This window comes from Hallella multisaccharivorax DSM 17128, assembly GCF_000218235.1.
GTDB classification, from domain to species: domain Bacteria; phylum Bacteroidota; class Bacteroidia; order Bacteroidales; family Bacteroidaceae; genus Prevotella; species Prevotella multisaccharivorax.
In genome coordinates this window covers 3,212,449-3,270,119 of the sequence record NZ_GL945017.1, presented here as the reverse complement: position 1 = coordinate 3,270,119, position 57,671 = coordinate 3,212,449, and the positions used below count along the sequence as shown (strand labels likewise).

Genomic DNA, 57,671 nt, shown 5'->3' with positions numbered 1-57,671 from the left:
TCGATTTTTTTGATTCTTAGAGACTTTTCCATTGTTCTTGATGTTATTTAGTGCCCTACTTTATCGAAGTACTTAATGACAGGCTTCATGAACCGTGAGAGCTTCTGTCTGCCAAGATTGGCTGTGGAAGGAGCCTGTTGGCTGTAATACACAAAGATGCGGCGGCGGGCTCTGGATAGAGCCACGTAAAGTTTACGGGCATCCTCGTCCATGAGTTTTGGATCGTTCTGGTTGTGAAAGTTAGGCAGGCGTCCATCGACAGCATCGAAGATGATGACATTGTTGAATTCTAAACCTTTGGCTTTGTGTATGGTGGATACAAACACTTTTTCCTGCATGATTGTCGAGCCACAGAGATCGGCTTCTTTGAAGGTATTGATCTCCATGATGTGGTTGTCCAACTGCTCTTTGAGCGATGGCTCCTCCTCTTGGTGAATGATATCTGTTGCGAGGAAGCGGAAGACGTATTCGATTTTATCTACAGGCCTGATCCACTGCTCCTCTTCCAAGGCATGATAGAAACGCCGCAACTCCTCAACCAAGGCGGGAACACCCTGCCGGTCGGCTGGTTTAAGATAGCATTTGCTGACGGCGGCCTGATATTGCTTGCCGTAATTACGTCGTAACCGTTCCGCGATTTTCTTTGTTGTTGGCATTTTGAGGAAAGCCTCCTGCGCTACCATGCTTTCCTTTCCTTTGGTGTAGCAATAGCCGGCCAGTGACACGGTAGCGTTGACATCGTCATCAGCCAAGTGAGAGTTTTCACCCTCCAGTCCGAGTTCAGCGAGCAGCAACTTGAGTTTGAATGCCTTGAGATCGGGTCGTAACAAGCGGATAAGTTTCAGCGAGTCGAAGCAAACGGGCCATCGCTGTGCCCAGTCGATGTCAGGAAAATAACGGTTGAGGCAGGTCTGCATGATGTGGCAGTCGAACGACGCGTTATGCGCAAGCAGCGGGGCACCTTGGGAAAATTGCAGAAAAGCCTGCAGACCCTCGGCAGGAGAGAGGAGCTGATGGTGCTTCCGCTCTTCGATGATGGGGTTCACAATGTCGCCCAGCATGGCGGGAATAGGTCGCTTGGTCTCTAAATATACAGAAAACTTAGCAACAGACTTGCCGTTTCTGATGCGTTCAGCGGCAATCTGGATGATATCGTCCTCAAAAATATTGAGCCCTGTCGTCTCAGTGTCGAAGACGATGAGGTCGTTCTCGTCCCATGCTTTGAGGAACTGTTGCAGATAGGTATCGCCCTCATGGAGCAGATCGGTGGGTGTGATAGCGTTCACCTTCAGTTTATGAATCCACTGTCGTGCCGACGCTGCCGTGGCGCAGATCTTCAAGCCTTGCAGTATCTGTGCCCAAGCCAGAAAGTTGTGTTCATTGTTGACGACGCTCAGATGAGCCATCATGAGTTTCACTTCAGGGGTAGAGAAGAGGTCGGTACCGGAGATTTTGAAGTGCGAGATGCCTGCCACGGTGAGGCGGTTGCTGATTTCGTCGGCATCGCGGTTGGCGTTGACAATGATGGCTGTCGTCTCATTCTCATTGGTCTTCAACAGGCCCTTTACCCGCTTGGCGACAGCTTTATATTCCGCCCAAATGTTTTCTGCGGGGCAGACACGCAGTTCAGTATTGTCGGCTATCGGTTCATCACTGGGCGTTGGCAGCAGGGCGGGAGCGGAGTGGAGGTTGGCAATGGCATAGTCGTTGAGCATCTGCACGATGCGTTGCGGTTGCCGGTGATTGATACTCAGGTGATGGATTTTGTCTTTACATTGCTCTTTGAGGATATTGAGAGTGGCGAGCTTGGCACCCATGAACGAGAAAATGGCCTGTTGCTCATCGCCGAGATAGAGGAAACAGCCGCTTTCGGCGCGTAGTTGACTGATGATGGCGAGCTGAAGCAGGTTGAGGTCTTGCACCTCGTCGACCTGAATCCATGGGTATCGCCTGCTATCGGGTTGGGTGGTGAGTGTATGATAGGTGAGTTGGAGTAGGTCTTCGAAGTCAAGAAGGTTGTTCTGGGTTTTGTAGGCAACGTAGGCGTGTGCATAGCGCATCTTCATGAGGCTCTGCTCAGCTTCATGGCGCAGGAAGGAAGGGAAGACCGGCTGATGGATCAGGTCCAGGTAGAAGTCGGCATGATTATAGATGTCGATCATGAGCTTGGCATCGAACGGTTTGTCTGTCGCCTTGGCAATAGCTTTCATGGTGGCGATATCTTCCCGTGTGACACATTCCGGATGGATGCGCAACTCGCGTGGTACGGCATGGATGATGTCGTACATAAGGTGGGAGAAGAACATTATCTGAGCATACATGTGCCTTCTGCGAAAATCTCGCTTCACTATTTCCTCGTCCTCATTGAGGTAGCGCGCGAGGATGCTGTCGATGGTGTCGTCGTCGATGATGGTACTCTCGGCCGGCACAATATTGTTGGTGAAAAGAAATCGTGAGCAGAACCGGTGGACATTACCTACAAAGACCTCACTCGCTTGTTCCTTTCCCACGCGGCTCTCAATACGTTCGCGCATGCCGCGGGCGGCACGGTTGGTGAATGTCAAGCAGAGCATGTCCTCGGCCTTCACACCTTCTTCCAATGCGAGATGAATGCGCTCGGCGAGAATTTGTGTCTTGCCGCAGCCCGGAGGAGCAAGGACGAGGTGCTTACCCTCACTGATTTCGATGACCCTTTTCTGTGAAGAGTCCGGAATAAAGACAGGAATAGATTCTAAGTTCAAGATTGAGAGAATTAGAGACAACACATAAACACTCAAGAATTAAAAAAAGAGAGGGATGAGAAACGAAAAACAAATGCTCAAGAATTAGAGAATTAGAAAACATCTAATGTGGAGAAATTCTCAAATTCTCTAATTCTTGAGCTACAGGTATCTTGTTAGCAAGAGCACTTCCAAGGCTTCAGCTCCTTGAAGAAGTCGTGGCCCTTGTCGTCGACGAGAATAAAGGCGGGGAAGTTCTCTACTGTAATCTTCCAGATAGCCTCCATGCCCAGCTCTGGATATTCCACGCATTCGATGCTCTTGATGCTGTCATGGCTGAGGATAGCTGCCACACCGCCAATGGTGCCGAGATAGAATCCGCCGTGCTTCTGACAGGCGACGGTCACTGCGTCTGTACGGTTACCCTTGCCGATCATGATCATGCTGCCACCATGGCTTTGGAACTCATCCACATAGGGATCCATGCGATTGGAGGTTGTTGGACCCATGGAGCCGCAAGGATAGCCTTTCGGAGTCTTGGCCGGTCCGGCATAGAGCACGGGATGGTTCTTGAAGTATTCGGGAAGGTCCTCACCCTTGTCGAGACGTGCCTTCAGTTTGGCATGAGCGATATCGCGTGCCACAATGATGGTACCATTGAGGATGACGCGTGTGGAAACGGGATACTTCGTGAGGATGGAACGAGCCTTATCGATGCCCTCATCAAGGTTGATAACCACACCGCCGCTTTCGCCCGGCCTCTGCAGTTCTGAAGGAATGAGATTAGCTGGATTGGTATCCATCTTCTCCAGCCAGATGCCATCTCGGTTGATCTTCGCCTTGATATTGCGGTCAGCTGAGCAGCTCACGCCCATGCCAATAGGACAACTGGCACCGTGGCGGGGCAGACGGATGACACGTATGTCATGAGCCAGATACTTACCACCAAACTGTGCGCCGAGGCCGATCTTGTGTGCCTCTTTCAAGAGTTTCGCCTCCAAGTCAAGGTCACGGAAAGCGCGTCCCGTCTCGTCGCCACTGGTGGGCAGACTGTCATAGTACTTGATACTACCGAGCTTCACGGTGAGCAAGTTCTTCTCTGCCGACGTACCGCCGATGACAAAGCAGATATGGTAAGGTGGGCAAGCAGCGGTACCGAGACTCTTCATCTTCTCCACAAGGAAAGGCAGCAGTGTGCTTTCATTCTGGATGGTGGCTTTGGTCATGGGATAGAAATACGTCTTGTTGGCCGAACCGCCGCCTTTTGCAACCATTACGAAACGGTATTCTTCGCCCTCGGTGGCTTCAATGTCAATTTGTGCGGGGAGGTTACACTTAGTGTTCACCTCATCGTACATGTTCAGTGGCGCATTCTGCGAGTAGCGCAGGTTGTCTTGAGTAAAGGTGTTGTAAACGCCTTTTGACAGTGCTTCCTCTTCATCGAAATCGGTCCAAACACGCTGTCCCTTCTCTCCGTGGATAATGGCCGTTCCTGTATCTTGGCAGAAAGGCAGTACGCCTTTGACAGCGGTCTCGGCGTTGCGCAGCAGCGTCAGAGCCACATATTTGTCGTTGTCGGAAGCCTCTGGGTCACTGAGAATGGCAGCTACCTGTTCGTTATGCTTACGGCGCAGGCAGAACTCTACATCGTGGAAAGCCTCCTGGGCTAACAAGGTGAGTGCTTCGGGAGTGACTTTTAAAATCTCCTTACCTTCGAAGTTGGCGGTGCTAACGCCCTCTTTCGTCAGCAGACGATACTCAGTATCATCTTTACCCAACTGAAACATTGGGGCATACTTGAAATCAACTGGTTTTGTCATAATAAAATGTTTTTGTATTTTAGTATCCAAAAATTTGTTTGGTAGTCAGTTTCCTTACTGGCCCTATCTTCCCTAAGGCCTTCATGTCGAGGTCTTTCTCATTTCCGAGGATGAGGTATCTGTATGGTTTGTGAGAGATATTCTCGCGTGCGAAGTTCTCAAGATCTTTCATTGTGAGCTTGGGTAGCGTCTCATATACTTTCTGCAGAATGTCGTAGTTCAGCCCTATTCTCTTAGCATAGATCCACCTCCAAAGCACGTCTTGATAAGAGTAACGGGCAGTGGCGAGGCTTTTCATGAGTGACTGCTTGGCGAGTTGCAAGCCAGCCTCACGGGTTGGCATGTCGTTGAGGAGCTTGTTGAACTCGTTGATACAGTCCATCATCTTGTCATTTTGGGTGATGATGTACGTACTGAAATTCTCGCTGTCAGCGTAGGGATGAGCCATCGATGCGCTGTAGCGTGCACCGGCAGAGTAGGCCAGGCCACGGGCTTCACGCAGTTCCTGGAAGACGATGGCATTCATTCCGCCTCCGAAATACTCGTTGAAAAGCTCTTCAAGAGCTTCCTTCTCCGGAGTCCATTTCGTGCCGTCGTTGTGATACATCGTCATGTAGATATTCTTCGCATCGTACGGTGCGATCCACACTTCTGTCTTGTTGACAGGCTGGTGGAGGTAAAATTTGGTGACGGGTGGCTTAGCGTAAGTCCTTGGCGTAGTGTGTACTGTACTTATGATTCCGTCCACAGACTTCATGTCTGAAGGACCGAAATACAGCACGGTAGCCTTATAATTGTTCAGCTGTTTCAGCTTGTTGAGCAGCGCCTGTGGGTCAGCATTGCGTAGCTGTTGCTCTGAGAGGATATTGAGTTGAGCATTATAGGGACCGAACTCTCCAAGCTTGCAGAGGGCCGAATAGTTGGCACGCTGGTTGCCCTTGCTGTCTGCACGCGACTTGAGAACGAGGCCCACATATTTGTGATAGCTCTCTTTGTCGGCTCTTGCACCTTGAATAAAACTCTCAAGAAGCTTTACAGCTTGTGGCATATTGCTGTTTAGACCACTGAGACTGATGTCTATAGCATTGTCGGAAACACTGACAGAATAGTTGCAGGCAAGCTTGTAGAACAATTGGTTGATTCTTTCATTGGACAGCTTGTCGGTACCAACATAATTGAGATAGTCCGCAGCGACAGCGTAGTGATTATCGCTTTCATCACCGAATGGATAATGATAGGTAAGCGAGAACAAGTTGTCATTAGTGTTCTTTCTATAGAGATAGTCGAGGCCTCTGCGCGTATGAGTCGCTGTGAGGTCACGCTTGAAATCGACAAACTTGGGCTGGATGGGTTCAGGCTTAGTGTTGACAATTTCCTTAAGGAAAGCGCTTTGCTTGTCATTGTTAGTGGGGATGGGCGTGATTTGCGGCTTCTCAATTTTGTGGATAGTGGTATCGTTGCCCTGGGTCTTAAACACAGTGACGTAGCCATCGGTAAAGAAACGGTTGGCAAAAGCGACGATTTGCTGCTTTGTCATCTTTGAGATTCTGTCCAAAGAATGTACGTCGTCCTCCCATTTCACGTCGTTGATGAAAGACTGAACAAACTGGTTGGCACGCGAACTGTTTTTTCTAAGTGACTGGTAATAGTCAAGTTTCATGTTGTTCACCACCGAGGGCAACAGGTCGTCAGAGAACTGTCCTTTCTTCAGCTTGTCTATTTCGCTCATCATTAGCGATCTTACTTCTCGATTGTCTTGTCCCTCTTTAGGCATGCCTTGCAGAATAAAGGAGCCGTAATCGTGGTTGGGCATCATGCCTGCCTGTGCACTCATTACCTTCATGGGAGTGTTGAGGTCAAGGTCGAACAGTCCTGCTTTACCATTGGACAGCATGTTGGCGATGACGTTGAGGGTGTCGGTTTGCGCGGATGCAGCAGCATTTGTACGCCAACCCACCATCACGTTGGGAGCTTCCAGACCTGTGACCATAGTGTCGACGGGCGCGACAAGCGGCTTTAATGGTGCGTACTGCGGGTAAGAAAGGTTGTCATTTCGTTTCCAGTCACCGAAATATTTGTCGATAATAGCAATGGTTTTGTCGGGGTCAAAGTCACCGGCAAGGCAAATCGCTATGTTGTTGGGAACGTAATAACGATGGAAATAGTTCTTGATATTGGTAATGGAGGGATTCTTTAGATGCTCCTGTGTGCCGATCGTTGTCTGTGTACCATAAGGATGATGAGGAAAGAGTTTCTTGCTCAATGCTACCCATTGCTTCTCTTCATCGTTTGCCAAACCGATATTGTACTCCTCGTATACGGCTTCCAACTCGGTATGGAATCCGCGGATGACCATGTTCTTGAACCTGTCGGCTTGAATCCTTGTCCATGTGTCAATCTCGTTTGCAGGAATGTTCTCCACGTAGCAGGTAACGTCCTCTGAGGTATAGGCATTACTTCCTTCAGAGCCAATGGCCGCCATCATCTTGTCGTACTCGTTGGGGATGTTGTAGCGTGCGGCAATTTGCGAGATAGAGTCGATCTCGTGGTATGCCTTTTTCCTGAGTTCAGGATTGATGATGTGACGATAGCGCTCAAAGCGGTTTTCGATGGAGTCGAGCAACGGCGCCTCAGTGGCGACATTGCTGGAACCGAAATGCGTAGTACCCTTGAACATGAGGTGTTCCAGGTAGTGCGCCAGTCCCGTTGTCTCGGGAGGATCGTTGCGTGAGCCTGTTTTCACAGCAATGTAGGTCTGCAATCGTGGGGTGGCATGGTTCACGCTCATGTACACTTTCAGGCCGTTGTCGAGCGTGTAGATGCGGGTGTGCATGGGATCGCCCGGCACCGATGAGTAGTGATAGCTCTTCTCTGCTTGCAGCCCTAAAGCGAAGAAGGCTGCGAATAGGAGAAGGAGGGTTCTCAAATGTCTCATATATATTTATATAATAATGATGATCTGTTATTGTCTGTGCGTTAGTTTTCGAAGTCAATTTCATGGTCGAGCTGTGAGATGAAATTGTCGAGCACCTCGGGTTCCACGTCTCCCATGCGGTATTCCTTTTCTGCATCCTTGCGGATTTCGGCAATCCAGGTGCGCCGTGCGGTAATATAATCTTGCCGGATGTTCTCCACGTGTTCTGCGTTAAGGGTCTGTAGGTGGTAGTAGTCAAGCATGAGCTGGTAGGTCCACGTCCATTGATACTGCCGGTAGTGGTCGTTGATGTCACGGAAAGCGCTCACCACTCCGTCGATGGTATCAATAGCTCCGTTTTTTATTTCACGTACAATGCGTTCTTCCTCGCTTGCGGGAAGCAACAGTCCGGAAAGGTCATTCCAGTCGCCCAAGCCCGTTTCGGTGTCGGGTGGAGTCAATTCAGGGTCACGCTTCATGACGCGCTTGAGCACCGCTCCCATGTAGATGCGCAGTGCGATGTCGTAGTATTTGATGCCCTTGCGCAGTGAGGAGGCATTGATGACATATTCGTGGAAGTTGTATGTACTCACGTCTGTTCCGGAGGCAGCCTGCAGGTTTTCAAGGATCTTCTTGCCCTTGATGATCTCCCCGACAGAGAACGGTGAGAGCCAGTCGAAGTTGACAATGCTTTTCTGTGCATTCTTGGGTCTGACATCGCGCTTCGGCCACTTGCGGATGTCACGGTAAAGTCCCACGGTAGTAATGTTGCGTCCGGGTGAGAGATACATCGTGTCGCCGTAGGCGATGAGGTAGGAGAAGGGCAGGTTTCGTGTGTCGGGATGGTGCATGAGCTTGCCAAAGCAGACGCTGAACGTGCCTATTGTGGCGGGCATGAGCAGGTAGGCGCCACTCGCTGTCTTCGTGCCGCGTTCCAGTACACCCCAGTGAATGGGCCCCATCTTGTAAGCGTGGTTAGAGAAATTGGTCGCAGAGCCGGCATTGTAGAAGCTGAACTGTGAGCCGATGAGCAGTGAGCTCTTGTGGTGGCTGGCGGTAAAGGGACCGCAGAAAGCCGCGCAGGCCTCACCGTTGCTCATAAAACAGTTGGCGAAGAAGACGCTCTGCGACGCCGTGAAGCCGTTGCTGATCTTGCAAGCCTCTCCCACGAAGCAGTCCTGCATCTTTACAGAGTTGATGAGACTGGAGCCATGATTGATGATGGAGTTCTCGCAGATCACGCCTGTGCCTATATAGACTGTGGCCTGTGGTGAAGAAAGGATAGTGACATCACTCAGCCTTGCGGCCCCACTCACCTCGCATTCGTCTCCGATGAGTGTATTGGTGATCTCTTTGGTGTTGACGATTTTCACGCCGTTGCCGATGGTACCTCGGTCGGGTACAGTGGCTTTGATGTCTTCACTGATGAGCCTTTTCAGGGCCGCGCGGAAGTCCTTATCGTGGCTGTATTTCACCATCAGGGCCGCAATCTGACTGTTAAGGCCTTCAAAGAGGATGGCATTACCGTCGCCCACCTCGTTGAGGACAGAAATGAGATTGCCCTGACCGTAGGTGGCTCCTTCCGTTGTCTCCATGGTAGAGATGTTGGACAGGTAACAGTCGTCACCAATAGTGTAGTTGTTGATGTAGTTGCAGATATTCTCAATGAGGCAGTTGTCACCCACGCTCACGTTGCGCAGGGTGGCGTTGTTGATGCCTGAGTGTTTGAGAAAGCCTGCCGACACTTCAATGTTTTTGTCAAAACCACCGATAGTCACCTCGCCGTAGAGCATGACACGATGCATATACTTAGGTGCGAAGTCGTCGCTGACGCTGATGTTGCTCCAGTCTTCAGCCCAACATCCATTATCGTCGAGGATATTAATTTCTTCCTCGGTTAAAGCCCTGTATGCCATAGTTCTGTATTGTTAATCGTCCTCTTCGGGATAGAGAAAATCGTTGTAGGGATATTTCTGTACGTGCAACTCGCGCACTTTGCGGTAGAGCACGTCGCGCAGCTCGTCGATGTTTTCTTTCCTACGCGCCGAGATGAAGATACAGTCATCGCCTAAACGGGCCATCCATGTTTGCCGCAACTCGTCAAGGGTGATATTCTCTCGTGTAGCCGGAGTGAGGTCCTCGGGATCTTTCTCCGTCCAATGATAGTTGTCAATCTTGTTAAAAATCAGGATCGTCGGCTTATCGGAACATCCCAGATCTTTTAGTGTATTGTTTACCACTTGTATTTGTTCTTCAAAGTCTGGATGTGAAATATCGACGACATGCAACAGCAAGTCGGCCTCGCGTACCTCGTCAAGGGTCGACTTGAAGGATTCAACGAGGTCGGTCGGCAGTTTGCGAATGAATCCCACAGTGTCGGCAAGGAGAAACGGCAGGTTTCTAATGACGACTTTGCGCACGGTGGTATCGAGTGTGGCAAAAAGCTTGTTCTCAGCAAATACCTCGCTCTTGGCCAGCAGATTCATCAAGGTCGACTTTCCCACATTGGTGTAGCCAACGAGGGCCGCGCGTATGAGGCGTCCGCGATTCTTGCGCTGTGTGCTCTTCTGCTTGTCAATCTCTGTTAGCCGTTGTTTGAGCAGTGACATGCGGTTAAGGATGATGCGTCGATCCATCTCGAGCTGTGTCTCACCTGGGCCGCGCAGTCCCACAGAGCCTTTGCCGCCTCCGGAGCCTGATCCGCCACCTTGTCGCTCCAAGTGTGTCCACATACGTTGCAGGCGGGGAAGCATATAACGGTATTGTGCCAGTTCCACCTGCGTCTTGGCATTGGCGGTCTGAGCGCGCATGGCAAAGATGTCGAGGATGAGAGATGTGCGGTCAAGGATCTTCACGTGCAGCTCATTCTCGATGTTGCGCAACTGTTTGGCCGACAGTTCATCATCAAAAATCACCATGCCGATCTCGCGTTCGTTGTCTTCCTCATCTTTAATATATTGATGGATTTCTTCAAGTTTACCCTTGCCTACATAGGAGGTCTGGCTGGGACCGCCCGTCCTTTGCGTGAACCGCTTCACAGTGACAGCACCCGCAGTATCGGCGAGAAATTCCAGCTCGTCAAGATATTCCTTGGTCTTTGCCTCGTCTTGTTGAGGTGTGATGAGGCCCACGAGAATGGCAGTTTCGGCCTTGTTGGCCTCGGCCTCGGAGTATTCAAATTCCTTCATTCAATAGATAATGTTTATTTTAATTGCAAACTTACATAAAATCTATGGATTTTACACCAGTTTGATGAAAAAAGTTGAGGCCGCACCGCAACTTTCCGCTGAATGGCGGTGACAAGTCTCATGTTTCCATGTCTTTATAGAGGTATTTAAACCCCATCAATGTTAATTGACGGGCTTGATGTCTCAACGCATGAATAGAATTTCAGTGATGGAGAACGTATGCAGCTTCAATGTGCACTACAATGATAATATCTTTATGTGCGTCGGTAAAGAAAATGGAAAGAGGATCCGGTTTAAGTCCTGAATTCCAACAGGTCATGACAGTGGTGGGGCAGGACACCTACCTGACAGTTAGAAAGTTCACAAGGAAGAATAGCACGTAGTACTATGTTTCCAAGGTTAGTTAAGTCTTGGAAAATCATTGCCATGGTCAGACCGGTCCCAATCTTACCGATGTGAGCACAAATGAGCGTTGCTTCTCTTGCTTTTTTGAGGAAAGATGCTTAAAAAGATAGAAAGTAACGACAAAACTTGTCATTTCTTTTGCCGTTTACCGTGAAATGGCTTACCTTTGCAAGGGTATAATTCAGAAAGATGAATAAGAAACTGTCTTCGGTAACCGCTTTTCTTGCCAACTACAAGTATCTCATCACGATTGTGCTGGGAGTGCTTTTCGTTGGGTTTATCGATGAGGACAGCTTCTTGCAGCGCATGAAATACGACATTCAGATCAGTGGCCTGAAGGATGAAATCAGGAAATATGATGCGCTCAACGACTCTGCCAACCTGGAGCTTAAAAGGCTTCAGCGCAACCCTCGCTATATTGAGAAGATTGCCAGAGAGCACTATTTTATGAAGGCTGATGATGAGGACATCTTCGTGTTCAGCACTGACAAGATTGATGACCAGTTGAATGCGAAGATGTCAGAGTGATAATTCCGTATAAACTAAGGAGAAAAGAGAAGCATCGAAAGAAACGCATAAAATGAAACAACTCAACAAATTTCAAAGTATTATATTCCTTTTAGGTGGGGTCTTGATGGTCATTGGCGTTGCTTGCTGCGTGTTGGCTCTGGTTCCCACCGTTATGTGTTGGGTCTACCTTGTAGGTGCCGTATTGTTCGCCACCATGCAAGTCTCGCAGATTTATGAGGGCAAAGACCTCACTGTCAAACGGCTTAAAAGGCTGCAGAATCTCAGCGATCTTCTCTTTCTCGTAGCAGGCGTTTTGCTTGCCGATACGGCTTTCGCCAATGCGGGTCACAGTTTTTTTAGTCCGATGTTCAGCAATCGGGAAGCTTATATCACCTATTTATATAATAAGTGGGTTATCCTGTTGCTGGTGGCTGCCCTGTTGGAAGTCTACACCGCCCACCGCATAGACCATGAGCTATCCCAAAAAAATATAAAAGATTAGCTGCTTATTTTAAATAGCATAAAAATAATTTATATACTCAATAAGAGATCGTATCTTTGCTACAAGAAGCAAAAACATCTATGAATAAAGTCTTATACACCATATTCAGTGTGTTGGCATTTACGTCATGTGCCAATAGTTTCCATATCACGGGCACAACGAGCGTCAGCATGCTTGACGGACAGAAACTATATTTGAAAGTGTTGAAAGACACGACATTAAGGAGTTTGGATTCCTGCGATGTCGTCCATGGACAGTTTCAGTTTGGCGGTACTACTGACTCCGTCCGTGTGGCAAATATTATCCTTGATGACGGCAATAGTCTCCCCGTAGTGCTGGAAGATGGTGACATACAGGTGAAAATAGACAATTCGCAGGAGTCTGTCACAGGCACACCGCTTAATGACAAGCTCACTAAGTTCCGTCAACAGTTCACTCGGCTGATGAATGAGAGTAGCGATCTTGTCCATCAGCATGATCAGGCTATCATGAATGGCCGCAACATGGACGCCGTCAACGCCCGTCTTGCCGCCAAGGACGCCGACATCAACCGGCGCATGGACAAGCTGGTGACGACGTTTGTGACTGACAATATGGACAATGTCCTCGGGCCTTACATTTTCATCACCGTCTGTATGAACCGTTACAACGTCCCGATGCTGGATGCCTGGGTGGAGGATATCATGAGCAAAGCCACCACAAAGTTCAAGAACAATCCGCAGGTCAAGGAGTATTACGAGGCCGCGCAGGAGAATCAAAACATTATGAATGGCACGACGACACCTGCCCCGCAGACACAGCAGGACCCTGCCACGCCACCGCAGGACGGGCAGACTCCCAATGAAATGGCACAATAATATGATATGAGGACAATCATCGAGCATGGTGTCATTGTCAATGAGGGTAAGTCCTTTTTAGGCTCAATCATTCTTGACAACGACCGTATTGAGAGCGTGATTGCCGGTGACAGCTCACCCCGTGGCTCCTACGACTATCACGTAGACGCCACGGGGTGCGTCGTTATGCCCGGCGTTATCGACGAGCATGTGCACTTCCGTGAGCCAGGACTCACACGGAAAGCCGACATTGAGAGCGAGTCGAGAGCGGCAGCATGGGGCGGTGTTACTACGTTTTTCGACATGCCTAACACCAAGCCAGCCACTACCTCGCCACAGCAATGGGAGGCGAAGATGGCTTTGGGCGCAGAGAAAAGCCACGTTAATTATGCTTTTTTTTATGGTGCGACAAACGACAATGCGCCGACCTTCCGTTCTCTCGACGCTTCGCGGCTGCCGGGAATCAAGCTTTTCATGGGTGCCTCCACGGGCAACATGCTGGTGGATCGTGCCGAAGCGCTCAACCAAATCTATGGCGAGTGCGCGCACCTGGGAGTGCCGCTTATGACCCATTGTGAGGACACCGGCATCATTAACCGCAATATGGAGCGGGCAAAAGCGGCTTATGGCGACGACCCTGACATCAGTCTGCACCCCTCTATCCGTTCGGAAGAGGCTTGTCTGGCCAGCTCCTCGCTGGCGGTAAAGCTTGCTGAGGCCCATGGCACGCGCTTGCATATCGCCCATATTTCCACGGCGAGGGAGCTCGCCCTGCTGCCACAGGGCGGGTCAACTTTCTGCACAGGCGACCTGCCACGTATTACCGGCGAGGCCGTTTTGGCTCATTTGCTCTTCACTAACAATGATTACGCCACTCGCCGCGCCCTTATCAAGTGTAATCCGGCGGTGAAATCGGCAATGGATCGCAAGGCCCTGCGCTTGGCATTGGCCGGCGGACGCATTACCTGTATCGGTACTGACCACGCTCCTCATCAGCTGGCTGACAAACAGGGTGGGTGCGCACGTGCTGCCTCGGGCATGCCGATGGTGCAGTTTTCCCTCGTGTCGATGCTGCGGTTGGTTGACGAAGGCGTGCTGACCTTGGAGCAATTGGTCTGGCTTATGTGTCACAATCCGGCGCGTCTCTTCTCGGTGAGCCGGCGCGGCTTTGTGCGTCCAGGCTTCAAGGCCGACCTCACGATCGTCCGCAGGGGTACGCCATGGACACTCACGGAGAGTCTGATCCAGAGCAAATGCCACTGGAGTCCGCTCACGGGTGGACAGTTCCGATGGCGTGTGGAGCGTACTATCTGCAATGGACATACGGTGTTCAGCGAGGGGAAAATGGATGAGTCATACCGCGGCGAGGCTGTCAGATTTGAACGTTAAAATATGATAATTACATACGACATCGATGATATTCGCTCATACATCAACTGGATTTATTTCGACTATGCATGGAGCATGAACGGCAAGCCTGGCGAGGAGCGCGAACGGCTGCATGCCGATGCCGATGCCATGCTTGACAGTTGGCAGGGACGTTACCACACCCGTGCCGTCTTCGAGTTGTTGGAAGCCAACAGCGACGGTGACGACATCATGGCGGGTGGAATACGTTTGCCAATGCTTCGCCAGCAGAGACCTGCTGCGCCGGGACAGCCTAATCTGTCTCTCGCTGACTTTCTTCGCCCCGCTTCGCAAGGCATAGCCGACCATTTGGGCGTTTTTGCCGCAACCGTTGATTATGACTTGACGTGCGGCTACGATCATGACGTCTATGGCAAGATGCTCTCGCAGGTGCTTGCCGACCGTCTTGCTGAGGGTACTGCAGAGCTTGTCCATCTGGAGGTGCGCCGCCGTTATTGGGGCTATGCGCCCGATGAAGACCTTCCCGTAAAGGATATTCTGGCTGGACATTACCGAGGCATTCGCCCCGCCGTGGGGTATCCCTCGATGCCCGACACCAGCATGAACTTCCTCCTGGCCCGTCTTGTCGACATGAAAGCCATTGGCGTCCGGCTCACTGAAAGCGGTATGATGCGGCCCCATGCCTCTGTCTCCGGGCTGATGTTCGCTCATCCGCAGGCACGCTATTTTGAGTTGGGGAAGATTGGTGACGACCAACTGCGTGACTATGCGCGCCGCCGTGGCCTGCCCGTAGAGATGATGCGCAAATATCTGCAGACGGCACTCCTGCATCGATAACAGCCTTTCAGAAATCTCAAGTAAGCCTATGGTACGACGAATTGAAGGTCTTTTGCTGGTGCTGATTCTGGTGCCTGACATCTATATCTGGCTTCATTATTATCGCACACGTTATCTCCACAACCGCATGGTGCGCTGGTTGTGGTGGCTGCCGTGTGTAGTCATGGTGGTCTATACCTTGTCACTCGGTACCATCCGCGACTTTGCTCCGGCCAATTTGACATGGATCAACACGTATCTGTGTCTCTTTGGTCTTTTCATCTTTCCTAAGGCGCTCTTCGCCGTTTGCTCCGGCTTAGGCTCGGCTGTGCGCGCGCTTTTCCATTTACGCTACAACTATGGTCACCGCGTGGGATTGGTAATGGGGGGCATTGGCGTAGCTGCCTATATCTATGGCCTGACGTTCGGTGTAAGCAGCGTGGTGGTGAAGCGTGCCGACCTCTCTTTCCGCGATCTGCCCGAGGAGTTCGACGGTTACCGCATCGTACAGATCTCCGACCTACACGTCGGCACCTTCGACGGATGGCGGCGCAGGATTCTCAGGGCGGAGATTGACAGTGTGCGGTCACAGAAAGACGTGGATCTCGTCTGTTTCACTGGAGATATACAGAATATGCGACCCGAAGAAGTGGAGAAGATGATGCCGGAGCTCAGGCGTTTGCCCAAGATGTACTCCGTTCTGGGCAATCACGACTATGCGCAGTACGTGAAATCGACGCCCGCTGTGGCCCGTGGCATGCGCCAAAAGCTGATTGCCCTGGAGAGTCAGTTGGGTCATGTGCTGCTCAATTCCCATATTCCTGTCCATCGTGTCTTCAAGGATGGCCGTCGCTCTAAGACTGTCATCTGGCTCGCCGGCGAGGAGAACGACGGCCTTCCGCCTTTCCCTTCCCGCGCCAATCTGAAGCGGACCCTGCGCGGCATCCCTGATTCGGCCTTTGTCGTCATGCTCCAGCACGATCCATCGGCATGGCGCCGCGACATTCTTCCCCATTCAAAGGTCCAGCTGACGCTCTCAGGACACACTCACGGCGGGCAGATGCAGGTGCTGGGCTTCCGTGTCACCGAGCTCATCCAACAAGAGGATTTAGGTCTCTATCAAGACCATGGACGGTATCTTTACGTCAATGCCGGCCTGGGTGGATTTGTGCCTTTCCGGTTCAATATGCCCTGTGAGATTACCGTGATTACCCTGCATCGGACAAAGTAAACCATTGAGACACCGCAATTCATAAAGCATATGAAATATCTTTATCGCCTTTACGAACTTCTCATCGTGTTCCCCATCTTTCTCGTCAGCACCGTCTTGGTAGGACTTTTCACCATTGTGGGCTGTGCGCTTGGCAACGGACATTTCTGGGGTTACTGGCCCGGACATCTCTGGGCGCGGCTTACCATCAGTCTCTTGCTGCTGCCCGTGAAGGTCGAGGGCCGCGAAAACCTGGAGCCAGGGCAGAGCTATGTCTTCGTGGCCAACCATCAAGGCGTGTTCGACATCTTCCTCATCTACGGTTTCCTCAACCGCAATTTCAAGTGGATGATGAAACGAGGATTGCTCTCCATCCCCGTGATAGGCACCGCCTGCCGCTCTTCTCACCAGATCATCGTGGACAAACGGGGCGCGTCTAAGATTAAGGGCACTTACGACGCGGCGCGCGATATTCTTCGCGAAGGCATGTCAGTGGTGGTCTTTCCTGAGGGTTCACGCAGCTTTACGGGGCACATGGGCTTCTTCCGGCGCGGTGCCTTCATGCTTGCCGATGAGTTGCAATTGCCTGTCTGTCCGCTTACTATCAACGGATCGTTCAACATCATGCCACGCACGCGTGACTGGCATTGGGTAATATGGCACCCGCTTAGGCTCACCATTCATAAGCCTATCCATCCCATCGGCAAAGGCCGAGAAAACATTGACAACATGAAAGACAAAAGCTACGAGGCCGTCATGTCGGGGCTCGTAGCTGAGTATCAGGGTTACGTGGAAAACAAAGACCAATAGCCTTCTGTTTATTGGTTTCGCCTTTACAGTGTAATCGCATTGCCTCTACGCCGTAAAGGCGATGCGATTACGGTGTAAAGGCGATGCGATTACGGCGTAGAGGCGATGCGATTACGGCGTAGAGGTCGGAGTTATATTTCAGCGATGCATTCGATTTCAACGCGCGCGTTTTTTGGCAGTGTCTTGATGGCAACTGCGGAGCGGGCGGGGAAGGGTGCCGTGAAGAATCCGGCATAGATCTCGTTCATTTCGGCAAAGTCGGCCGTATCGGCTAAAAATACGGTGGTTTTCACCACATGACTCATGTCGGTGCCTGCTGTTTCAAGGATATGCTGGATGTTGAGCAGGCTCTGACGCGTCAGGGCTTTAATGCCTCCCTCCACGAAATTACCTGTGGAAGGGTCGACAGGCAGCTGCCCGCTGACAAAGATGAGGTTAGCTGTCCGGATGGCCTGACTGTAAGGCCCGATGGCTCCAGGAGCCAGATTGGTGCTGATAGCTTTCATATTGTTGCGTTATTATCGGTTGAGTGCGTGCAAAAGTAGTGGTTTTATCCCTTTCTGCCAACTATTATCACAAAATTATTGTTACCTTTGCACACGGAAAAACAAGAATAAGGCAGAAAGAATGATTTCAGTAGACAACCTTACCGTCGAGTTCGGTACGCGTCCGTTGTTTCATGATGTCAGCTATGTCATCAACGATCACGACCGCATCGCTCTCGTGGGTAAGAACGGCGCGGGCAAGTCGACAATGCTGAAGATCATCTGTGGCCTGCAGAAACCCACGTCCGGCACGATTGGCATCCCCAACGACTGTGAGATAGGTTATCTGCCCCAGGTGATGAAACTCTCCGACGATACCACTGTCATTGAAGAGACGCGCAAGGCTTTTGCCGGTCGCACAAAGATGCAGGCGGAGCTGAAGAAGATGGAGCAGGAGATGGCTGAGCGCACTGACTATGAGAGCGACGCATACATGCAGCTCGTGGAGCACTTCACACAGGAGCATGAGCGCTACCAGCTCATGGGAGGTGATAACTATGAAGCTGACATTGAGCGCACACTTACCGGTCTGGGCTTTGAGCGCACCGACTTCGACCGCCCTACGCGTGAGTTCTCCGGTGGATGGCGCATGCGCATTGAGCTGGCGAAGATATTGCTGCGGAAGCCTGATGTGCTGCTCCTCGATGAGCCTACCAATCATCTCGACATCGAGTCGATACAGTGGTTGGAGCAGTTCATCATCAACTCGCCTGCAGCCCTGCTTCTCGTCAGTCACGACCGTGCGTTCATCAACAATATCACCAACCGTACACTCGAAATCACGTGTGGACATGTCGAAGACTATAAGGTGACCTACAACGAATACCTTGGGCTCCGCCAGGAGCGCCGTGAGCAACAGTTGCGTGCCTGGCAGAACCAGCAAAAAGAAATAGCTGATGCCAAGGCGTTCATTGAGCGGTTCCGTTACCAGGCCACTAAGGCTGTGCAGGTGCAACAGAAGATTAGACAGTTGGAAAAGATAGTGCCCATTGAGGTCGACGAGGTTGACAACAAGGTGATGCATCTGAAATTCCCGCCGTGCCTGCGGTCGGGCGACTTCCCCGTCATCTGCGACGAGGTGGGGAAGGCCTACGGTGACCACACCATCTTCTCGCATGTCAACATGACCATCAAGCGCGGAGAAAAGGTGGCCTTTGTGGGAAAGAACGGCGAAGGAAAGTCTACACTCGTGAAATGTATCATGGGCGAGATTCCCTTCACAGGCAAGCTGAAGATCGGTCACAATGTGGAGATTGGATATTTCGCGCAGAACCAGGCGCAGATGCTTGACGAGAACCTTTCCATTTATGATACGATTGACGAGGTGGCTACGGGTGATATCCGATTGAAGATCAACGACCTTCTCGGCGCGTTCATGTTTGGCGGCGAGGTGTCGGAGAAGAAAGTAAAGGTGCTCAGTGGCGGCGAGCGCTCTCGGTTGGCAATGATCCGGTTGCTGCTTGAGCCTGTCAACCTGCTTATTCTCGACGAGCCGACCAACCATCTGGACATGCCTTCGAAGGACGTGCTCAAGGAAGCCATCAAGGCTTTCGACGGTACCGCCATCATCGTCAGCCATGACCGTGACTTCCTCGACGGCCTCGTGTCGAAAGTCTTCGAGTTTGGAGGTGGCAAGGTGAAAGAGCATCTTGGCGGCGTTTACGACTGGATCCGCAGCCAGAGCGCGGATGAGGCTGCTGAGAGAACGGCACCCACGACAGGAATCGGGGCACCGGTAAAGGCTGTTGAAAGCCCAGTCCAGAAAACCTCTGAACACGTAGAGACTTACGCCGAGCACAAAGACCGTCAGCGGAAAATCAGCAAGGCGAAGAAGGCTGTGGCAGAGTCGGAGAAGAAAATTGCCGATATGGAAACCCGTCTCAAGGAGCTTGACCGTCTGCTGATGGATCCAAAGAATGCCAGCGACATGAAGCTTGTCACCGAATATACTACCACTCAGGAAGCCCTTGACAAGGAAAACGAGCGGTGGATGGAACTGTCTGAAGAATTAGAGAAACTGTAAGACTTTAATAATACAATATCATGCAAATCACACATTATTTACCTATGCTCATGATGGCTGTGGCACCTGTACTCGGTACCGATGCCAAGGGCGGCGTTTCGAAGTCGGGTTTGGATCTGTCTAACCTTGACCGTAGCGTCAGGCCAGCTGATGACTTCTACAAGTTCGCTACAGGTGGATGGCAGAAGCTTCATCCTCTGCCTGCGGCTTACAGCCGTTTCGGCTCGTTCGATATGTTGCAGGAGAATGTCAACAAGCAAGTGAGCTCCATCCTCACAGAGTTGACAAGGAAGAAGTATGCTGCCGGCACCACCGACCGTAAGCTCAGCGATTTTTATAAGCTCGCGCTTGATTCGGCTCGCCGTGACCGTGAGGGCTTAGCTCCAGTGAAGCCTTATCTTGACGAGATTGAGGCAGCCAAAGGGCTCACAGGCATTGAGACCCTGCAGCTCAAATATGCGAAGATAGGTCTCGGACAGCCTTTCGGAGCTTATTTCTCTGCCGACGATAAGAATGTGACAAGAAACATCCTGCAGCTGTATCAGGGCGGACTGACCCTTGGACAGAAGGACTGGTACATCAACAACGATGAGGCAACTCGCCAAATTCGTGAGGCTTATAAAAAGCACTTGGTGAGGATGTTCAAGCTCTACGGCTTCAACGAAGAGCAGGCCAAAAAGAAGGCGGCTACCGTCTTCCGCTTTGAGACCGAGCTCGCGCTCATCTCCAAGAGCAATACCGAGCTCCGTGATCCTCAGGCCAACTACAATAAGATGACGCTCAAGGAGTTTGAGGCCAATTACCCCAACATTCACCTGCGTAAGTTTGCAGATGCAGAGGGTGTGAATGAGGCCTACATCCAGGAGATGATCGTCGGTCAGCCCGCCTTTTTCAATGGTTTGGACAAGCTCGAAGCTCTGCTCACGCCCGGCGAGTGGAAGGCACTCTTGGAGTGGGACCTCATCAATGGATCGGCCAGTGCGCTCACTGACGAAATTCGTGAGGCTAATTTCGACTTCTTCGGCCGCACGATGTCGGGCCGCAAGGAGGACTATCCCTTGTGGAAGCGCGCCACTAACACGGTCAACAGTGCCATGGGGGAGGCGCTCGGAAAGATGTACTGCGAGAAGTATTTCCCTGAGTCATCGAAGCGCATGATGGAGAATCTCATTAAAAACCTACAGAAGAGCCTCGGAGAGCGCATTGAGGCACAGACATGGATGAGTGACTCAACGAAGAAAAACGCGCTGGTGAAACTCTCGAAGTTCTATGTCAAGGTAGGCTATCCCAACAAGTGGACCGACTATTCCAAGTTGAATATAGATCCCTCGAAGAGCTTCTTTGAGAACCTTTTAGCCACGCGCGTATTTGAAGTAGACAAGATGATTGCCGAGAAAGCTGGCAAACCGGTAGACCGTGATGAGTGGCAGATGACGCCACAGACGGTTAACGCTTACTATAATCCAACAACCAACGAGATCTGTTTCCCTGCTGGTATCCTTCAGCGCCCGTTCTTTGATCCCAAGGCTGACGCTGCATTTAACTATGGTGCCATTGGTGTAGTGATCGGTCATGAGATGACTCATGGATTCGACGACCAGGGACGGCAGTACGATGCCGACGGCAACCTCCACGACTGGTGGACTGCTCAGGACGCCAAGGGCTTTGACAAGCGTGCCAGGCTTTATGCCGACTACTTCGATTCTATCGAGGTGCTGCCAGGCCTTCACTGCAACGGTAAGTTCACGCTGGGCGAAAACCTCGCTGACCATGGAGGACTGATGGTGGCTTTTAACGCATTCAAGGAAGCTACCAAGAGTCATCCGCTTAAGACTGTTGACGGTTTTACGCCCGAGCAGCGTTTCTTCATCGCTTATGCCGGCGTGTGGGGGCAGAATATTACCGAGCAGGAGATCCGTAACCGTGTCAAGCGTGACCCGCATGCACTGGGCGAGTGGCGCGTCAACGGAGCACTGCCGCACATCCAAGCTTTTTATGATGCCTTTGGCGTGAAGAAAGGTGACAAGATGTATTTGCCTGAGAGTGAGCGTCTGCAGCTTTGGTAACGATGGTCTGCAGCTCTGGCAACCGTTCTATTTTGCAGGCTCGGTGCACCGCCGCCCTCGGCGGCGCCGTCCTTTCTTCTTTTGGCACAGAATCACAAATCACTGTTTATTTGTGATTTCGTGCTTTTTTGTTTTGGAGTAATCAAAGAAAGTATTAACTTTGTAACCAATAATGCACTTGTCTAAAAAGCCCACCGCGCTGCCACCACATTGTAGCAGCACCGCCAAAAAATATGAAAGACGTAAAGAAGATAGTGTTGACCGGAGGTCCTTGCGCCGGAAAGACCACCGCCCTTGTGAAGATCATGGAGTATTTCTCAAGTCGAGGCTTCAAGGTCTTTACCATACCTGAGGTGCCCACCATATTTCTTCAGGCCGGCATGGACTATCTGACGAAGAACCAACAATGGTTCTACGAGGGTGAGAAAGATACGCTCCAGACGCAGCTCGCCTTTGAGGATTACTTCTCTGCCATGGCACAAACCATTGACAAACCGGTTGTTATTGTCTGTGACCGCGGTGCGCTCGACATCTCTACCTATCTCTCAGAGGAGATGTGGGAGAAGATTACGGGCTTGTGCCATGTCACCAACCAGCAGCTGCTCAATCGCTATGATGCCGTGCTTCACTTGGTATCGGCTGCCGATGGAGCAGAGAAATATTACAATACCACTACCAACGAGGTGCGTACCGAGGGTATTGACAAAGCGAGACAGCTTGATCGGAAGGTGATGCAAGCATGGACGGAACATCCGCATCTACGTGTCATCAACAACCATGACAACTTTGACACAAAGATCAACCGTGTGCTGAAGGAAATCAGCAGTGTGCTTGGCCTGCCGCAAACAATCACAGAGGAGCGGAAATACATTGTTGAGGTTAATGGAGACCATATTCCCAACGCGGTGGAGAGTGAGATATGGCAAACCTATCTTGTCTCTGATCCCGGTTCTGAAGTGCGTCTCCGCCGGCGAGAATGGGAGAAAGGCAAGTTCATCAACGTGCACACCACCAAGCGGCGCATCAGCGATAGTGAGGAGATAGAAACCGAACGGCAGGTCAGCAATGCCCTCTCGGAGTCACTTTTGGCGCAGGCTGACCCTTATAGGCATACCATTCACAAGAAGCGCACCAGTTTCATCTATGAAGGACAATACTTTGAGCTCGATGAGTATCTTGATCGTTTGCAAGGGCTTGTCATCTTGGAGACAAAAGGTATAACAGAAGGTGAGGAGGTGAAATTGCCGTTAAGCATTAAGATTGTCAAAGATATTACCGGTGACAAAAACTATTACAACTATAATCTCAGCTTAAGATAATGCACATTGTTATTGCAGGAAACATAGGTAGCGGCAAGACAACACTGACGAAAATGCTTGCCAGGCATTACGGCTGGGACTTGAGACTGGAGAGCGTGACATACAATCCTTATCTCGAGGACTATTATAAGGATATGCCAAGATGGGCGTTAAACTTGGAGGTTTACTTCCTTAAAGAGCGCTTTCGCGATTTGTTGGAGATCAGAAAGTCAGCCAAACCGGTCATACAGGACCGCTCCATCTACGAGGGAGTCTACATCTTCTCTGCCAACAATCATGACATGGGGAATATGTCAGACCATGACTTTGAGACTTACATGGGCCTCTTCAACTCGATAATGATGGCGGTAAAGCAACCTGATCTCATGGTTTACCTCAAGGCATCTGTGCCCCATCTTGTGGATAATATACACAAGCGGGGGCGCGAATATGAGCAAAACATGCGGCTCGACTATCTCAAGAATCTCAATGACCGGTATGACCGGTTCTTTCAACGGCAATACAAGGGGCCGAAAATCACAGTGGATGTCGAGAATCTTGACTTCGTGCGCAATAAAGAAGACTTTGCGACCATCACCTCAATTATTAATAAAAAAATAGACGTGAACAGCAGAAGTCTGTTCGTTTAAACTGAATTATAACATGCATATTGCAATTGCAGGAAATATTGGAAGCGGAAAGACAACCCTCACACGGCTTCTCGCCGCGCGCTATGGATGGTCGCCTCGCTTTGAGCCGGTGGATAACAACCCATATCTTGAGGATTTCTATCATGACATGAAGCGCTGGGCATTCAACCTGCAGGTTTACTTCCTCAACAAGCGTTTCAAGGAGGTGGTGGAAATCTCAAAGAGTTCCGATACCATCATACAGGACCGAACAATCTATGAGGATGCCTGCATCTTCGCTCCCAACCTTCATGACCAAGGCTATATGTCGGACAGGGATTTCGAAAACTACAGCGACCTCTTCTCGTTAATGATGTCGCTCGTGAAAAAACCGCAGCTGATGATTTACATCCGTTCGTCTATTCCTACGCTCGTCAAGCATATTGAGAAGCGCGGACGCGACTTTGAAAAGTCTATCAGAATAGACTATCTTGCAGGATTGCAGAAGCGCTATGACGATTGGGTTTCTTCCTACGACGGCGAGCTGATCACTATCGACGGCGACAAAATTCAATTTGAAGAAAGCCCTGAAGACTTTAGAAAGATCACCGATATGATTGACGCCAGCCTGTTTGGGCTTTTCCCCATCGGGCATGAGAATAGTCAACGATAAGTTATAATGAATTTTTAAAAACCACAAGGATATGGAAATGAACACCTCAAGCATTCACCTCATTGCCACCGGAAAGGATGGAGGCAAGGATGTACTGATCATAGGATTGAAAGAAGCCTTCCGTTCCAAGCCTAACTATCAGCGCTATATGCGTCAAGAATACAATCGTGGCAAAGACCTTGACAGCAACGATATATTCAAATATATTGCCTTGAAGGAGGATTCTGACATCGGACTCGCTGTTGAAACAGAGTGGGAAGATTGTCGCACACTTACTGAATGGCTGCAGGAAGGTCATACTGATGATGAGAAGAGGCGGGTGTTCAGACAGGTGACAAACGCCATTAGCTATATGCATTCCAGGGGAATGGTGCATGGAAATCTCAATGCAGGCAACGTTTTTATTACCCGCAAGAGCGATGATGTCAAGTTGCTCACCTTCAGGTTGCGCTACACTGACATCCTCAAGCAGCCGCAGGATTTGCTGAAGTATGTGGCACCGGAAGCCAAGGATGGCACTGTGGGACTGGATGATCGTGCAGATATCTACTCTCTTGGAGTGTTGCTCAAGGACATGGGCTTTAGCACAGAATACCATAATGTGATAGAAAAATGCTGCCGCTTCGGTCGCAATGAGCGTTTCGAAAGTGTTGCACAATTGATGGATGCAGTGGATAGGCGACGCTTTAACCGTCCTTCTGATGAGCTGACCGACGCACAGCCGAGTATGTCGAGCAACAAGAAAATGGCTGTTATCATAGCTGCTATTGCGGTGCTGGCCTGTGTGGCTGTCGCACTGTTAGTGGTGCAAAGAGGTGGCGGACAGAACCAGACAGAGCCATCACAAACCGAGCAAGTCGATTCATCGGCGCAGGGTAACGCTGATATGTATAGCACGAACAGCCAGCAGCCCCAGGCTTCACAGTCTGCTGATACAACTCAGAATCAGCCCGCTGATACTGATCAGGTTCAGGGTGATAACGCTTTCCTCAATGACCTCGTGCCGCAAATGCACGCCGACCTCGACAAAATTTATAACTCTGAAGAAGATCCTGCGGTTATCCACGCTAAGGTAGGAGCTTATTATAAAGGTTTGCGCCGTGCACTGAAGAAGCAGCATAAGTCGGCCGGTCAACTTGATGCTTTCGACAAAGCCTTTGCCGAATACATTCAACAGAAGAATCAATGAAACAAGGCTTAACTGCGATTCTGTTCGCTTTTTGGCTTCCAGTGGCAGCAGAAGCACAGACATCCAATCCTCTCCGCGATAGCCTTAAGGTTGCCTCGGAGAGGCTTTCCTTTTATCCTGACTCCATTGATCTCCGCTTGAGAAAGGCGGCTTGGAATGTGCAATTGGAGGAATGGCAGAGCGCTAAAAGTGAGTATGACATCATTTTGAGCCACAATCCTGTCAATATCGCGGCTCTCTATTATCGCGCATACTGTAACGACCGACTTGGACGCTATGACTTTGCCCGCCTTGATTATCAGAATCTGCTTGCCCTTGTCCCAGGAAATTTTGAGGCACGCTTAGGCTTGGCGTTACTTAATGAGAAGGACAGGCACTTTACCGAGGCCCTTGACGGGATCAATCAGCTTGTTTCAGCCTATCCGGATTCTGCGGTAGTGTGGGCCGCAAGAGCAGGGATAGAGGGCGAACGCGGTATGAATGAACTGTCAGAGTACGATTATTCAGAAGCTTTGAAGCGAGCCCCTGACAATAAGGATTACTTATTGGCACGGGCTGACCTCCGTATTAAATTGCGACGTTTTGCTGATGCACAGGCCGACCTTGACACACTTGTCAGGTTGGGAACGCCCCGTGCGGCTTTGAAAGATTGGTACGACAAGGTGAGAAAGAGAAAGTGAATTTATCTCATGGATAGTAGATCAGTAGATATGCTTCACGGCCCTTTGTTGGGCAAGATTCTCAAATATGCGATTCCTTTTGCGCTGAGCAGCATTCTTGAGCAGTTATTCATCACCATCGACGTGGCGGTGGTGGGGCGCTTTGCTTCCAGTGAGGCATTGGCTGCTGTTGGTGCCAACACCTTTCTCATCAACCTTTTCATCAATCTTTTCGTGGGCATTTCGCTTGGTGCCAACGTAGCGCTCGCCAACTTCATCGGCCAGAACGACACGCGCCGCATTCGTCGGGCGGTGAGCACCACGGCGGCTTTGTCGCTCCTCAGCGGTTTTTTCCTGCTCGTTGTCGGTTCACTTGCCGCCAGGCCCATGCTTTCTGCGATGGGCACGCCGGCCAATATCATTGATGATGCCACGCTGTTTCTGCGCATCTACTTCCTCGGGTCGCCATTCTTCATGGTCTACAATTTCGGCGCCTCCATCCTTCGGAGTAAGGGCGACACGCGCCGTCCGCTCAACATCCTTATCGTATCGGGCATCATCAATACCATACTCAACCTCATTTTTGTCATTGGTTTTGGCATGAACGTGGCTGGAGTGGCCACTGCTACCGACATAGCCTATTGTTTCAGCGCCATGTCCGTGGTGTGGTACCTACGCCGCGAAAGCGGGCCTCTGCGGCTCAATTTGCGCTTCATCAAGCTCTGTCCGCAGGAATTGAAGCGCATTCTTTTCGTTGGCGTGCCGGCAGGATTACAGGGCATGGTGTTCTCTTTCAGCAACATCTTCGTACAGTCGTCGATCAATGTATTCGGCTCATCGGCAGTGGCAGGCGCTTCTATCTCACAGAACTTTGACGCTTATTGCTATTTTCTGCTCTTTTCCTTCAGCAGTGCCTGTGTCACATTTGTGGGGCAGAACTATGGTGCGGGGCAGTTCTCTCGCTGCAAGCGGGTGTTCTGGATTTGCCTTGCGGGCGGTACCATCGCCTGTTTCCTCGCCAACATGAGCTTCTTGGTCTTTGCCGATCCGGTGCTGTCGCTGTTTACGACCGATGCGGCCGTGGTGCATTATGCCAAGGCACGCATGTTCACCGTACTTCTGTTTCAGTGGATTTCCACGGGCTATGAGATACCGTCTGCCGCGATGCGTGGTTTTGGCCATTCGCTGGAGCCGGCATTGCTTACCATCTTCGGTACGTGTGCGCTTCGTTTAGTGTGGATTTTCGTGGTGCTCCCCGTTTGGCCGGGCTTCCGCCAACTCATGTTGTGTTACCCCATTTCGTGGGTATTGACAAGTGTTTTCGTAGCTTCTATCTTTGCTTACTATTGGCGCAGGCTGCTGTCACCGGCACGTTCTTAGACCTCAATGGGAGGATGACCACGCCGTGGTCATGGCATGACCACAGCCTGGTCATACGGTGACCACGCCGTGGTCAATGATTGACCAGACCGTGGTCACGGGCCGGTCTCACTTGTTTTTCGTTACGAAAGCGCGCAGCTTCAAGACCCTCCGTTGCGGTTCCGTGTAGTGGGTGTTGTCCCATCTGCCGATGATTTCATCGGCGGCCTGCAGCTCTTCGGGTCGGTGCTCCTCGTAATAGAACAGCAGATGCGTGACCGGCAGCAGCAGGTTGTTTGCCTTTAACCGTGGCAACAGACTGGCCAGTTGTGCCTTGTCGTCCGCGGCATCCTCGCCCAACGCCATCCTTGCGGCATAAAAGGCGAAGTGATAACGCGCCTTGTCATTGGGCAAAAAGGTCTTGCATCCTTTCAGTGCGGCCATCAGCAGCCTCATTTCGTTATCCCCCACGTCTTGCAAGGCTGCGCTTTTGTCTTGGCTTTCCATCAGCAGGGCCAGCGCTCTCTGTGTCAGGCACCAGACGTCCTTTTCTACATTGTCTGACTTCTTCACCTTTGCGTTCAGCGGCTCTACGTACAACGGCTTGATGCTGACTGTGGCGATAGCGACGTCGGGCAGGCTCACGATGAGATATCGCCCGTGCCTCCCCGGCAATTTCTGTACGATGCCGGTGATGCCCTCAAAGGGACCGTCCATGATTCTGACCTTGCTGCCTTTGGCTATATGCAGTTCCTCGGGTCTGTAATAGGTGAGCTGAGCGCCTTCCACATCGTTGAGCCTTTGGAAATTGCTCATGTCGTCATCGCGTATCCGGATATATTTCAGCGTGCCGTCACTCATGAGATGGCTCTTGAGGAAGAGATAGTTCCTCAGTTTGCTCGTATTTCTAAAGTCGAGCAGGTCTTTTCGTTTTCCCCTTACGAAGACGAGTCCTGCGATGGCAGGCTGCAGCTGCCGCGTTTTTTTCCCACCGACGGAGTGCAGACAGTAGCGCATGGGGATGTAGGCACGGAAACCACGGGCCGTGAGCTCGTTACGCGTCTCTATCTCCTTGCGGTAGCTCACGGCGAAGACATACCATTGCTCCATGGCATCGTCGGCCAGAACTTGTCTTTCTTTTGTCGGCAGCATGGCTCAGCGTCTCAGGAAGTCGTTTTTAGCCGTACCCACACAGCTGTTAGGCATCTGAATGTGGAGCATGGCACAGATGGTCGGCGCGATGTCGGTGATATGGGTCGGGGTCGAGGTCTGCCCGTGGGGCACATCCCAGCCATAGAGCAGGAAGGGGATGTGGGCGTCGTAGGGATTCCAATGCTGATGGGTGGTCCCGATATATCTGTCGGAAGCCTCTACGTTCTCCCATCCAGCCCTCGGCACGATGAACACATCGCCGCTGCGACCGTGGCGGTAACCGTTGACCACCATCTCGCGGATGGGTAACGGCACAGTGGTTGTGAGCGCTCGCTCGCAGTCGATGGCGTAGAGGATGCTGTCATTCTGTGCCAGCCTGTCGCACACGGTTTTCTTGACTTTGGCGAGGGATTTTCCGGCCTTCCGTGCGCCGTCGTGGTTGAGATACACCCATCCATCGTTGATTTTCACAACGACGGGCGCGAAACCAAGCTCCTCTTCCAGCGCGGTCTCCGTGGGCTTGAAGGTATTCCACAGTTCAAGGCCTCCGGCGGGGATGTGATGTGCCTTGAGAAAATTGTGGTTGTGTGAAGCTCCGTGGTCCGCCGTGAGGAAGAGCAGCCACTGTCCTTTGCCCACTTTCTCGTCAAGCTGGTGCATGAACAGAGCGAGCTGGCGGTCGAGTTCCATGTAGACGTCGTGGTTTTCCTGTCCGCGCGTGCCGTAGACATGCCCGATGGCATCGGTGGACGACACGCTGATGGCAAGCAGGTCGGTAATGGAATCCTGCCCAAGCCTTTCGTTGTCGAGGGCGGCCTCAGCCATTTGAAAGGTCTTGGTCACACCTGCTGTAGAAGTCTTGACATTGGTGCCGGGCTTGGTACCTATTTTCCTGTTGACAGCTTTCACCCAGTCGGGCAGCTCGCTCATGTAGTAGGACGACGTGATGAAGTGCCCGGCGGAGGTGTCCCACCAGTAGGCCGCATCGGCACTGTGGCCGGCAGGCAGGATGGCGGCACGGTCCTTGAGAGCCACACCAATGACACGAGCTTTGAAATCGGTGGCCACTTTCAGCATGTCACCCATGCCCGTGGCAAAAAGATTGCGGGGAGACATCTGTCCCTCCTTGCTGTTGGAGCCGACGGTCCGCACGGAGGCGTCGTCGCAGCAGTAGGACCATTTGCCATTGATGTAGAAATTGTTTGACACGATACCGGTCAGGGCCGGCACGCTGCCCGTGTACACGCTGGAATGGCCAACGGCTGTCACTGCGGGCAAGTAGTTGATGAGGGTGTTTTCAAAGCTGAAGCCATCGTCTACAAGGCGGCGCAGGCCGTCGTTGCGGTACTGGTTGTAATAGTAGTAAAGGTAATCCCAGCGCATTTGGTCCACCACCAGTCCCACAACGAGCTTGGGTCGGTGGATTTGTCCCATGGTCTGGAGGGCGAAGAGCACGGCTACCAGGGCGAATAATTTTCTTTTCATGTTATTGTTACGGTTTAATGTCAATCTATGTTGATGGGCGATGGCCGGTCGTCCGGCGTTTATTGCGGGCTCAGGTTGACGGTGGCCGACGGCCGACTCTCTGCATTGCAGCCCTTCCTGACGGCGGTGACGAAGTAGGTAGCTGCTGGCGCGACAGCCGCTTTGTTGTTGTAGACGACGCTCACGAGGACAGCTTTCCCGTTCATTACCTTGTAGACCGCATAGTAGCAGTCTTTCACGGGTTGCCAGAAAAGCTCCGAGCCGTTGGTGTTAAGCCCTTGTGGGGCATCGGGCCGTACCTCATCGCCTTGGCCGAGGTACGGGGCGAGGACAGGAGTGGGGTAGTGTCGGGCGATGATGCTGTTGATGCCTACAGGGTTTTTCATTAGCCAGATGGCGCTGTAGAGCGCGTCGCCTGACACGTCGTCGGCACGGGCGGCATCCATTTGTCGCGAGAGGTCGTCTGCCGACCGGTAACAGGGGTCTTTGGCTTTGGCGTCGAAGCGGTAAAGGGCGTAGCCGATAACCAGTTTGGTGCGATGCGTGGCGTTTTCCGAAAACCATTTCAGGCGTGGAAGGAACCATCGCTCCGTGCTCCAATAGAGTTGTGGAATGACGACATCGCACCACCCGTGTGATGACCATAGAGCGATGTCGGCATACATCGTGTTGTAGTTGTTCTCATAGTTGCCTTGGGGTGAGACAGAGAAGATGGCAGCGGGACGGATAGCCTTGATGGTGTCGTGCATGCCTACAATGAGGGAGTCGACCATGGCGCGGCGAAACTCGGCAACCGACGCGAAGCCCTTGCCGTAGCGCCGGTATTCGGCTTCGTCGCGCATCTTCTCGTTTTTCTGCAGAGCGGGATAGAAATAGTCGTCAATATGGATGCCGTCCACATCGTACCGTCTCAACAGGTCGGCCACGATGTCGCACACGCGCTGTCGCGTCTCAGGCATGGCGGGATTGTAGATGCGCACCATGCGATAGTCCTTTACAAACTGTGAGGGTATTTTGTCATCGAGCTGGCTGAACTTGTCTTTGGGTCTCTGTTTCTGGTCTATACGGTAAGGATTCATCCAGGCATGGAAGGACATGCCGCGCTTGTGGGTCTCGTCAATGGCCCATTTCAGTACGTCATACCCCGGTGCCTTGCCCCTGTATCCGGTGATATACTGGCTCCAAGGCTCATAGGGCGAATCGTAGAAAGCGTCGGCCTTGGGGCGTATCTGGAAATAAACGGTGTTGATGTTAAGACGTTGCAGCGTGTCGAGCATCTGTGTGTACCAGGCTTTCTGTGCCGTCTCACTGAAATGTTCACGCGGCCAGTCGATGCCACCGATGGTTGCCACCCACACGGCACGCACCTCCTTGTGTGGCATGGCCAACGCGACGGTCGACGTGTCACTCTTCATAATTGGGACTTTGATGGTTTCTTTCTCCCTTGTCGTCTTTTTTGTGGTGCCGCACGACGCCACAAGAAGCAGAATAACAGAAAGCAACAAGCCGATAAAGGAAGTATATCTCTTCATGGTGATCATCTCATTTACTTTGCTTGTGCAAAATTATACAAAAATCTATCAGATAATACACCTGTTGACAAAAAATAAGAGTTTTGCCCCAACTTTTTGTTGCAGACTACAAAAAATAGTGTGCTTTCCGAGCCTTCCAGGATGGAGCGAGGCGTCTTGGCCTGTCTGTTGGTGCGGCGTTGTCGCTTATCTCATCACGGCATACTTGTGGAGCGTGGCTCTGACGGCACCGTTTTCGGCAAAGAGTTCGTGCACCATGGCTGGCACTTCCATATTATCCCCGGTGGCGGTGAGGCTAACGTGGCGGTGAGCCTTGCCAACTATGGCCACGAGGCTGTGTTTGTCAGCAAACTGCCTAAGCATGAGATCAGGCAGATAACCGTCAATGCCCTTCGCCGCTATGGCGTGGATACACGATACATTGTCAGGGGGGGGGCGACCGTGTCTGGCAGATCCCAATGTCTCCGCGTCGCAGAGGCAATGCGTTTACACCGTTGAGACATCGCGTCTGGATTTGTGATGATCTTAATAAGACTTCTTTGATAAATAAGTACGAACGGTTAGGACTGTTAATTTAGACTAAAGACTACAAAGTGACAAGCCTTTTTTTTCACAAATACCATAAGATTGGCTAACTTTGCAGACACTTTGGTGAGAAGTTCACTTTATGCCAGCGCTGGATAGTACCTGGTTCCGTAGCTCAGTTGGATAGAGCAACAGATTTCTAATCTGTGGGTCTTGGGTTCGAATCCCAACGGAATCACCACCACAAGAAAAGAGGATTTTGGAAACAATCTCCTCTTTCTTGTTTACACACAGTTATTTTGTTAGCTAACTGGGACATTTATATATAGGAGTTTATGCGATATGTCGCAGATAATGATTTCTCAAATAAAGAGTTAATATGGCAATGCGGATGTCGTACTCGATTTTATCACACGTAGCGATGATGCCGGCGGACGTCTTTACACCTCGCTCTGGCAAGGCATGGCAACAGCCTTTGGTGAAGACTATGTGTCGATGAAGCTCAACAGGAAAAACAGTCAGCTCTCCATCGATTACAGTCTTGCCTATCGCAATTGGCATCATCTCAGTAGAGTATACGAGGAGACTTTCAACCTGCTTAATGATACGTTGGAACGTTGTGAGCATGGGTTGTCGCACGATAAGTTAGAAGATATACCCGATAATGGCAATAAGCTCAGCGATGAGTACATATAGGCAGAGAACAATCTTCAAGACACTACCGCCCTTAAGAGCGCTCGCTACCGCACCACGATAATTATGGATATTTCCAGAGAAAAGGCCAAAAGTGATTGATGCCGTCAGTATCATAAAAGAAATGACAGCTACAAGACTTTCTGAGAAGCTGCTTGGAAAAATGTCGCCCGTTACACTCAGCAGAATAGCGTGTCGCGGAAAAATGAGCAGTGCCATGACAGCAGCTTCAACAGCAATCAGCTCAAGTGCTGCCCAAAGCCCGCGCCGCTCAAGGATGCTGATGGCGTGGCATGATGTAGCCAGTTTCCCTATAACTTTCCACAAACCACATTCACGGCTGGTTCCCAGTGCAATTCCAAGAAGAATCACCCATACCAAAACAGGTTGGGCCAAATTATTTGTGAAAGTGCCGAAAAACCAACGTATCCCGCTGTCGCTTAACAATGGCCGGATGGAAGAAGAGGGCATGGCGGCTGACCATACCCACGATCCGAGTGCCACGACCACATAAGCCGCGACAATGCCCATGACTGCTCTATAGAGCCAGATCTTCCTAATCATTCCTCGTCAGGATGAAGATTGTCTATGTTGAGAATGCGGAGTTCCAAGGCTCTTACCACAAGCCGAGTGGCATTGATACCGACTCCATTGCCGTCCTCGGGGAAGAGCTTCTTCACCAATTCGTTTTGTCGTTTCTCCAGGCTCTTTACGCCAAAGGGCATTCCGCGTAGTTGAGTGATCTGCTCTTTCGTATAGCCTAAGGCTAAATGGCGGAGAAAACGCTCGTCATACTCATCAATATCGTAGGATATTAAGGCTTCCTGCCGCCGAATCTCATTATTGACACTGTGCTTGAAGCGCTCTACAATCTTCTCAAGGATGGGTTCGTTAAACACTAATCGCTTGCCGGACATAACCGATTCTACGTCTGGCCGGGTTAACAACTCACCAGTTTTCAGAATAATACCGTCGCATCCGGCATCAAGTACATCTACCCAGAGCTTCTCATTCAATATTTCCCCAGTGAAAATCAGGACTTTTACATGAGGATATGACTGCTTGGTATGCCGGCAAATTTCTACGCCAACCGTCGTTGAACCGCCGAGTCCCAGATCAAGCAGGACAAGATCAGGCTGCTGCTGACGCATGATTTTCCAGTAGGTTGCTTCGTCGGGCGCTGTGCCGAGTACGTGTGCTTCAGGTATGTCGGTAGCAATGATACCCTCCGTACCTTTCAACTCAAGGGGTACATCCTCTACAATGATGACATTGAAATCTTTCATTTATAGTATATCTTAGGGATTAAAATTTTCACGGTTACATGTCCTTCAGGATCTCTTGACGCTTCAATGCCACTGGCCCTGAGATTGGTTATCTCGCCCATTTCCCTGACGATTTGCCTGCATAAGAGCAGATTCATGTCGATGGTGTAGGGTGTAAAGAGTTCTGAAACCTGCTTGTCCGATAGTCTGTCCAGCGAAGGCATCCTCACAATCATGCGGATATAGTTGTCGGGGACGATGCCTCCCTGGGTCTTGGCGGTGTCCTCCTGTATGCTAACGTTCTTTCCGTCATTGCATTTTCGTAGAAGTTCCAATAAATAGCTGAGAGCCTGACGATCCATTCGTGGTGGAATCACCTGACGTAAGGCTTGTTCTGCCAAGAGAGCATAAAGGTCGTGGTAATAGTCGACAACCTCACTAAGCTCCTCCATCTGGATATTCCCGTCGACGATCATCTGCTTGATACGAGAGGGATAGTACATGGTTTCATGCTTCAGGGTAGAGAGACAGTTGTCAAGCACACTGTTGGAAACGTGCAGCCGTGCGGCTTCGATCTCTATTCTGCGGCACTCATCGGAGGCAAGTTCCGTCTCTGTATCCACTTCTTCCTTATGGGTGATATTGTGGCTGAGTGCTGCCTCAATGTGCCCTACGACTTTCTGCAGTTTAGTCTTCTGCTCGGTTGTGAGGTTGAAACGGCCAAAATCGCCAAGCTTACGGACACGGCTCAGTTTCTCACGGTCAGAAACATCGGAAAGAAGAATGGCGTTGATCTGGTTGATCCTGTAAACGCAAAACTTGTAGTTGAGTTTATGTCGGTAATAGAGTACGTACCATGCGGGAACGATCACCAGGAGCAGGATGATGAGCAGTACCATTGACACGGCTTTGTTGGTCTGGCTCCGCTGCATGTACTGAATATAGGAGGGTAGAGAACTGTCTGCGCTGGCCATGCGGAAAAGACGGGTGTAAATCCTGTTGTTTTCACGGTAGACCTTCCACCGATGTAGGGCGAGAGCGGCCACGGCAGCTTCGTTACTGACATCAAGCAGTACTGCTGTATCAGTCGGTAAGATGTATTTACGGCAGCTGTCGGCATATCTGAGCGTGTTGGCGTAATTGCTCATAATATTGGACAGGTAGGCAGAATCGGCAAACTTCGCCGATTGACTTTCATGGTGTAAAAAGATGGCTGTGGGGTCTTTTGCCTGAATCCGGGAGCCAAATACAAGACTGCTGAGCGACAGTAAGACGATGATGCCGATTGTCCGTAACCGTCCGATGGGCAGATGGAAATAAATGCGTGAGCCCTTACCGACTGTGCTTTTTGCACCAATCAGGCAGTCACTGAAAAGGGTACTGATCTTTCTATATTTCTCGATAATGCCTTTACAGTTTCTTAAACCGAATCCATGTCCTCCGGTATAGGTACGGTCAAAGACGTGTGTCAGAACCTCAGAGGGCATCCCCGTCCCCGTATCAGTGACAGAGATTTCTACATAGGACGGCTGTCCATCTTCATGGGGCACTGGCTGTGCCTCAATCGTAACAGTGCCACCACGAGGCGTGAACTTGCGCGCATTGTCAGCAATGGTATTCACCATAAAGAGCGTGAGCGTACAGTCTGCTTTTACTACAGCGTCGGTCGGCTTTACCACAAGCTTGATACCACTCAATGAAAAACTCATGGCGCTGTGTCCCACCATATCGAAAACCCTCTGCAAAGGAAAGTTCTCGATTCGCAGGCTCAGCTCTCCCTGACGCATCTGTATCCATCGGGTGAGGATATTGTTGTATTGATTGATGGTGTCGGTAATCTCCTCTATATACTGTAGCCTGCCTTTTTCGATACTTCTAAAATTGCTTGTTGAAGCGCCAGTGTCTTTCTCCCGCTCCCTTTGGATACGGCGTATCTCGTTCACCATCCGGTCAATCAAGGGCAACACACTGAACACAAGTTGAACTTTAGCACGTTGCTCCAGGTTGCGCTGTCGGTTCTGCTGCAAATGAAATCGCGCCGCATCCGTAGCCTCACTGATTTCGCTGAAGTGTTCACGCTGTCGATCAAAGGCTTCTTCGTTGTGTTTCTGCCACTCGCTTAAAGGCTTCAGTAATTCTGAAATAGAGAAGGCATCGTCACTTTGGCGCCGCATCCGTGCAAGGACAATCAGCAGGACCGTCACAGCGACAATCATGAGCATCACTATACCTATCAAGATATTGAGCTCACGAATGGATTCGTCAAGCTGGGCAGCGCGCGCTTCCAGCTGTCGGTCCTGTCGTGTCTGCTCCTGCAGGTCAAGGTAGATGTTTCGATTGATGTCACTGTTGCGCTTATCGTTCGCAGCAGAATAGACCAGGCAGAGGTCTTCGCGTATGGTTGAGACCAAGTCTGGAGCCTGCTCCACTTTCTTATTGTCCTTCAAGGCATGTTCGAGACAGATAAGCGCCGACTTGTTATCACCAATATGCCAGTAGCATTCGCCTAAAGTACGCCAGGCACCGGCTATCTGATAGACATCGCCGTAAGTTTTGAAGATGTCCAACGCACGTTGAGCGAGATTGCCGGCAATGAGCGAGTCGGGCATCATATCGCTATTGACAGCCACAATGGTAGGAAAGTCGTCGTTGATGATTTCTTGCCGTTGGGAAACGTCCTGTAGATGTTCACTCATGGCCTGGAGTGCCTGTGCCACCCAGTAAGGATAGTTATGATGTAAGGCGATGATATAGCAATTGGCAAGATATCCAAATTCCTCACGGGCAACCTGGCGTTGATTTTTTCCTACAATGATGCCTCCTGAACCGATGTTGTACCAATAGTTAAGCAGTTGAGCAGTATCACGCTCAATGCTTCCATAGGGATCAATACGATCTATCTGTTCGATGGACTGACGATCAAGTCCTAAATAGTAATAATAGGCGGATGAAACGATGTGATACTCCGCTGAGGCATAAGTCAATCGGCGCTTTTCATGATCATTGAGTGAGGACTCTTCGTCTTTGATACGATTAAGTCGCTTACGTGCCTGCTCACTGAACACGTAGAAGTCCTTATTGCGCGATTGCTTTTGGCAAAGCTTCATTTGCTGGACATCTGCTACGAGAAGCTCTATCTGATTGTCGGTAGTACCAGTCACTTCATCGAGATATCCTTTTGCCTTGGAATAGTCCATAGAAGCACTCGCCACGAATGCAAGGTTGTTGAGAGCTTCTGCACGACCTGCGGAATAGTTCTCGGAGAGGTTTAGCGCACTGTCAGCATAGATACGGGTAGAATCGAGGTTGCGATAGTGTTGATCATAAGATCTATCGTTGAGCCTGTCTACTACGTCAGTGTTACTTCTCCCGCAGGAGACAAGGAGAAGAAGTGCCAGCCAACCGATGATAGTGATCGTGTTCTGCATAGGTTACCACTTTAAATAACCGTGCTTTTGATTATACCATAGTTGCACGGCATTGATGATATTTTGCCATACCATATAAGCGCAGGGTGCGATGACACAGACTGGATTGAGGAAATGCAGGAGAAGCCAAATGCCGACAACATTGTTTTTCTGTCCGAGCGCCTGCCCGCCATCGATACGTTCCTGATAGCCCCATATGCCGCCCACAGCCTTGCCGATGGTAAAAAGAAGGATGCAAATAAACAGCGGAAGTATAATCATCAGGAAAAGCACAGTACCGGATAGCGGTGAGTGGAGTAGGGTTTGCATGGACAACCCCATGATAATACTGAGGTTGAATGCCCATAAATAGAAAGGCGCATTGGGAAGCCGCTTGATGAATGCAGTGACCTTAGGAAGAAAGCGCTGAGTCAGCAATCCAAGAATAAGGGGAAAAATCAACACCCTCACGACACGGTCGAGCACCATGAAAAAAGCCATGATAAAGGAAACATTGGAAGCACGCTCCACCATCGGGAAGAAAAGCGGAATGATAATTACAGTGAAGCAATTGGCGATAATCATGTAGACTGTCATAGTCGCAATGCTTCCGCCAAGCTTCTCCGTGACAACTGCCGCCGCTGCAGCAGTGGGACAGATAACGATGATAAAAACACCTTCCCAAACAATCTTGGCTTCAGGCGATGTGATGTGCATGATGATGAGGACGACAAGGGCGGAGAGTGATGTGCGGACGATCTGCAACGCGAAGTGCCAAGTACGTGGTTTGAAATTGTGCATGTCAATCTTGCAGAACGTCATGTAGAGCATAATAAAAATCACGACAGGTAGCAGACTGACCATTTTCGGACCTAAAAAATCTCCTACAGGTTGGAGCAAAGGTGTCTTGGAAAACAGAAGGTAAATGATGCTACCCACGGTGAGAGACACTAACAATGTCCATTGCTTCAGCACCGCAATGAATTTCTTAGCTATTGCTTTATCATGATTCATTTTCTTTACAGCCTCGTCTTTCATTTCGCATTATTCATTTATCAGCTAAAAAAGGCCGGACACTTACTTGTGCTCGGCCTTTTGATAATGGTGGAGAATATCGGATTCGAACCGATGACCTCTTGCATGCCATGCAAGCGCTCTAGCCAGCTGAGCTAATCCCCCGTTTATTGAATGGTACAAAGTTACTGCAATGTTTTTAATCCTGCAAATTTTAAGATAACTTTTTAAAGCTATTCGCAGTAAAATTATTCCTCCAAAACTGTCAGTGTGTCGTTTTCCACTCGGAAATGTATATTGTGACCATTGAAAGACATACCGTAAATTCTGTCAGCATCGTGTTGATAGTGAGGGCGCGGGTCGAGCTCCAACACCTTTCGCAAAGCCTCCGTCTGGCATTCTTCAAAAAAGGTGCGGATACAGTCGGGGATAATGACCTTAAGTCGTTTCACCGGATGGGTATCCACAAACCCTGACCGTGCGTCTGGATGACTGTCGGTATATACGATATAAGGCTTGATGTCATAGATGGGAGTATTGTCCATGAGGTCAGCACCACGCACGTGAAGCACAGGGCCTTCCCTTGCATCCCAATCCACATGATGCAGTCTCACAGAAGAGAGGCCTATGGGGTTAGGGCGAAAGGGGGAGCGTGTAGCAAAGACTCCCATGCGTATGTTACCCCCCAGCAAAGGAGGGCGCACGGTAAGACCTGATGCTGCATGGCTATTGGCACTAAACCCCCAAATGAGCCAAAGATAGTCAAAGGCATCTATGCCACGTAATGCCTCCACATTGCGATAAGGCTCCGCTAAAACGATGAAGCCCTCGAGTTCCGTTACAAGACCGCTCTGCTTGGGTATACCGAATTTAGAGGGAAACGGAGAATGGAAGTAGGCTACGGGCTGAATCTTCATAATTCTTTAGAAGGAAAAGCGTGTAAAAATAGCGATAATAAGCAGCATCGCCGTTTCAATTCCACAAATGAGGCAAGGTGAATACAATTTACATGAATGGGCGTTTGGCTTCAACTGATTGGCTGTCTGGTGCAGAAGCAACTGAAAGATGTAATAGTCAACACTGGCACAAAACAAACCGACAAGTAGTCCACACATGATATCGCCAAGATAGTGAACCCCAAGATATATCCTTGACCAGCACATCAAGAATGCCCACATGACCAGTGTAAGTGAGAGGATACGGCGGCGAAAGACAAAAAAGAAGAAGAATAAAGCTCCCCAACAGTTCGCCGAATGCGCTGAAGGAAAACCATAATGCCCTCCGCGGTAACCATCAACGATATGGATGTATGGAGAGATGGGGTTATCTGGGTTAGCAGGACGAAGACGACTAAACATTGGGCGGAGAATGGTGGAAGCTGTCTGGTCGCAAAGTGTGATCAGTAAAATACTGAACAGTAAACAAATAAATACCGGCTTAGGCGGAAAGTTACGAAACATGATGACAATAAGGCCCAGATAAACCGGTATCCAGATGAAACGACCAGAATACATCATCATGAAATTGTCCAAATAGCCGCAATGAAAACTATTAATGGCCAGCGTGAACTCTGCATCGCGATTGGCGAGAGTTTGAAGAAAGGTGAACAAAAGAATAGAAGTGGACATTTAACGTTTGGAAATATCATCAAAAAGTACTTGAAGCAAAGCTTTGCCATAGCGGAGATTTCCACCTTTTCCTCTCTGGAAAACCGTTTTTCGCAACTGATTGTCATAGATTACGGCATCTTGTTCAGAAATCATTCCAATACCGTCATTGGGCAGAAAGAATGCGAAATGTGGCGCTGTGGAGTTAAAGAGATCCTTGCTAAAAATCATGTCGCTGTGGTCAATACCCAACTGAGAGAGTAGAGTAGCGGATATATCCTGTTGAGAACCGTAGGTTTCAACAATCATAGGCTGATTTACTGCTCCACCAGTCCATATCATGGGTATATGATAACGCCAGGGTTTGAAATTGTCGGCATGCTGAGGCCATGCGCCCAAATGATCGGGCACCAGTATAATTAGGCTGTTTTGCCATCGTTGACTCTTGTGGAGCATATTCACAAAGCTCCCGACACAACTATCAGAATATGCGAAGGCATTGAGTATTTTATCTTTGAAATGATGATAAGGCACATCGAAAGGCTCGTGTGAACTGGAGGTCTGTATGACCGTCAGGCGTGGCCTCCCCGTAGTTGGCAATGTCTTAATATCATTTTCTACCCGCTGAAAAAGCAAGTGATCAGGTACGCCCCATTTGCTCAGGCGTTCACTGACGGGGAAATCCACATCCTCTGTGATGTGACCGAAACGCTGATTGACAAGAAATGAGCGCATATTGGTGAAGTCAGCATCACCCCCATAATAATAGGAAGCTATGTATCCTGCTTTCTCTAAATGTGATGCGATAGACGGTAGGTTGGCGGTCTTACGAGGAAATTTCATTAAGCTCACTGTTGCCGGAGCAGGATACCCCTGAAGCACAGAGACCAGCCCACGATCAGTACGGAAACTATTGGCATAGAAGCGAGAGAAATAAATGCCTTCATGCTTCAGCCTGTTAAGTTGAGGTGTAACACCTGGCACATTTGAAACTGAATCGGAGAAGCTTTCCATAATGACAATATAGATATCAGGGCGGGTCTGTCCCGATTTGAGTACTCGCTGCACGCTGTCGGGCGAGCTTGCTGGATAGAGCTGATGAAAGATGGAATGAGCCTCGCTATCATTCATGAAACGATATTGAGAAGCAAAGTCCTCACTGTGACTTACACTCTCCATAAAGGAGAACAAAGGATTGACCGCAGCATGGTTCAGCTCTTGACTGGAAGAAAAATAAGCTCTACCCGTATTCATCGTTGAAACGGTCACACCTCCACGAATAGGAAGAAAAAGGGAGACTGTCAGAAGAAGTATCGGCAACCATTGCCATCGTTGGCTTTCTTGTTCAAAAACGCTTCTGGTCCAATTGCGCCATAGTAGATGAAAGCCCGTCAAAATCAATACGAAGATAAGCACAAAGCTCAGGAAACCCAAGAGACCTTGCCACCATTCTATGCTGGCAAGTGCAGCCGAAGGCGATGAACTAATGAAAAATAATGGTGTAGAGTCAAGGGGAAAGCCCCAATAACCGTAAAGTGCAAGGTTGGAAACAAACGAAAGGGATACAGCTGCGGCTCCAATCGTGAACCAAAGACAAACGATCACTCTCAAAAGACGGCCTGCCCTCAACTGATACAATCGTTTTATGGGTAGGGCGCTGATGAGAAGAACAATGGCTGGGATAGCCGTCAGATAACCCGCCATTGAAAAATCAAGCGGCAGTCCATGCCAAATTACCTGCAAGACATGAGAAAAACCGCCATACACTAACAGAAACACTGGCTTCTGCAATACAAAGAACAGTATCCACAATAGAAATGTGAACACCAACAACAATACTTTCTTTTTCACTTCAGTAGAAAATTCTTAATTTCCCAACTCATCGAGTCCACTCCACAACTGGGTCTGTCCGTCCTTGGTCAACTCAAACCATGGTTCTTCGTCGCGAAGGGAAATGTCGTCGTAGTCAAAAGGAAGCACTATGGTATCATGACCGTCAGGAAGTACTAAGCCCATTTTGCCGTTACACTCAGCAATAACAGGCATGGACACAAGATCGTCGACATAAACAAATGGGGTGCGAAGAAAATCATACTTGGCACTTAGCAAAATACTACCATTAACGTCCTTTATACCATATTTTCCGTTTTCCTCGAACACTTCGTGAAAGCGCACATATTTTTCTTTCATGCGTTGCTCATAAAACCGCATGGTCTCTTCATCTGATACCATCTTGATAAAATAGTTGTACGAATCACAATAGTTAGCCATAGCACGGGCGATGAGCATACACCAGTCAAGATTGGAAATCACTTTCCGGTTCAAATCAATATATTTTGCCATGGCTTGCTCCCGCTCTGGGATAGAGAGCTTTTCAATGCGTTGCTCTATTTTCTCAAGCATCGACAAGGAACCTCTTGCTTTTATATACCGGTGGATCTGCCGGCTCATCTCGCCGGCGAAAAACTTGTCTACCTGCAAGATTTCTATATTATCGTGGAAAATACCTTCTGTAGCCATATCCGAACTATGTGTCTGTTTGAACCTTAAGGTTACTGTTATTATCTAACAGTGCAAATTTACTAATAATGATTGTATATCCCAAACAAAACAGGGATTATTATTATTTTGATTGCCGTGGTTGCTTGTAAGAGAGGCCTCATGATTGTCATTTCTTTGATAGGTTCACCTATTATTCGCTATTAAAAACAGTTAGCGCACAGGTCTTCTTGCTTGTCGTGGTTGCAAGGCTTGAAGTGTTTCAGCGAACCATTGTTATAAAAAGAGGAGAAAGGTTTCCTATATTATTTTTTTTAATTAATTTTGCACCCATATTTAAAAAGGATGAACAAAACGATATACAGCCATTTTGACAAGAAGGCAATTACGGCACTCCCCGTTGTGACTTTCCCAGGTAGGGTAGTTACAATCATCACTGCGGGCGAAGCAGAGAAGGCTGTGGACTATCTACTCAAAAGCGATATTATGGGCGTGGATACCGAGACCAAGCCTGCTTTTCATAAGGGGCAGCAAAATAAAGTGGCCCTGCTTCAAGTATCCAATCGTGATACTTGCTTCCTTTTTCGACTTAATTTTACCGGCATCACTCCTGCCATCCAAAGATTACTTGAAGACAAAGGCGTGAAGAAGATCGGCTTGTCCTGGCATGACGACATCCGTGGATTGGAAGCACGCGAGCCTTTCCAACCAGGCTTCTTCATCGATCTCCAAGACATTGTGGGTGAGATTGGAATACAAGATCTTAGTTTGCAGAAAATATATGCTAATATTTTTCATGAAAAGATATCCAAGCGGCAACGGCTCACCAATTGGGAAGCACCTACTCTTTCCGATAAACAGAAGCAGTATGCTGCCATTGACGCCTGGAGCTGCATTAAAATCTATGAGGAAATCTTGCGTTTGAAGAAAACGGGCAACTACCATATTGTAGAAGTCCCTGAACCTAACGGGCAGGAGATGTCTTCTAAAAAAGGATAACTGATTGATCTTAGCATGATATTGTCGGAAATGAAATGTTTATAATATGTATAAGAACATCTATCTGAAAAATGGCAAGGACGAGTCGTTGAAACGTTTTCATCCGTGGGTTTTTTCTGGGGCTATCCAGCGATTAGACGATAGGATAGAGGATGGTGAAGTTGTACGGGTGCTTAATGTCAATGGCAGTTTTGTTGCTGTAGGGCATTATCAGCGAGGTACCATTACGGTCCGCGTGCTCTCCTTTGAGGATATTCTTATAGACGAGGATTATTGGGAGCGCAGCATCCGCTCGGCTCTGAAGATGCGCATCAACCTTGGCATTGCCGACAGTTTATGCAACAATACTTATCGTCTTGTACACGGAGAGGGCGACTATCTGCCAGGACTTGTCATCGATTGCTATGGAAAGACCGCTGTGGTCCAGGCTCACAGTGTTGGAATGCATTACAGCCGTCATGACATAAGCAAAGCCTTACTGAAAGTAATGGACAACAGAATTGACAATATTTTCTACAAGAGCGAGACCACGCTGCCCACGAAAAAGGATCTGCACCAGGAAGATGGATTCCTTTACGGCCATACGAATGATGACGTGGCGATAGAGAATGGGCTGAAATTTCACATTGACTGGCTGAAAGGTCAAAAAACGGGCTTCTTCATTGATCAGCGTGAAAACCGCTCCCTGTTAGAGCATTATGCAAAGGGTAAAAGTGTTCTTAATATGTTTTGCTATACAGGTGGATTCTCGGCTTATGCCATGAGAGGCGGCGCAAAGGTTGTTCATTCGGTGGATAGTAGCGCAAAGGCCATCGAGCTGACCAAGCTCAACGTAGGTATGAACTTCCCTGACGATGCTCGGCACGAAGCATACTGCGACGACGTTTTCGACTACCTCGACAGTCACAACGATAAATATGATCTCATTATCCTTGACCCTCCGGCTTTTGCTAAGCATCGATCAGCTCTGCACAATGCGTTGAAGGGATATATCCGCCTTAACGTTAAAGGACTTGAAAAAATCAAGCAGGGAGGAATCCTGTTCACGTTCAGCTGCTCGCAAGTGGTGACAAAGGAGAACTTCCGCACAGCCGTCTTCACTGCAGCTGCACAGGCTCATCGAAAAGTGAGGATTCTCCATCAGCTGCATCAACCCGCAGATCACCCCATCAACATTTATCATCCGGAGGGTGAGTACCTCAAAGGACTTGTACTGTATGTGGAGTAGGGCGGGGAGACAGCTTTAAATCATTTTCTCCAGTGCTTCAATCCCCTTCAATGTACAGAAGCCGCGGACATAAAGCATCGTTACATTTTTAAATACCTGCTGTACACCATACTTCTCCACAATGCCGCTTTGGATGGCATTAGACATGGCAACATCAGCAAATTTCCAGATAAGGTCGAAGTTCACCTCTTTTCGAAAGTACCCGTTGTCAATGCCTTTTTGGAAGAAATCCTGCGCAATGCGGTCACTCGTGCGACGCACCTCGTTCATCCACGACACAACTGATGGATAGCGGTGAAGATCCGAAACAAAGTGGGGAGAGATAGATGCCGTACGATTCATCTGAAAACGATAAAATTCAATAATAGCATCTATCTCAGTGCGTTTCTGTCCTTTCATGAATTGCTTGAAATGCTCATCCTTTTCATTCTTCAATTTCTTGACACAGTGAAGCAGCAGTTTTTCCTTATTGTTGAAAATCTCATAAAGCGTTCTTTTAGATATGGCCAGACGAGCAGCCACATCATCCATTTTCACCGCCTTAATGCCTCTTGAAAAGAACATCTTAGTGGCCGTTTCAATGATTCTTTGGCTTAATTGCTGTCTGTAATCTGTCGATTTGTCACCTTTACTTATCATATTTGAGATATATTTTGCAGCAAAATTACAAAAAAGGAGAAAACTTTTAAATGTTTTCCCGTTTTTTTGTACCTTTGCCTCAAAAATAGAATTGTTATTAACATTATTGATATGGTAAAGATTACCAAAGAAGCTGCTTTAGCTTATCATGAAGCCGGACGCCCCGGTAAAATCGAGGTGAAGCCGACAAAACCGTACCGCACGCAAACCGATCTCAGCCTGGCTTATTCTCCGGGCGTGGCTTTTCCCTGTCTGGAGATCCAGAAAAATCCGGATGATGTCTACAAATATACAGACAAGGGTAATCTTGTAGCCGTTATCTCTAACGGCACCGCTGTCCTTGGATTAGGTGATATCGGCGCCATGAGCGGTAAGCCTGTCATGGAAGGTAAGGGGCTGTTGTTCAAAATTTACGGCGGAATTGATGTCTTTGATATAGAGGTTAACGAAAAAGACCCAGAGAAATTCTGCGAGGCTGTAGAAAAGATCGCTCCGACATTTGGTGGCATTAACCTTGAGGACATTAAAGCTCCCGAGTGCTTTTATATAGAGAACCGGCTGAAAAAGACACTTGACATCCCAGTGATGCACGACGATCAGCACGGTACAGCCATCATTTCTGCGGCCGGATTGCTCAATGCTCTGGAAGTGGCAGGCAAGAAGATAGAGGAAGCCAAAATCATTGTCAATGGTGCCGGTGCTGCTGCCATCAGCTGTACGAAGCTTTATTGTTCGTTAGGTGCAAAGCATGAAAACATCATCATGCTCGACTCTCGTGGGGTCATTTACAAAGGTCGCGATCATGTGAACGAACAGAAGGCAGAGTTCGCCACTGACCGTACTGATCTCCATACTTTGGAGGAGGCTGTCAAAGACGCCGACGTTTTTGTGGGCCTGTCCAAGGGTAATGTGCTTAGTCAGGACATGGTGAGATCGATGGCCCATATGCCTATCGTTTTCGCGCTGGCCAATCCCGTGCCAGAGATCTCTTACGAGGATGCCATTGCGGCGCGTCCCGATATCCTCATGTCGACAGGACGTTCAGACTATCCGAACCAAATTAACAACGTCATAGGATTTCCCTATATATTCAGGGGTGCTCTCGACGTCCACGCCAAGGCAATCAATGAGGAAATGAAGCTTGCGGCTGTAAGAGCTATTGCTGATCTGGCCAAGCAGCCCGTGCCGGAAATAGTCAACCAAGTCTATCATGTCACCGACTTGCAGTTCGGTCCTAAGTATTTCATTCCCAAGCCAGTAGACCCACGCCTAATCACAGAAGTTTCAGCAGCGGTAGCCAAGGCAGCTATCGATAGTGGAGTGGCACGCAGGACCATTTCCGACTGGGATGAGTATAAGAACAATCTGAGGCAGATGCTGGGCCAGGAGACGAAGCTGACCCGTACCCTTCACGCCACGGCGGCGCTGCATCCTCAGCGCGTCGTCTTCGCAGAGGGCGGTCACCCCACGATGATGAAGGCGGCAGTCACAGCTCTACAAGAGGGCTTCTGTCATCCGATCTTGCTTGGCAATATCGATCGGCTTAACCGTCTTGCCAAGCGCCTGAAGATTGACCTGACTGGTGTGGAAATCGTGGATATGCGTGCAGACAACGAGCAAGGTCGCCGAGCTACCTACGCCAAGCATTTAGCTGAAAAACGCGCACGTGAGGGCGTCACTTTCGAAGAGGCTTACGACAAGATGTATGAGCGTAACTATTTTGGAATGTCCATGGTAGAGCAGGGCGATGCCGATGCTTTCATCACCGGACTCTATACGAAATACAGCAACACCATCAAGGTAGCAAAGGAAGTGATTGGTGTACGATCCGAGTACAAGACATTTGCCACCATGCACATCCTCAACTCAAAGAGAGGCATTCTCTATCTCGCTGACACGCTCATTAACCGTCATCCTGATCAAGACGTGCTTTATGATGTGGCAAGGCTTTCAGCTCATACTGTGAGATTTTTCAATCAGGAGCCTGTCATTGCCATGACAAGTTATTCCAACTTTGGTACCGATACCGTTGGCTCGCCAGTAGCCGTCCATCAGGCAGTGGAAAAACTGCAAAAGGACTATCCCGACATGCTCGTTGACGGTGAGATGCAGGTCAATTTCGCCCTTGACAGAGACCTGCGTGATGATAAATACCCCTTTACTCGACTTAAGGGCAAGAATGTCAACACTCTTGTTTTCGCCAACATGAACGCGGCCAACAGCAGCTACAAGCTCATTCAGGCTCTCGATCCTGACTGCGAGATCATCGGTCCCGTACAGATGGGTCTTAACAAGCCTATTCACTTCACTGACTTTGAGGCAAATGTTCGTGATGTGGTTAATGTCACTGCTGTGGCTGTCATTGACGCTTACGTTGAGAAGCTTAAGAAGTAACCATCTATCTCTAAACTTCGATATTGACATATGAAATGCCAGCATCGTTCGAAGGAGATTATTCATATTATGGCCGTCCAAGATATTTGTCTTGGACGGTCTTTGTTATTATGTCTTTAACTGGGTGTTTGAATCTAAAAATTACTCCTTGATATTCTAATTTATCATAACTGTGGTAATTCAAGGATAAGGCAATGGAGGAAATCCCTCACTTGCAAGAGCATTTAGCGTCTACAGTGTAATGGCAATGCGTCTACGGTGTAATGGCAATGCGTCTACGGTGTAATGGCAATGCGTCTACGGTGTAATGGCAATGCGTCTACAGTGTAATGGCGTTGCGTCTACAGCACATATATATTGCGTATAATAGAAAAAACAGTAAGAAAGTAAAGGGAAACCCCATTGTGGCTTTCCTTTGCAAATCTCTTGGAACGTGCAGCTTTAAAGGCCTTATCTTATCCGGTCCATTGACTTGATCAAGTCTTCATCAGCTTTGATGCCGAAATGAGCGAGAATGAATAAGACAATGGCAACTAATGGCAGGCATACAGCAAAAGACATCGAGAAGTCACCTAACTCCTTCAATCCGTCAAAGGCCATGAATGCATAGTATCCATACCATGCGACACATAGCACTATATTGGCATCGCAGATACGCAGTTGTAGTTTGCGGTTCTTATAAAGAAAGATGTTGATTAAAGTCAGTGATGCGATGATTACTACATCAGCAAACAAAAGCGGATGAACCGTCAACTTGCCTTGCATAAAGACACCTAAATTATAAACCACTCCAGTTGCGCCCAGCCTACTCCCGGAAATCGTACCTATCGGCAGGCATAGACATGTTATCAAGGCTGCAAGGGCCAAGAGCAAGTAAATGGTTTGTTTGCGTTGGATCATTGAACTTAATCTTTATCCTCTATATCGTCTGTGGACTTCGCAGGATCCCTCCAATAGACGTTTCCCTCGATAAACTCCTGGGTAGCAAGCAGTGTCGGTTTGGGGAGCTTCTCATAATAGCGGCTAATCTCAATCTGCTCGCGATTTTCGAACACTTCTTCAAGCGAGTCGTTGTAGGAAGCAAACTCCTGCAGCTTCTTGCTTAGGTCAGACTTGATTTCGACAGCAATCTGATTGGCGCGCTTGCCAATAATAGCAACGCTTTCATAGATATTTCCGGTCTCTTCGCACAGATCCATGATGTCGCGCGTCACAGTGTTTACCGGCGCCTTTGACTTTTTATAATCCATTTTTATAGTGATAATGAAATAAAAATATACGAACTGAATTTGACTGATACAAATTGAAATGAATCAATCATTAATCCTTTGCATTGGCGGTAACCTTCTTGCACTTGGCAATATACTCCTCTGCTATTTTCTTTTCTTTTGAATCAGGGAACTCATTGATAAAGCCATAGCATTCGTCTTCCGCGTCCTGGAAGCGCTCCAGCTTTTTAGCGTCGACGCTTTGCTCAGCAAGATGAAACTTGCTTTTCATGATCAGCGTGGCAAACTCTTCCCTCTTCTTGGTATAGGGATAGTCCTTTAAAGCATTCTGGGAAGTAACAATGCAGGCCAAGTAATTGTTTCCATCGTCACCAGGTACACTATTGCCGAAGTAGGTGCCTAAGTTATAATATAACTCCGCAGAGTACAATTCCTTGAGCACGAGTTTGTCTTGAAGCTCAAACAGCTTGCCCTGCGCCTGCTCCTTGAATTTGGCATCTGGATAGAGGTCAAGGTACTCCTGAAAAGCATTGATAGCTGCCACAGTCTCTGTTTGGTCAAGACGGGGCTCAGGGGTGCTCATAAAGAGACTTTGGCCGACGTAGAACTGTGCGATTTCAGCGTATTCGCCACGTGGATAGGACTTTACGTACTTCTTAAAGGTCTCGGCGGCAGTTTCATAATCCATATTTTTGTATTCTGCCATGCCAAGCATATACAGGCATTCCTGAGCATCCTGGCTACCTTTCTGCGGAATGATCAGGTCTTGTAAAAGCGAGGCCGCCCGCTGGTACTTGCCCAAGGCAAAACACTCCTTGGCATACTCATACTTGTATTTGTAGTCGCTTGACTTATAGACACTGTTGAACTCCTTGGCGCAACTGCTAAGGAGCATCAATGAAAGAAGCACTGTTGAAGCTTTTTTTATCATGCGATCAGATATATCGTTCAATTAAGGACGCTGTTTTCGCCAGCGCCTATTTATTGATTTGCAAATTTACATATAATTATCTGGCAGACCAAGGAAGTGACTGATTTTTTAGCAAATTTTCGAGTTACCCTACCTTTTTCTGAACGAAAATCGCTAACTTTGTCATCCATGAAGTTTCAAATATCGTCCAAATACAAGCCCACTGGCGACCAGCCCCAAGCCATTACTCAGCTGACAGAGGGCATCAAGCATGGAGATCCTGCCCAGGTACTATTAGGCGTTACTGGTTCGGGCAAGACTTTCACCGTTGCCAATGTCATTGCCAATGTGAATAAGCCCACGCTCGTGCTGAGTCATAACAAGACATTGGCGGCGCAGCTCTATGAAGAGATGAAAGGCTTCTTCCCCGACAATGCAGTAGATTACTATGTCAGTTATTATGACTATTACCAGCCTGAAGCCTATCTCCCTTCCAGCGACACATATATAGAGAAAGACCTGGCCATCAACGATGAGATAGACCGGCTTCGCCTTGCTGCTGTAAGTGACCTTTTATCAGGACGTAAGGATGTTATCATCGTCTCTTCTGTATCGTGCATCTATGGTATGGGAGCCCCAGTTGCCATGCAGGAGAACGTCATTAATATCAAGCGGGGACAAAAGCTTGATCGTAATGTTTTCTTACGCAAACTTGTCAATGCGCTCTATGTGAGAAACGACATAGACCTGCAGCGTGGATGTTTCTCTGTCAAAGGCGATACGGTGCTCATTGCCATGGCCTACTCTGATCACTTGCTTCGTGTGAGCTGGTGGGACGATGAAATCGACAGTATTGAGGAAGTCGATGCCGTTTCAATGCACTCCATGCAGCATTTTACTGAATATGCCATCTACCCCGCTAATCTTTTCGTCACCTCCAAGGAGCAGACAGATAACGCTGTCAGGCAGATTCAGGACGACCTCGCCAAACAGGTGGCTTACTTCCATGAGATAGGCGATGACACCAAGGCCCAGCGCATAAAGGAGCGTGTGGAGTACGACCTTGAGATGATCAAAGAGTTGGGTCACTGCTCGGGCATTGAGAATTACTCCCGCTATTTTGACGGACGCCAGCCGGGTGAACGTCCCTACTGCCTTCTCGATTTCTTCCCTAAAGATTATCTGATGGTCATTGATGAAAGCCATGTCACCGTCCCTCAGATCAACGCTATGTATGGCGGAGACCGCGCCCGCAAGCAAAATCTTGTTGAGTACGGCTTCCGTCTTCCCGCGGCTTTCGATAATCGGCCACTGCGTTTTGAGGAGTTCCACGAAATGCTGCATCAAGTCATCTATGTCTCTGCCACGCCGGCTAACTACGAGCTGCAGGAGTCAGAGGGCGTCGTGGTGGAGCAGCTCATCCGCCCAACCGGTTTGCTTGATCCTGAAATAGAAGTGCGGCCTTCTGAGAACCAAATAGACGACCTGCTCGATGAAATTATCACTCGCACGCTCCGACATGAGCGTGTACTGGTGACCACGCTTACCAAGCGCATGGCTGAGGAGCTGACAGAGTATCTGCTTAATCACAATGTGAAGGCGAACTATATTCACAGCGACGTGGCGACACTCGACCGAGTGAAAATTATGAATGATCTCCGCGCGGGCGTTTACGACGTTCTGGTTGGCGTCAATCTTCTTCGTGAAGGCCTTGATCTTCCAGAAGTGTCCTTGGTGGCCATTCTTGATGCTGACAAGGAGGGATTTTTGCGCAGTCACCGCAGTCTCACGCAGACAGCCGGACGTGCAGCACGCAATGTCAATGGAAAGGTCATCATGTATGCTGACACTGTCACAGAGAGCATGCAGAAAACCATTGATGAAACGGCAAGGCGCAGAACCATCCAAATGAAATACAATGAGGACCACCACATCACACCCAGACAGATCGTCAAGGACATCAAGGGTTCCCTGCCTGAATCCAACGGGGCGCAGTATCAAAAGCCGATTCAGCCAACAGCGACTGTTTATATCGAGCCGGAGAGCGGAGCCTTCGCGGCCGATCCTATTATCATGGAGATGTCTTCAGCTGAGCTGAAGAAAAGCATAGAAAACACTAAGCGTCTGATGGAAGAGGCGGCCAAGAAGTTAGATTTCATCCAGGCTGCGCAATACAGAGATGAAATGGTGAGACTGCAAAATCAGCTTGAACAAAAAAATAGTTAAATCACAAGGATGGCTAATGAAAGAACATGGATTAATTGTAACTTTGCTTGTAAGAATGATTTTTCTCAAGAATTTAATTGACGCTAACGATATGAAGAAGCATCTTTTCGCGCTTATGCTTGCTATGTTGCCCATGTGGGTTATAGCACAAAATAATGTCTGGGAGATACCTGACCAGCAAACCCGACAACAAACCAAGCCGGAAGTCAATAAAACAGTGCCTCAAGTTGACAAGAAATATCTTGCCGGTGCTGTGCCTTTGGTCAATGGTCAAGTGGTATTCACGCTGGACAAGGATGTCCCCGGAATGTCGGCCGACAGTATCTACGATAAAGTCTATGCGGTCATCAGTCAAGTGGTTGAGGAATCAAAAAGTGCGGATTTGCAGCCTGCGGGGCGCATTGCCGCGGTCAACAAGGCTGATCACATGATAGCTGCACGTATGAAAGAATGGCTTGTGTTTTCGTCCAATTTCATTTCCCTTGATCGCACCGAGGTTGATTATACAATGGTCGCCAAGGCCACTGACGGACATGTACATGTCACCCTCGAACGCATCAGCTACGCTTATGAGATGAATCGCAATGATGTTTCGGGTCTGAAGAAGAAAGCTGAAAATTGGATTACCGATCAATACTCGCTTAACAAGAAAGGCACGAAGCTTTCGCGAATCAGCGGAAAGTTCAGGAGAAAAACCATTGACAGAAAGGATAATATCTTCCAACGCATCTGTACTGCATTGGGGATTAAAAATGAACAGGCTTCGTAGCTGTGAAGACTATGAATATCGCCCTATAGCATTACGGAAAAAGATGATAAGAAAACCATACAGAGAGCAGCAGACCGCTGATCATTTCCGTTCAACTCGTCAGTGGCTCAACATTATCTTCATGGTGGGAGCGGTCGTGGGTGTTTTGCTTTATCTCTTTCGCACCCCCCAAACGGTAGGTGTTATCGTGATCTTAGCTTCCATGGTGTTCAAACTTATAGAATGCGCTTTACGCTTTATTAAATGAAGAAAATTCTTTCCTTCATCCTCTTTTTGATGGTATCCACATCCACGTGGGCCCAATACGATACAGGCAACTATAACTCCATGGGGCCGGATGGCACGATATCTGACCGGCACAAACGGCAGGGAAAAGCTGACTCGTTGGGTACTGACAAGGAAATTCCCGAGGGTATTCACGTTTGGACAGTCGACAGTCGCTTCGGTGACCGTACAATGGCCAGACCTGATACGGTATCTCATATGTTTATGAATACCATCTTCACAACGGGTCTGCATGGTGAATACAATTCTACAGGCAATTTGGGAGCGCCTCGTCAGGCCAGAATTTTCATTGACAGAAAGGAAGACAACAATTTCATCTTTGTCAATCCTTATGACTTTGTAGTCACTCCCGTTGACCGGTTTCTCTTCATCAACACCCTTTCTCCGTTTACTAATATCGCTTACAACAATTGTGGTAACCGCACCAATGGTGAAGACCACTTTAAAACAAAGTTCGCTGTCAATGCCGGCAAGCGCTTAGGTGTAGGCTCTCTCTTCGATTATCTCTATGGCAGAGGCTATTACAACGCTCAGTCAACGTCTCACTTTAAGGCTTCACTCTATGGTAGTTATATGGGTGACCGCTATCAGGCTCACCTGCTTTTCAACACACTCCATGAGAAGGTGACAGAAAATGGTGGTATCACCAGTGACCTTTACATCACGCATCCTGAGACATTCAATGAGAATTTCGCCACGTCGGAAATTCCTACAATGCTGCAGCAAAACTGGAATCGTAATGATAATCAGCACATCTTTTTCACGCAACGATACAGCATAGGCTTCAATCGTAAAGTACCTATGACTGCAGAGGAGATCAAGGCGCGGAAGTTCGCAATGGACTCGCAGAAAGAGAAGGATGAGAAAAAGGCTGAGGATGAAGCTATGGCCAACGCTAAAAAGTCAGGTCAAAAGCTTGACAGGAAGAAGGCGAAGTCAGCTAATTCGTTTGCAGGTAGGCCTGACGGTGCCAAGATTGCCACAAAAGTTGCTTCCGATGGCACCACTCCGCCTTCCGAGGGACGTATAAAAGTGGGAAATAAGGCTATGGCAGACAGTATCCTGGCAGTTTCGGAGAAGACAAAGAAAGATACTTCCTGGATGAAAGACGAGTATGTGCCAGTGACGAGTTTTATCCATACGCTTGACTTCACGACCTATCGCCGTATCTATGAGGCCTATCAGACGCCATCCAATTACTATCTTGACACCTATAAAGTTAAGGAAAAGTTGGCGGCTGATTCCCTCTACGACAAAACCAACAACTGGAATCTGCGCAATACTTTTGCCATTGCCTTGTTGGAAGGCTTTAACAAGTGGATTAAGACGGGCGCGAAAATCTTTGCCTCTCACACACTTAGCCACTATGTACTTCCTGACTCTACCGGCACATCTTCCTGGAATGAGCATAGTGTCACCGTAGGTGCCCAGCTCAGCAAGACGCAGGGCAAGACCTTGCACTATAATGTGACTGGTGAACTTGCAGTCTTAGGCTATAACATTGGTGAGTTGAGAATTGACGGAGGTGTTGATCTCAACTTCCCGCTGCTTGGAGACACGATGACGCTTGCCGCCATAGGGTTCTACCATCATGTGAAACCTTCATTCTATTTTCGTCATTATCAGTCACGACACTTGTGGTGGGATGACGATGACCTGTCCATGATTGATCATTTCAGGGCGCAGGGAGTTCTTAACTATCAGAAGACGAGGACTCGTTTTCGTTTCGCCTTTGATGAAATCAAGAACTATACATATTTCGCAAGCACGAATCAGGAAAACGAAAACAATGGCAGGCTTTACAATATGGCTTATTCGCGACAGACAAGCAGCCCCATCACTGTGCTAACTGCTGAGATTGGGCAGGACTTTACTTTTGGTCCGCTCAACTGGGAAACACAATTTACTTGGCAGAAGTCTACCAATCAGGATGCCCTTCCACTTCCTTCCATCAATGTATATTCCAATCTCTATCTCCGTTTCAAGATTGCGCATGTGCTAAATTGCGATTTTGGAGCTGATGTGCGCTATTTTACAAAGTACGCTGCTCCTGAGTATTTTTCTGCACTCGAACAGTTTACGGTGCAGGAAAACAGTGATAAATTGAAGATCGGTGGCTATCCTATTGCTAATGTCTATTTCAATTTTAAGCTCAGTAGGGCACGCTTCTTTATTATGATGAGTCATATCAACAGCGGTAGTGGCAGCAAGAATTATTTCTTCACCCCCCACTACCCTCTCAACGGCCGTTTGCTGAGAATGGGCGTCAGTTGGAATTTCGCAGATTGAAGCAGGTTGGTATAGTCGATTGAAGACTTAGGACAATGAGTGAGAATGAACATATAAAAACCAATTCGCTTACGGCGTGGGTGCTTGCCGCACGCCCCAAGACGCTCATGGGTGCAGCCGTGCCTGTAATGATTGGTGTTGCTCTGGCAATGAAGGAAACTGGTTGGCAGGATTTCCAGGCATTACCTGCTGTACTATGCTTTCTCTTCGCCTTCTTCATGCAAATAGATTCGAATCTGATCAACGACTATTTTGACTTCATCCATGGCAATGATGATCCTGCCACACGCCTTGGACCCAAACGGGCCTGTGCAGAGGGTTGGATTACACCCTCTGCAATGAAAAAGGGATTATTGCTGGTCTCACTCTTAGCTTGTATCGTCGGTCTGCCCCTTATTTGGTTTGGCGGTTGGGAGATGATTATCGTAGGAGCCTTCTGTGTCCTGTTTGCCTTTCTTTACACCACTTTTTTTTCATATCGGGGCTTAGGTGACATTCTTGTGTTGGTCTTCTTTGGGATTGTACCTGTTTGTTTCACCTATTATGTCATCATGCCCGACCATCTGAAAACGATTCCCGTATGCGTTGTTACGATTTCCATTGGTTGTGGACTCGTTATTGATACCTTACTGTGTATCAATAATTTCAGAGACAGGCGCAATGATAAAAGAGATGGGAAGATGACCTTGATAGTCAGACTTGGTGAACAGAGAGGAGCACAACTCTATCAGTTCGTCGGTTCGCTTGGGGCTGCTTTGACTATGATTGCTATCATGTTTGATGTACGCCATCCACAAATTGCCGTCATCTGCATGTTTCCTTTTCTTTTCTATGCCTACAAGCACTTGCAAAGCTACTCCAGACTCAAAGAGATATGGGAAGGTAGAGCATTGAATAAAGTACTTGAAATGACTGCACGCGATATGTTCATCTACGGATTGATGACCGTCATTGCAATTGTTCTCTCCTCTTTCTAACACCTATGAATGTCAACCTCGAGATAATGAATTTTGTTGAGCAAAATATTTTGCCACGTTATAATGCCTTCGGGCGTTCACATGGACTTGCTCATGTACAGCGTGTGATCAGAAACTCACTCGAACTTGCTGTCATGCTTGGAGCCGATGTCAACATGGCTTATGTCATCGCCGCCTATCATGATCTTGGAATGGCAGGGCCGAGGGCAATCCACCATATCACAGGGGGAAAGATTCTTGCTGCTGACGCGCGGTTGAAGAAATGGTTCTCTTCCGAACAACTCACAATCATGAAAGAGGCTGTGGAAGATCACCGCGCATCTTCTTCACATATGCCAAGATCAATTTATGGCAAAATCGTAGCCGAAGCCGACCGAGATCTGGATCCAGAGATTGTCTTTACTCGAGCTGTCGAATATGGACTTGAGCATTATCCTGACTATGGTGAAGAGCAACAATGGATGCGCTTCGACAAGCATATGGAAGAGAAATACAGTGACAAAGGCTATATCCATTTGTGGATCAATGGATCTCCCAATGAGAAAAATCTTCAAAAGGTTCGCGCAGTCATTGCTGACAAAGTATTATTACGGCAGACTTTCAATAGGATCTATTATAAGCAATTGATACAATAAACACTGTTTAAGGCGACCTGAAGGGGTCGCCTTAAACAATTAATTCTGAAACAAGTTGAGCCTGTTCTTTCTTGCCTCATCAAGCGAATTGAGCTTTACTTGCTCCTGATGATACCCATCTCTGAGCTTGGCATACCGTTCATAAAGTGTATCCAGAAAAGGCTGCCGCTCTTTGTCGTTCATCAACTTGGCAAGGATAACAGCACTTTGCGAGGCATCCTTCTGCCAAACAACCGGTCCCTCATAGGCTGGAGCTATTTTCAATGCTGTATGAAGCTCGGAGGTCGTGGCGCCACCAATTAGCACCGGTATCCTGAGTCCTGCTTTCCCCATCTCCCGTACAGTGTTGACCATTTCATCAAGCGATGGAGT

Annotated in this window: 48 protein-coding genes, 2 tRNA genes and 1 pseudogene (2 of these 51 only partly in view); 27 read left to right on the top strand and 24 right to left on the bottom strand. The window is 49.0% G+C overall.

Going from position 1 to position 57,671, the window contains the following annotated elements:
* The 6 genes from PREMU_RS13780 to hflX form a co-directional block, all read right to left on the bottom strand.
* A protein-coding gene (locus PREMU_RS13780) for a carbohydrate-binding family 9-like protein (RefSeq protein ID WP_007576218.1) crosses the window boundary here: on the bottom strand, window positions 1–32 show its start. The gene continues 625 nt to the left of window position 1, outside the view; only the first 32 of its 657 coding nucleotides appear in the window; it begins with the start codon at window positions 30–32; its stop codon lies beyond the left edge, outside the window.
* A 15-nt stretch (window positions 33–47) separates the two neighbouring features.
* Window positions 48–2,741, bottom strand: coding sequence for a 3'-5' exonuclease (locus PREMU_RS13775; RefSeq protein WP_007576217.1), 2,694 nt, complete (start codon window positions 2,739–2,741; stop codon window positions 48–50).
* 155 nt (window positions 2,742–2,896) lie between these two features.
* Window positions 2,897–4,540, bottom strand: a complete 1,644-nt coding sequence (locus PREMU_RS13770; protein ID WP_007576216.1) for a fumarate hydratase — start codon at window positions 4,538–4,540, stop codon at window positions 2,897–2,899.
* A gap of 19 nt (window positions 4,541–4,559) precedes the next feature.
* Window positions 4,560–7,475 (bottom strand): M16 family metallopeptidase, encoded by a 2,916-nt coding sequence (locus PREMU_RS13765; RefSeq protein ID WP_007576215.1) that lies wholly within the window; start codon window positions 7,473–7,475, stop codon window positions 4,560–4,562.
* A gap of 41 nt (window positions 7,476–7,516) precedes the next feature.
* Window positions 7,517–9,370, bottom strand: a complete 1,854-nt coding sequence (locus PREMU_RS13760) for a DUF4954 family protein (RefSeq protein WP_007576213.1) — start codon at window positions 9,368–9,370, stop codon at window positions 7,517–7,519.
* 12 nt (window positions 9,371–9,382) lie between these two features.
* Window positions 9,383–10,642, bottom strand: coding sequence for a GTPase HflX (gene hflX, locus PREMU_RS13755; RefSeq protein ID WP_007576212.1), 1,260 nt, complete (start codon window positions 10,640–10,642; stop codon window positions 9,383–9,385).
* 594 nt (window positions 10,643–11,236) lie between these two features.
* On the opposite strand from hflX, the gene PREMU_RS13750 reads away from it, so the two are divergent.
* From PREMU_RS13750 to PREMU_RS13720, 7 genes are all read left to right on the top strand, one after another.
* The gene (locus tag PREMU_RS13750; protein WP_007576207.1) at window positions 11,237–11,575 is read left to right on the top strand and encodes an FtsB family cell division protein; all 339 of its coding nucleotides are present in this window, start codon (window positions 11,237–11,239) and stop codon (window positions 11,573–11,575) included.
* 52 nt (window positions 11,576–11,627) lie between these two features.
* Window positions 11,628–12,059 carry a hypothetical protein gene (locus PREMU_RS13745; protein ID WP_007576205.1) on the top strand — a complete coding sequence of 144 codons (432 nt, stop codon included), beginning with the start codon at window positions 11,628–11,630 and terminating at the stop codon, window positions 12,057–12,059.
* An 80-nt stretch (window positions 12,060–12,139) separates the two neighbouring features.
* Window positions 12,140–12,916, top strand: coding sequence for a DUF4369 domain-containing protein (locus PREMU_RS13740; protein ID WP_007576204.1), 777 nt, complete (start codon window positions 12,140–12,142; stop codon window positions 12,914–12,916).
* A gap of 6 nt (window positions 12,917–12,922) precedes the next feature.
* The gene (locus tag PREMU_RS13735) at window positions 12,923–14,284 is read left to right on the top strand and encodes a dihydroorotase (protein WP_007576202.1); all 1,362 of its coding nucleotides are present in this window, start codon (window positions 12,923–12,925) and stop codon (window positions 14,282–14,284) included.
* A gap of 3 nt (window positions 14,285–14,287) precedes the next feature.
* Window positions 14,288–15,100, top strand: coding sequence for a vitamin B12 dependent-methionine synthase activation domain-containing protein (locus PREMU_RS13730; protein ID WP_007576200.1), 813 nt, complete (start codon window positions 14,288–14,290; stop codon window positions 15,098–15,100).
* 28 nt (window positions 15,101–15,128) lie between these two features.
* Window positions 15,129–16,310 (top strand): metallophosphoesterase, encoded by a 1,182-nt coding sequence (locus PREMU_RS13725; RefSeq protein WP_007576199.1) that lies wholly within the window; start codon window positions 15,129–15,131, stop codon window positions 16,308–16,310.
* Window positions 16,311–16,340: 30 nt separating this feature from the next.
* A complete protein-coding gene (locus tag PREMU_RS13720; protein WP_007576196.1) occupies window positions 16,341–17,099 on the top strand; it encodes a lysophospholipid acyltransferase family protein in 759 nt (252 codons plus the stop codon).
* A gap of 131 nt (window positions 17,100–17,230) precedes the next feature.
* Here PREMU_RS13720 and PREMU_RS13715 read toward each other — a convergent pair whose 3' ends face one another.
* Window positions 17,231–17,605, bottom strand: coding sequence for a RidA family protein (locus PREMU_RS13715; RefSeq protein WP_007576195.1), 375 nt, complete (start codon window positions 17,603–17,605; stop codon window positions 17,231–17,233).
* Between the two features lie 121 nt (window positions 17,606–17,726).
* On the opposite strand from PREMU_RS13715, the gene PREMU_RS13710 reads away from it, so the two are divergent.
* The 8 genes from PREMU_RS13710 to PREMU_RS13675 all read left to right on the top strand — a co-directional run bounded on the left by PREMU_RS13710 (window position 17,727) and on the right by PREMU_RS13675 (window position 27,561).
* Complete coding sequence (locus PREMU_RS13710) at window positions 17,727–19,667, top strand: ABC-F family ATP-binding cassette domain-containing protein (RefSeq protein WP_007576193.1); 1,941 nt, start codon at window positions 17,727–17,729, stop codon at window positions 19,665–19,667.
* Between the two features lie 20 nt (window positions 19,668–19,687).
* Window positions 19,688–21,733 carry a M13 family metallopeptidase gene (locus PREMU_RS13705; RefSeq protein WP_007576190.1) on the top strand — a complete coding sequence of 682 codons (2,046 nt, stop codon included), beginning with the start codon at window positions 19,688–19,690 and terminating at the stop codon, window positions 21,731–21,733.
* Window positions 21,734–21,966: 233 nt separating this feature from the next.
* Window positions 21,967–23,052, top strand: coding sequence for an AAA family ATPase (locus PREMU_RS13700; RefSeq protein ID WP_007576189.1), 1,086 nt, complete (start codon window positions 21,967–21,969; stop codon window positions 23,050–23,052).
* Window positions 23,052–23,681 carry a deoxynucleoside kinase gene (locus tag PREMU_RS13695; protein ID WP_007576187.1) on the top strand — a complete coding sequence of 210 codons (630 nt, stop codon included), beginning with the start codon at window positions 23,052–23,054 and terminating at the stop codon, window positions 23,679–23,681. The genes PREMU_RS13700 and PREMU_RS13695 overlap by 1 nt, the downstream gene beginning before the upstream one ends.
* A gap of 13 nt (window positions 23,682–23,694) precedes the next feature.
* A complete protein-coding gene (locus tag PREMU_RS13690) occupies window positions 23,695–24,333 on the top strand; it encodes a deoxynucleoside kinase (protein ID WP_007576186.1) in 639 nt (212 codons plus the stop codon).
* Window positions 24,334–24,364: 31 nt separating this feature from the next.
* Window positions 24,365–25,522, top strand: coding sequence for a protein kinase domain-containing protein (locus tag PREMU_RS13685; protein ID WP_007576185.1), 1,158 nt, complete (start codon window positions 24,365–24,367; stop codon window positions 25,520–25,522).
* Window positions 25,519–26,202, top strand: coding sequence for a tetratricopeptide repeat protein (locus tag PREMU_RS13680; protein ID WP_007576184.1), 684 nt, complete (start codon window positions 25,519–25,521; stop codon window positions 26,200–26,202). The genes PREMU_RS13685 and PREMU_RS13680 overlap by 4 nt, the downstream gene beginning before the upstream one ends.
* 9 nt (window positions 26,203–26,211) lie before the next feature.
* The gene (locus PREMU_RS13675; RefSeq protein WP_007576183.1) at window positions 26,212–27,561 is read left to right on the top strand and encodes an MATE family efflux transporter; all 1,350 of its coding nucleotides are present in this window, start codon (window positions 26,212–26,214) and stop codon (window positions 27,559–27,561) included.
* A gap of 108 nt (window positions 27,562–27,669) precedes the next feature.
* On the opposite strand, the gene PREMU_RS13670 is transcribed toward PREMU_RS13675, so the two are convergent.
* From PREMU_RS13670 to PREMU_RS13660, 3 genes are read right to left on the bottom strand one after another with little or no spacing between them, the layout of a single operon-like run.
* Window positions 27,670–28,692, bottom strand: coding sequence for a UpxY family transcription antiterminator (locus PREMU_RS13670; RefSeq protein WP_007576182.1), 1,023 nt, complete (start codon window positions 28,690–28,692; stop codon window positions 27,670–27,672).
* A 3-nt stretch (window positions 28,693–28,695) separates the two neighbouring features.
* Window positions 28,696–30,177, bottom strand: coding sequence for an alkaline phosphatase family protein (locus PREMU_RS13665; RefSeq protein ID WP_007576181.1), 1,482 nt, complete (start codon window positions 30,175–30,177; stop codon window positions 28,696–28,698).
* Between the two features lie 59 nt (window positions 30,178–30,236).
* A complete protein-coding gene (locus PREMU_RS13660) occupies window positions 30,237–31,709 on the bottom strand; it encodes a glycoside hydrolase family 10-like protein (protein ID WP_007576180.1) in 1,473 nt (490 codons plus the stop codon).
* Window positions 31,710–31,850: 141 nt separating this feature from the next.
* Between PREMU_RS13660 and PREMU_RS16035 the strand changes: the two are divergent.
* The 3 genes and pseudogenes from PREMU_RS16035 to PREMU_RS14735 form a co-directional block, all read left to right on the top strand.
* Window positions 31,851–32,153: pseudogene (locus PREMU_RS16035) on the top strand (PfkB family carbohydrate kinase); the annotation flags it as partial.
* 245 nt (window positions 32,154–32,398) lie between these two features.
* Window positions 32,399–32,475: transfer RNA gene (locus tag PREMU_RS13650), tRNA-Arg, on the top strand.
* A 221-nt stretch (window positions 32,476–32,696) separates the two neighbouring features.
* Window positions 32,697–32,930 (top strand): hypothetical protein, encoded by a 234-nt coding sequence (locus PREMU_RS14735; protein ID WP_174262887.1) that lies wholly within the window; start codon window positions 32,697–32,699, stop codon window positions 32,928–32,930.
* Here the strand turns inward: PREMU_RS14735 and PREMU_RS13640 are convergent.
* From PREMU_RS13640 to PREMU_RS13600, 9 genes are all read right to left on the bottom strand, one after another.
* A complete protein-coding gene (locus PREMU_RS13640) occupies window positions 32,880–33,491 on the bottom strand; it encodes an AbgT family transporter (RefSeq protein WP_007576177.1) in 612 nt (203 codons plus the stop codon). The two genes, PREMU_RS14735 and PREMU_RS13640, sit on opposite strands and share 51 nt — an antisense overlap.
* Window positions 33,488–34,213: a DUF5932 domain-containing protein gene (locus PREMU_RS13635; RefSeq protein ID WP_007576176.1), complete on the bottom strand. Its 726-nt coding sequence runs from the start codon at window positions 34,211–34,213 to the stop codon at window positions 33,488–33,490. Before PREMU_RS13635 ends, PREMU_RS13640 begins: the two co-directional genes overlap by 4 nt.
* On the bottom strand, window positions 34,210–37,620 hold the full coding sequence (locus PREMU_RS13630) for a sensor histidine kinase (RefSeq protein ID WP_007576175.1): 3,411 nt from the start codon (window positions 37,618–37,620) through the stop codon (window positions 34,210–34,212). Before PREMU_RS13630 ends, PREMU_RS13635 begins: the two co-directional genes overlap by 4 nt.
* 3 nt (window positions 37,621–37,623) lie before the next feature.
* Window positions 37,624–38,613, bottom strand: a complete 990-nt coding sequence (locus tag PREMU_RS13625) for a transporter (protein ID WP_050796471.1) — start codon at window positions 38,611–38,613, stop codon at window positions 37,624–37,626.
* 88 nt (window positions 38,614–38,701) lie between these two features.
* A tRNA-Ala gene (locus PREMU_RS13620) sits at window positions 38,702–38,778 on the bottom strand.
* A gap of 83 nt (window positions 38,779–38,861) precedes the next feature.
* The gene (tsaA, locus tag PREMU_RS13615) at window positions 38,862–39,530 is read right to left on the bottom strand and encodes a tRNA (N6-threonylcarbamoyladenosine(37)-N6)-methyltransferase TrmO (protein WP_007576173.1); all 669 of its coding nucleotides are present in this window, start codon (window positions 39,528–39,530) and stop codon (window positions 38,862–38,864) included.
* A 6-nt stretch (window positions 39,531–39,536) separates the two neighbouring features.
* Window positions 39,537–40,241, bottom strand: a complete 705-nt coding sequence (locus PREMU_RS13610) for a phosphatase PAP2 family protein (protein ID WP_007576172.1) — start codon at window positions 40,239–40,241, stop codon at window positions 39,537–39,539.
* Window positions 40,242–42,071, bottom strand: coding sequence for an LTA synthase family protein (locus PREMU_RS13605; protein ID WP_040558481.1), 1,830 nt, complete (start codon window positions 42,069–42,071; stop codon window positions 40,242–40,244). It abuts the gene before it with no gap.
* A 15-nt stretch (window positions 42,072–42,086) separates the two neighbouring features.
* Window positions 42,087–42,740, bottom strand: a complete 654-nt coding sequence (locus tag PREMU_RS13600) for a hypothetical protein (RefSeq protein WP_007576170.1) — start codon at window positions 42,738–42,740, stop codon at window positions 42,087–42,089.
* A 324-nt stretch (window positions 42,741–43,064) separates the two neighbouring features.
* Here PREMU_RS13600 and PREMU_RS13595 point away from each other — a divergent pair, with 324 nt between their 5' ends.
* Window positions 43,065–43,718, top strand: a complete 654-nt coding sequence (locus PREMU_RS13595; protein WP_007576169.1) for a 3'-5' exonuclease — start codon at window positions 43,065–43,067, stop codon at window positions 43,716–43,718.
* Between the two features lie 46 nt (window positions 43,719–43,764).
* Window positions 43,765–44,946, top strand: coding sequence for a class I SAM-dependent rRNA methyltransferase (locus tag PREMU_RS13590; RefSeq protein WP_007576168.1), 1,182 nt, complete (start codon window positions 43,765–43,767; stop codon window positions 44,944–44,946).
* A 15-nt stretch (window positions 44,947–44,961) separates the two neighbouring features.
* Here PREMU_RS13590 and PREMU_RS13585 read toward each other — a convergent pair whose 3' ends face one another.
* The gene (locus PREMU_RS13585) at window positions 44,962–45,585 is read right to left on the bottom strand and encodes a TetR/AcrR family transcriptional regulator (RefSeq protein WP_007576167.1); all 624 of its coding nucleotides are present in this window, start codon (window positions 45,583–45,585) and stop codon (window positions 44,962–44,964) included.
* A gap of 111 nt (window positions 45,586–45,696) precedes the next feature.
* Here PREMU_RS13585 and PREMU_RS13580 point away from each other — a divergent pair, with 111 nt between their 5' ends.
* Window positions 45,697–47,979, top strand: coding sequence for an NADP-dependent malic enzyme (locus PREMU_RS13580; protein WP_007576166.1), 2,283 nt, complete (start codon window positions 45,697–45,699; stop codon window positions 47,977–47,979).
* Window positions 47,980–48,429: 450 nt separating this feature from the next.
* On the opposite strand, the gene PREMU_RS13575 is transcribed toward PREMU_RS13580, so the two are convergent.
* The 3 genes from PREMU_RS13575 to PREMU_RS13565 form a co-directional block, all read right to left on the bottom strand.
* The gene (locus tag PREMU_RS13575; RefSeq protein ID WP_007576165.1) at window positions 48,430–48,879 is read right to left on the bottom strand and encodes a DUF4293 domain-containing protein; all 450 of its coding nucleotides are present in this window, start codon (window positions 48,877–48,879) and stop codon (window positions 48,430–48,432) included.
* Between the two features lie 5 nt (window positions 48,880–48,884).
* Entirely contained in the window at window positions 48,885–49,229 is a 345-nt protein-coding gene (locus tag PREMU_RS13570; RefSeq protein WP_007576164.1) for a DNA-directed RNA polymerase subunit omega, read from the bottom strand.
* Window positions 49,230–49,299: 70 nt separating this feature from the next.
* Window positions 49,300–50,139, bottom strand: a complete 840-nt coding sequence (locus PREMU_RS13565) for an outer membrane protein assembly factor BamD (RefSeq protein WP_007576163.1) — start codon at window positions 50,137–50,139, stop codon at window positions 49,300–49,302.
* Between the two features lie 168 nt (window positions 50,140–50,307).
* Here PREMU_RS13565 and uvrB point away from each other — a divergent pair, with 168 nt between their 5' ends.
* Genes uvrB through PREMU_RS13535 form a run of 6 tightly spaced genes read left to right on the top strand, consistent with a single transcriptional unit; the run spans window position 50,308 to window position 57,299 of the window.
* On the top strand, window positions 50,308–52,344 hold the full coding sequence (gene uvrB / locus PREMU_RS13560) for an excinuclease ABC subunit UvrB (RefSeq protein WP_007576162.1): 2,037 nt from the start codon (window positions 50,308–50,310) through the stop codon (window positions 52,342–52,344).
* Entirely contained in the window at window positions 52,325–53,113 is a 789-nt protein-coding gene (locus PREMU_RS13555) for a DUF4468 domain-containing protein (RefSeq protein ID WP_244863890.1), read from the top strand. Before uvrB ends, PREMU_RS13555 begins: the two co-directional genes overlap by 20 nt.
* Before the next feature lie 43 nt (window positions 53,114–53,156).
* Complete coding sequence (locus PREMU_RS13550) at window positions 53,157–53,360, top strand: hypothetical protein (protein WP_007576160.1); 204 nt, start codon at window positions 53,157–53,159, stop codon at window positions 53,358–53,360.
* Window positions 53,357–55,687: a putative porin gene (locus tag PREMU_RS13545; RefSeq protein WP_007576159.1), complete on the top strand. Its 2,331-nt coding sequence runs from the start codon at window positions 53,357–53,359 to the stop codon at window positions 55,685–55,687. Before PREMU_RS13550 ends, PREMU_RS13545 begins: the two co-directional genes overlap by 4 nt.
* A gap of 35 nt (window positions 55,688–55,722) precedes the next feature.
* On the top strand, window positions 55,723–56,664 hold the full coding sequence (gene menA, locus PREMU_RS13540; RefSeq protein WP_007576158.1) for a 1,4-dihydroxy-2-naphthoate octaprenyltransferase: 942 nt from the start codon (window positions 55,723–55,725) through the stop codon (window positions 56,662–56,664).
* Window positions 56,665–56,669: 5 nt separating this feature from the next.
* Window positions 56,670–57,299, top strand: coding sequence for an HD domain-containing protein (locus tag PREMU_RS13535; protein ID WP_007576157.1), 630 nt, complete (start codon window positions 56,670–56,672; stop codon window positions 57,297–57,299).
* A 39-nt stretch (window positions 57,300–57,338) separates the two neighbouring features.
* Here PREMU_RS13535 and metH read toward each other — a convergent pair whose 3' ends face one another.
* Window positions 57,339–57,671: the end of a methionine synthase gene (metH, locus tag PREMU_RS13530; protein WP_007576155.1), read on the bottom strand. It continues 2,430 nt past the right edge of the window; 333 of the gene's 2,763 nt are visible here — the last part of the coding sequence; its start codon lies beyond the right edge, outside the window; it ends in the stop codon at window positions 57,339–57,341.

Coding starts and splice junctions, on each gene's coding strand:
- PREMU_RS13660 (WP_007576180.1), bottom strand. CDS start 31,709: ATGAAGAGATATACTTCCTTTATCGGCTTGTTGCTTTCTGTTATTCTG.
- menA (WP_007576158.1), top strand. CDS start 55,723: ATGAGTGAGAATGAACATATAAAAACCAATTCGCTTACGGCGTGGGTG.
- PREMU_RS13600 (WP_007576170.1), bottom strand. CDS start 42,740: ATGGCTACAGAAGGTATTTTCCACGATAATATAGAAATCTTGCAGGTA.
- PREMU_RS13575 (WP_007576165.1), bottom strand. CDS start 48,879: ATGATCCAACGCAAACAAACCATTTACTTGCTCTTGGCCCTTGCAGCC.
- PREMU_RS14735 (WP_174262887.1), top strand. CDS start 32,697: ATGGCAACAGCCTTTGGTGAAGACTATGTGTCGATGAAGCTCAACAGG.
- PREMU_RS13580 (WP_007576166.1), top strand. CDS start 45,697: ATGGTAAAGATTACCAAAGAAGCTGCTTTAGCTTATCATGAAGCCGGA.
- tsaA (WP_007576173.1), bottom strand. CDS start 39,530: ATGAAGATTCAGCCCGTAGCCTACTTCCATTCTCCGTTTCCCTCTAAA.
- PREMU_RS13535 (WP_007576157.1), top strand. CDS start 56,670: ATGAATGTCAACCTCGAGATAATGAATTTTGTTGAGCAAAATATTTTG.
- PREMU_RS13760 (WP_007576213.1), bottom strand. CDS start 9,370: ATGGCATACAGGGCTTTAACCGAGGAAGAAATTAATATCCTCGACGAT.
- hflX (WP_007576212.1), bottom strand. CDS start 10,642: ATGAAGGAATTTGAATACTCCGAGGCCGAGGCCAACAAGGCCGAAACT.
- PREMU_RS13715 (WP_007576195.1), bottom strand. CDS start 17,605: ATGAAAGCTATCAGCACCAATCTGGCTCCTGGAGCCATCGGGCCTTAC.
- PREMU_RS13710 (WP_007576193.1), top strand. CDS start 17,727: ATGATTTCAGTAGACAACCTTACCGTCGAGTTCGGTACGCGTCCGTTG.
- PREMU_RS13720 (WP_007576196.1), top strand. CDS start 16,341: ATGAAATATCTTTATCGCCTTTACGAACTTCTCATCGTGTTCCCCATC.
- PREMU_RS13550 (WP_007576160.1), top strand. CDS start 53,157: ATGATAAGAAAACCATACAGAGAGCAGCAGACCGCTGATCATTTCCGT.
- PREMU_RS13595 (WP_007576169.1), top strand. CDS start 43,065: ATGAACAAAACGATATACAGCCATTTTGACAAGAAGGCAATTACGGCA.
- uvrB (WP_007576162.1), top strand. CDS start 50,308: ATGAAGTTTCAAATATCGTCCAAATACAAGCCCACTGGCGACCAGCCC.
- PREMU_RS13700 (WP_007576189.1), top strand. CDS start 21,967: ATGAAAGACGTAAAGAAGATAGTGTTGACCGGAGGTCCTTGCGCCGGA.
- PREMU_RS13640 (WP_007576177.1), bottom strand. CDS start 33,491: ATGATTAGGAAGATCTGGCTCTATAGAGCAGTCATGGGCATTGTCGCG.
- PREMU_RS13770 (WP_007576216.1), bottom strand. CDS start 4,540: ATGACAAAACCAGTTGATTTCAAGTATGCCCCAATGTTTCAGTTGGGT.
- PREMU_RS13725 (WP_007576199.1), top strand. CDS start 15,129: ATGGTACGACGAATTGAAGGTCTTTTGCTGGTGCTGATTCTGGTGCCT.
- PREMU_RS13750 (WP_007576207.1), top strand. CDS start 11,237: ATGAATAAGAAACTGTCTTCGGTAACCGCTTTTCTTGCCAACTACAAG.
- PREMU_RS13610 (WP_007576172.1), bottom strand. CDS start 40,241: ATGTCCACTTCTATTCTTTTGTTCACCTTTCTTCAAACTCTCGCCAAT.
- PREMU_RS13695 (WP_007576187.1), top strand. CDS start 23,052: ATGCACATTGTTATTGCAGGAAACATAGGTAGCGGCAAGACAACACTG.
- PREMU_RS13690 (WP_007576186.1), top strand. CDS start 23,695: ATGCATATTGCAATTGCAGGAAATATTGGAAGCGGAAAGACAACCCTC.
- PREMU_RS13745 (WP_007576205.1), top strand. CDS start 11,628: ATGAAACAACTCAACAAATTTCAAAGTATTATATTCCTTTTAGGTGGG.
- PREMU_RS13675 (WP_007576183.1), top strand. CDS start 26,212: ATGGATAGTAGATCAGTAGATATGCTTCACGGCCCTTTGTTGGGCAAG.
- PREMU_RS13635 (WP_007576176.1), bottom strand. CDS start 34,213: ATGAAAGATTTCAATGTCATCATTGTAGAGGATGTACCCCTTGAGTTG.
- PREMU_RS13730 (WP_007576200.1), top strand. CDS start 14,288: ATGATAATTACATACGACATCGATGATATTCGCTCATACATCAACTGG.
- PREMU_RS13670 (WP_007576182.1), bottom strand. CDS start 28,692: ATGCTGCCGACAAAAGAAAGACAAGTTCTGGCCGACGATGCCATGGAG.
- PREMU_RS13680 (WP_007576184.1), top strand. CDS start 25,519: ATGAAACAAGGCTTAACTGCGATTCTGTTCGCTTTTTGGCTTCCAGTG.
- PREMU_RS13585 (WP_007576167.1), bottom strand. CDS start 45,585: ATGATAAGTAAAGGTGACAAATCGACAGATTACAGACAGCAATTAAGC.
- PREMU_RS13740 (WP_007576204.1), top strand. CDS start 12,140: ATGAATAAAGTCTTATACACCATATTCAGTGTGTTGGCATTTACGTCA.
- PREMU_RS13685 (WP_007576185.1), top strand. CDS start 24,365: ATGGAAATGAACACCTCAAGCATTCACCTCATTGCCACCGGAAAGGAT.
- PREMU_RS13705 (WP_007576190.1), top strand. CDS start 19,688: ATGCAAATCACACATTATTTACCTATGCTCATGATGGCTGTGGCACCT.
- PREMU_RS13570 (WP_007576164.1), bottom strand. CDS start 49,229: ATGGATTATAAAAAGTCAAAGGCGCCGGTAAACACTGTGACGCGCGAC.
- PREMU_RS13625 (WP_050796471.1), bottom strand. CDS start 38,613: ATGAATCATGATAAAGCAATAGCTAAGAAATTCATTGCGGTGCTGAAG.
- PREMU_RS13565 (WP_007576163.1), bottom strand. CDS start 50,139: ATGATAAAAAAAGCTTCAACAGTGCTTCTTTCATTGATGCTCCTTAGC.
- PREMU_RS13590 (WP_007576168.1), top strand. CDS start 43,765: ATGTATAAGAACATCTATCTGAAAAATGGCAAGGACGAGTCGTTGAAA.
- PREMU_RS13630 (WP_007576175.1), bottom strand. CDS start 37,620: ATGCAGAACACGATCACTATCATCGGTTGGCTGGCACTTCTTCTCCTT.
- PREMU_RS13665 (WP_007576181.1), bottom strand. CDS start 30,177: ATGAAAAGAAAATTATTCGCCCTGGTAGCCGTGCTCTTCGCCCTCCAG.
- PREMU_RS13735 (WP_007576202.1), top strand. CDS start 12,923: ATGAGGACAATCATCGAGCATGGTGTCATTGTCAATGAGGGTAAGTCC.
- PREMU_RS13545 (WP_007576159.1), top strand. CDS start 53,357: ATGAAGAAAATTCTTTCCTTCATCCTCTTTTTGATGGTATCCACATCC.
- PREMU_RS13765 (WP_007576215.1), bottom strand. CDS start 7,475: ATGAGACATTTGAGAACCCTCCTTCTCCTATTCGCAGCCTTCTTCGCT.